The organism is Bradyrhizobium sp. CCBAU 65884 (assembly GCF_028128835.1).
GTDB lineage: Bacteria > Pseudomonadota > Alphaproteobacteria > Rhizobiales > Xanthobacteraceae > Bradyrhizobium > Bradyrhizobium ottawaense.
Map to the genome: position 1 here is coordinate 57672 of NZ_LBJU01000121.1, position 56797 is coordinate 114468.

Annotated in this window: 51 protein-coding genes and 1 pseudogene (1 of these 52 running past the window's edge); 23 read left to right on the forward strand and 29 right to left on the reverse strand. The window is 65.4% G+C overall.

Annotated elements, in window-relative coordinates; all coding sequences use genetic code 11:
* On the forward strand, positions 1–140 hold the 3' portion of the coding sequence (locus XI03_RS22195) for a hypothetical protein (protein WP_028145512.1). It extends 187 nt beyond the left edge of the window; the window shows 140 of its 327 coding nt (coding positions 188–327); the start codon falls outside the window, past its left edge; it ends in the stop codon at positions 138–140.
* Between the two features lie 7 nt (positions 141–147).
* Here the strand turns inward: XI03_RS22195 and XI03_RS22200 are convergent, their stop codons facing one another.
* Positions 148–909 carry an ABC transporter permease gene (locus XI03_RS22200; protein WP_028145511.1) on the reverse strand — a complete coding sequence of 254 codons (762 nt, stop codon included), beginning with the start codon at positions 907–909 and terminating at the stop codon, positions 148–150.
* Positions 906–1829, reverse strand: coding sequence for an ABC transporter ATP-binding protein (locus XI03_RS22205; RefSeq protein WP_028145510.1), 924 nt, complete (start codon positions 1827–1829; stop codon positions 906–908). Before XI03_RS22205 ends, XI03_RS22200 begins: the two co-directional genes overlap by 4 nt.
* A gap of 290 nt (positions 1830–2119) precedes the next feature.
* Here XI03_RS22205 and XI03_RS22210 point away from each other — a divergent pair, with 290 nt between their 5' ends.
* The gene (locus XI03_RS22210; RefSeq protein ID WP_271593347.1) at positions 2120–2887 is read left to right on the forward strand and encodes a hypothetical protein; all 768 of its coding nucleotides are present in this window, start codon (positions 2120–2122) and stop codon (positions 2885–2887) included.
* Here XI03_RS22210 and XI03_RS22215 read toward each other — a convergent pair.
* Together XI03_RS22215 and XI03_RS22220 are read right to left on the reverse strand one after the other, a co-directional pair.
* Positions 2884–4062, reverse strand: coding sequence for a cytochrome P450 (locus tag XI03_RS22215; protein ID WP_271593348.1), 1179 nt, complete (start codon positions 4060–4062; stop codon positions 2884–2886). The two genes, XI03_RS22210 and XI03_RS22215, sit on opposite strands and share 4 nt — an antisense overlap.
* 14 nt (positions 4063–4076) lie before the next feature.
* A complete protein-coding gene (locus tag XI03_RS22220) occupies positions 4077–5285 on the reverse strand; it encodes an ABC transporter substrate-binding protein (RefSeq protein ID WP_028145507.1) in 1209 nt (402 codons plus the stop codon).
* Between the two features lie 100 nt (positions 5286–5385).
* Here XI03_RS22220 and XI03_RS22225 point away from each other — a divergent pair, with 100 nt between their 5' ends.
* Complete coding sequence (locus XI03_RS22225) at positions 5386–5877, forward strand: MarR family winged helix-turn-helix transcriptional regulator (protein WP_028145506.1); 492 nt, start codon at positions 5386–5388, stop codon at positions 5875–5877.
* A 177-nt stretch (positions 5878–6054) separates the two neighbouring features.
* Positions 6055–6993 carry a LysM peptidoglycan-binding domain-containing protein gene (locus XI03_RS22230; RefSeq protein ID WP_271593349.1) on the forward strand — a complete coding sequence of 313 codons (939 nt, stop codon included), beginning with the start codon at positions 6055–6057 and terminating at the stop codon, positions 6991–6993.
* A gap of 54 nt (positions 6994–7047) precedes the next feature.
* On the opposite strand, the gene XI03_RS22235 is transcribed toward XI03_RS22230, so the two are convergent.
* Entirely contained in the window at positions 7048–8115 is a 1068-nt protein-coding gene (locus XI03_RS22235; RefSeq protein ID WP_271593350.1) for a tartrate dehydrogenase, read from the reverse strand.
* Between the two features lie 146 nt (positions 8116–8261).
* On the opposite strand from XI03_RS22235, the gene XI03_RS22240 reads away from it, so the two are divergent.
* Both XI03_RS22240 and XI03_RS22245 read left to right on the forward strand, forming a co-directional pair.
* Positions 8262–9179 (forward strand): LysR family transcriptional regulator, encoded by a 918-nt coding sequence (locus XI03_RS22240; RefSeq protein ID WP_271593351.1) that lies wholly within the window; start codon positions 8262–8264, stop codon positions 9177–9179.
* A gap of 37 nt (positions 9180–9216) precedes the next feature.
* Positions 9217–10041 (forward strand): aspartate dehydrogenase, encoded by an 825-nt coding sequence (locus tag XI03_RS22245; RefSeq protein WP_038947654.1) that lies wholly within the window; start codon positions 9217–9219, stop codon positions 10039–10041.
* Positions 10042–10045: 4 nt separating this feature from the next.
* On the opposite strand, the gene XI03_RS22250 is transcribed toward XI03_RS22245, so the two are convergent.
* The 9 genes from XI03_RS22250 to XI03_RS22290 form a co-directional block, all read right to left on the reverse strand.
* On the reverse strand, positions 10046–11350 hold the full coding sequence (locus XI03_RS22250; protein WP_271593352.1) for a PQQ-dependent sugar dehydrogenase: 1305 nt from the start codon (positions 11348–11350) through the stop codon (positions 10046–10048).
* Positions 11351–11493: 143 nt separating this feature from the next.
* Entirely contained in the window at positions 11494–11703 is a 210-nt protein-coding gene (locus tag XI03_RS22255; RefSeq protein ID WP_038947653.1) for a hypothetical protein, read from the reverse strand.
* A 250-nt stretch (positions 11704–11953) separates the two neighbouring features.
* Complete coding sequence (locus XI03_RS22260) at positions 11954–12580, reverse strand: methyltransferase family protein (protein ID WP_028145499.1); 627 nt, start codon at positions 12578–12580, stop codon at positions 11954–11956.
* 27 nt (positions 12581–12607) lie between these two features.
* Positions 12608–13639, reverse strand: coding sequence for an NAD-dependent epimerase/dehydratase family protein (locus XI03_RS22265; protein ID WP_271593353.1), 1032 nt, complete (start codon positions 13637–13639; stop codon positions 12608–12610).
* 28 nt (positions 13640–13667) lie between these two features.
* A complete protein-coding gene (locus XI03_RS22270; RefSeq protein WP_333936162.1) occupies positions 13668–14186 on the reverse strand; it encodes an Mpo1 family 2-hydroxy fatty acid dioxygenase in 519 nt (172 codons plus the stop codon).
* Between the two features lie 172 nt (positions 14187–14358).
* Complete coding sequence (locus XI03_RS22275) at positions 14359–15036, reverse strand: OmpA family protein (RefSeq protein WP_271593355.1); 678 nt, start codon at positions 15034–15036, stop codon at positions 14359–14361.
* Positions 15036–15449: a hypothetical protein gene (locus XI03_RS22280; protein WP_038947649.1), complete on the reverse strand. Its 414-nt coding sequence runs from the start codon at positions 15447–15449 to the stop codon at positions 15036–15038. The genes XI03_RS22275 and XI03_RS22280 overlap by 1 nt, the downstream gene beginning before the upstream one ends.
* Positions 15450–15537: 88 nt before the next feature.
* Positions 15538–15828 carry a type II toxin-antitoxin system HicB family antitoxin gene (locus tag XI03_RS22285; protein ID WP_271593356.1) on the reverse strand — a complete coding sequence of 97 codons (291 nt, stop codon included), beginning with the start codon at positions 15826–15828 and terminating at the stop codon, positions 15538–15540.
* A 304-nt stretch (positions 15829–16132) separates the two neighbouring features.
* Positions 16133–18748 (reverse strand): ATP-dependent helicase, encoded by a 2616-nt coding sequence (locus XI03_RS22290; protein WP_271593357.1) that lies wholly within the window; start codon positions 18746–18748, stop codon positions 16133–16135.
* A 237-nt stretch (positions 18749–18985) separates the two neighbouring features.
* On the opposite strand from XI03_RS22290, the gene XI03_RS22295 reads away from it, so the two are divergent.
* Positions 18986–19159: a DUF1328 domain-containing protein gene (locus XI03_RS22295; RefSeq protein ID WP_018319670.1), complete on the forward strand. Its 174-nt coding sequence runs from the start codon at positions 18986–18988 to the stop codon at positions 19157–19159.
* Between the two features lie 16 nt (positions 19160–19175).
* Here XI03_RS22295 and XI03_RS22300 read toward each other — a convergent pair whose 3' ends face one another.
* Positions 19176–19682 (reverse strand): thioesterase family protein, encoded by a 507-nt coding sequence (locus tag XI03_RS22300; protein ID WP_271593358.1) that lies wholly within the window; start codon positions 19680–19682, stop codon positions 19176–19178.
* Positions 19683–19766: 84 nt separating this feature from the next.
* On the opposite strand from XI03_RS22300, the gene XI03_RS22305 reads away from it, so the two are divergent.
* The 3 genes from XI03_RS22305 (at position 19767) to XI03_RS22315 (ending at position 23032) form a co-directional block, all read left to right on the forward strand.
* Positions 19767–21191: an FAD-binding oxidoreductase gene (locus XI03_RS22305; RefSeq protein ID WP_038947645.1), complete on the forward strand. Its 1425-nt coding sequence runs from the start codon at positions 19767–19769 to the stop codon at positions 21189–21191.
* 134 nt (positions 21192–21325) lie between these two features.
* The gene (locus XI03_RS22310) at positions 21326–22624 is read left to right on the forward strand and encodes a Spy/CpxP family protein refolding chaperone (RefSeq protein WP_271593359.1); all 1299 of its coding nucleotides are present in this window, start codon (positions 21326–21328) and stop codon (positions 22622–22624) included.
* 36 nt (positions 22625–22660) lie between these two features.
* On the forward strand, positions 22661–23032 hold the full coding sequence (locus XI03_RS22315) for a hypothetical protein (protein ID WP_212475203.1): 372 nt from the start codon (positions 22661–22663) through the stop codon (positions 23030–23032).
* Between the two features lie 52 nt (positions 23033–23084).
* Here the strand turns inward: XI03_RS22315 and XI03_RS22320 are convergent, their stop codons facing one another.
* A complete protein-coding gene (locus tag XI03_RS22320) occupies positions 23085–24557 on the reverse strand; it encodes a caspase family protein (protein WP_038971222.1) in 1473 nt (490 codons plus the stop codon).
* A gap of 427 nt (positions 24558–24984) precedes the next feature.
* Here XI03_RS22320 and XI03_RS22325 point away from each other — a divergent pair, with 427 nt between their 5' ends.
* Genes XI03_RS22325 through XI03_RS22335 form a run of 3 tightly spaced genes read left to right on the forward strand, consistent with a single transcriptional unit; the run spans position 24985 to position 28880 of the window.
* Complete coding sequence (locus XI03_RS22325) at positions 24985–26016, forward strand: TRAP transporter substrate-binding protein (protein ID WP_271593360.1); 1032 nt, start codon at positions 24985–24987, stop codon at positions 26014–26016.
* Positions 26016–27890 (forward strand): TRAP transporter large permease, encoded by a 1875-nt coding sequence (locus XI03_RS22330; protein WP_028145486.1) that lies wholly within the window; start codon positions 26016–26018, stop codon positions 27888–27890. Before XI03_RS22325 ends, XI03_RS22330 begins: the two co-directional genes overlap by 1 nt.
* A 12-nt stretch (positions 27891–27902) precedes the next feature.
* The gene (locus tag XI03_RS22335) at positions 27903–28880 is read left to right on the forward strand and encodes an NAD(P)-dependent oxidoreductase (RefSeq protein WP_271593361.1); all 978 of its coding nucleotides are present in this window, start codon (positions 27903–27905) and stop codon (positions 28878–28880) included.
* Here the strand turns inward: XI03_RS22335 and XI03_RS22340 are convergent.
* The gene (locus XI03_RS22340) at positions 28877–30043 is read right to left on the reverse strand and encodes an ABC transporter substrate-binding protein (protein ID WP_271593362.1); all 1167 of its coding nucleotides are present in this window, start codon (positions 30041–30043) and stop codon (positions 28877–28879) included. The genes XI03_RS22335 and XI03_RS22340 overlap by 4 nt on opposite strands.
* Positions 30044–30372: 329 nt before the next feature.
* Between XI03_RS22340 and XI03_RS22345 the strand changes: the two genes are divergently transcribed.
* The 5 genes from XI03_RS22345 (at position 30373) to rpsU (ending at position 37986) form a co-directional block, all read left to right on the forward strand.
* Positions 30373–32763, forward strand: a complete 2391-nt coding sequence (locus XI03_RS22345; RefSeq protein ID WP_271593363.1) for a bifunctional diguanylate cyclase/phosphodiesterase — start codon at positions 30373–30375, stop codon at positions 32761–32763.
* Positions 32764–32865: 102 nt separating this feature from the next.
* The gene (locus tag XI03_RS22350; RefSeq protein WP_095426089.1) at positions 32866–34167 is read left to right on the forward strand and encodes an MFS transporter; all 1302 of its coding nucleotides are present in this window, start codon (positions 32866–32868) and stop codon (positions 34165–34167) included.
* A 158-nt stretch (positions 34168–34325) separates the two neighbouring features.
* Positions 34326–36908 carry an EAL domain-containing protein gene (locus tag XI03_RS22355; protein WP_271593364.1) on the forward strand — a complete coding sequence of 861 codons (2583 nt, stop codon included), beginning with the start codon at positions 34326–34328 and terminating at the stop codon, positions 36906–36908.
* Between the two features lie 107 nt (positions 36909–37015).
* Entirely contained in the window at positions 37016–37252 is a 237-nt protein-coding gene (locus XI03_RS22360; protein ID WP_271593365.1) for a DUF6894 family protein, read from the forward strand.
* 458 nt (positions 37253–37710) lie between these two features.
* The gene (rpsU, locus tag XI03_RS22365; RefSeq protein WP_028145478.1) at positions 37711–37986 is read left to right on the forward strand and encodes a 30S ribosomal protein S21; all 276 of its coding nucleotides are present in this window, start codon (positions 37711–37713) and stop codon (positions 37984–37986) included.
* A 161-nt stretch (positions 37987–38147) separates the two neighbouring features.
* Here rpsU and XI03_RS22370 read toward each other — a convergent pair whose 3' ends face one another.
* Positions 38148–38759, reverse strand: coding sequence for a TetR/AcrR family transcriptional regulator (locus XI03_RS22370; protein WP_271593366.1), 612 nt, complete (start codon positions 38757–38759; stop codon positions 38148–38150).
* A 132-nt stretch (positions 38760–38891) separates the two neighbouring features.
* Here XI03_RS22370 and XI03_RS22375 point away from each other — a divergent pair, with 132 nt between their 5' ends.
* The 4 genes from XI03_RS22375 to XI03_RS22390 all read left to right on the forward strand — a co-directional run bounded on the left by XI03_RS22375 (position 38892) and on the right by XI03_RS22390 (position 45660).
* Positions 38892–40124, forward strand: coding sequence for a cytochrome P450 (locus XI03_RS22375; protein WP_161966378.1), 1233 nt, complete (start codon positions 38892–38894; stop codon positions 40122–40124).
* Between the two features lie 142 nt (positions 40125–40266).
* Positions 40267–43878 (forward strand): AsmA family protein, encoded by a 3612-nt coding sequence (locus XI03_RS22380; protein ID WP_271593367.1) that lies wholly within the window; start codon positions 40267–40269, stop codon positions 43876–43878.
* A 370-nt stretch (positions 43879–44248) separates the two neighbouring features.
* Positions 44249–45370, forward strand: coding sequence for a DUF2336 domain-containing protein (locus XI03_RS22385; protein WP_028145474.1), 1122 nt, complete (start codon positions 44249–44251; stop codon positions 45368–45370).
* Between the two features lie 47 nt (positions 45371–45417).
* A complete protein-coding gene (locus tag XI03_RS22390; RefSeq protein ID WP_028145473.1) occupies positions 45418–45660 on the forward strand; it encodes a hypothetical protein in 243 nt (80 codons plus the stop codon).
* 56 nt (positions 45661–45716) lie between these two features.
* Here the strand turns inward: XI03_RS22390 and XI03_RS22395 are convergent, their stop codons facing one another.
* A complete protein-coding gene (locus tag XI03_RS22395; RefSeq protein ID WP_271593368.1) occupies positions 45717–46736 on the reverse strand; it encodes a zinc-dependent alcohol dehydrogenase family protein in 1020 nt (339 codons plus the stop codon).
* 24 nt (positions 46737–46760) lie between these two features.
* Entirely contained in the window at positions 46761–47234 is a 474-nt protein-coding gene (locus tag XI03_RS22400; RefSeq protein WP_271593369.1) for a cyclophilin-like fold protein, read from the reverse strand.
* A gap of 168 nt (positions 47235–47402) precedes the next feature.
* On the opposite strand from XI03_RS22400, the pseudogene XI03_RS22405 reads away from it, so the two are divergent.
* A pseudogene (locus XI03_RS22405) lies at positions 47403–47919 on the forward strand (LysR substrate-binding domain-containing protein); the annotation flags it as partial.
* 44 nt (positions 47920–47963) lie between these two features.
* On the opposite strand, the gene XI03_RS22410 reads toward XI03_RS22405, so the two are convergent.
* The 9 genes from XI03_RS22410 to XI03_RS22450 all read right to left on the reverse strand — a co-directional run bounded on the left by XI03_RS22410 (position 47964) and on the right by XI03_RS22450 (position 56566).
* Entirely contained in the window at positions 47964–49670 is a 1707-nt protein-coding gene (locus XI03_RS22410) for an ATP-binding protein (RefSeq protein WP_271593370.1), read from the reverse strand.
* Positions 49667–51181 (reverse strand): ATPase domain-containing protein, encoded by a 1515-nt coding sequence (locus XI03_RS22415; RefSeq protein WP_028145469.1) that lies wholly within the window; start codon positions 51179–51181, stop codon positions 49667–49669. Before XI03_RS22415 ends, XI03_RS22410 begins: the two co-directional genes overlap by 4 nt.
* Before the next feature lie 305 nt (positions 51182–51486).
* Positions 51487–51984 (reverse strand): GNAT family N-acetyltransferase, encoded by a 498-nt coding sequence (locus XI03_RS22420; protein ID WP_028145468.1) that lies wholly within the window; start codon positions 51982–51984, stop codon positions 51487–51489.
* Positions 51985–52150: 166 nt separating this feature from the next.
* Complete coding sequence (gene cax, locus XI03_RS22425; protein ID WP_271593371.1) at positions 52151–53254, reverse strand: calcium/proton exchanger; 1104 nt, start codon at positions 53252–53254, stop codon at positions 52151–52153.
* 93 nt (positions 53255–53347) lie between these two features.
* Complete coding sequence (locus XI03_RS22430; RefSeq protein WP_271593372.1) at positions 53348–53629, reverse strand: hypothetical protein; 282 nt, start codon at positions 53627–53629, stop codon at positions 53348–53350.
* Positions 53630–53820: 191 nt separating this feature from the next.
* Positions 53821–55692: a ferrous iron transporter B gene (gene feoB / locus XI03_RS22435; protein WP_028145465.1), complete on the reverse strand. Its 1872-nt coding sequence runs from the start codon at positions 55690–55692 to the stop codon at positions 53821–53823.
* A 37-nt stretch (positions 55693–55729) separates the two neighbouring features.
* Positions 55730–56005 carry a FeoA family protein gene (locus XI03_RS22440; protein ID WP_018319701.1) on the reverse strand — a complete coding sequence of 92 codons (276 nt, stop codon included), beginning with the start codon at positions 56003–56005 and terminating at the stop codon, positions 55730–55732.
* A 124-nt stretch (positions 56006–56129) separates the two neighbouring features.
* A complete protein-coding gene (locus tag XI03_RS22445; RefSeq protein ID WP_018319702.1) occupies positions 56130–56381 on the reverse strand; it encodes a ribbon-helix-helix domain-containing protein in 252 nt (83 codons plus the stop codon).
* On the reverse strand, positions 56378–56566 hold the full coding sequence (locus XI03_RS22450) for a DUF4169 family protein (protein WP_028145464.1): 189 nt from the start codon (positions 56564–56566) through the stop codon (positions 56378–56380). Before XI03_RS22450 ends, XI03_RS22445 begins: the two co-directional genes overlap by 4 nt.
* Positions 56567–56797 lie beyond the last annotated feature (231 nt).

Here is a 56797-nt window from a genome sequence, read left to right on the forward strand (position 1 = left end):
CGGTCGGAGGCGTCGTCGGTGCCGGTGTCGGCGGCGCCGTTGGTGCGGTCGAGGGTGTGCTCGGCATTCCTCATCGTCACTACCGTCACCGCTGCCACGGCTATTACGACGGCTATCACCGCTTCCATTGCTATCGGTGAGGTCGCGTCAATTCTTCAGCCGATACCCCGTCCGAAAAATCCACCAGATCACGACGAGACAGATCACCAGGAACGCCGTCGTCATGCCGACGCTGACGGACATGCTGACGTCCGCGATCTCGTAAAAGCTCCAGCGGAAGCCGGAGATCAGATAGACGACCGGGTTGAGCATCGCCACCGTGCGCCAGGTGGGCGGCAGCATGTCGATGGAATAGAAGCTGCCGCCGAGGAAGGTCAACGGCGTCACCACCAGCATCGGGATCATCTGCAGCTTCTCGAAGCCGTCGGCCCAGATGCCGATGATGAAGCCGAACAGGCTGAACGTCACTGCCGTCAGCACCAGGAAGGCCAGCATCCAGATCGGATGGTGGATATGCAGCGGCACGAATAATCCGGCGGTCGCCAGGATGATCAGGCCCAAGATGATCGACTTGGTCGCGGCGGCGCCGACATAGCCGAGCACGATCTCGAAATAGGAGATCGGTGCCGACAGGATCTCGTAGATCGTGCCGGTGAATTTCGGGAAGTAGATGCCGAACGAGGCGTTGGCGATGCTCTGGGTCAGCACCGAAAGCATGATCAGGCCCGGCACGATGAAGGTGCCGTAGCTGACGCCCTCGACCTGGCTGATGCGAGAGCCGATCGCGGCGCCGAACACCACGAAATAGAGCGAAGTGGAGACCACAGGCGAGACGATGCTTTGCAGCAGCGTGCGCCAGGTGCGCGCCATTTCGAACAGATAGATGGCGCGGATGGCGCGGTGGTTCATGACGTCCTCACGAGATCGACGAAGATGTCCTCGAGCGACGATTGCGTCGTGTCGAGATCGTTGAAGCGGATGCCGGCGGTGCGGAGATCGCCGAGCAGGCTGGTGATGCCGGTGCGCTCGCCCTTGGTGTCGTAATCGTAGACCAGCGTCGCGCCGGCATCGCAGAGCTCCAACTCGTAATGCCCAAGGCTCTCCGGCAGCGCGTCGAGCTTGCCCTGCAGGTGCAGCGTCAGCCGCTTCTTGCCGAGCTTCTGCATCAACGTCGCCTTGTCCTCGATCAGCACGATCTCGCCCTTGTTGATGACGCCGATGCGGTCGGCCATTTCCTCGGCTTCCTCGATGTAATGCGTGGTGAGGATGATGGTGACGCCGGACTGCTGGAGGGTGCGCACCACTTCCCACATGCCCTTGCGCAGCTCGACGTCGACGCCGGCAGTGGGCTCGTCCAGGAACAGGATCTGCGGCTCGTGCGATAGCGCTTTGGCGATCATCACGCGACGCTTCATGCCGCCGGAGAGCGTGATGATCTTGTTGTCCTTCTTGTCCCACAGCGAGAGGTCCTTCAGCACCTTCTCGATATGATCAGGATTCTTGGGCTTGCCGAACAGGCCGCGGGAGAAGCTCACGGTCGCCCACACGCTCTCGAAGGCGTCGGTGTGCAATTCCTGGGGCACGAGGCCGATCAGCGAGCGCGCCTTGCGGTATGAGGTCTGGATGTTCTCGCCGCCGACCAGAACCTTGCCTTCACTGGGGTTGGCGATGCCGCAGATGATCGAGATCAGCGTGGTCTTGCCGGCACCGTTCGGGCCGAGCAGCGCAAAAATCTCGCCCCGCTTGATGTCGAGATTGATGTTCTTGAGCGCCTTGAAGCCGGACCCATAGGTCTTCGACAGGTTGGCGACGGAGATGATGGAGGACATGGATGGCCGTCAGGCTGAGGGGGCAAAGGCTGGGGAGGGAGGCTGGAACCTGCCGGGAAGGGCGGGTCAGCGGAGCCCTGAGATAAGAACGCCTTTGCCGGGCCGCAATTGGCGAGAGAAAAATGGTCTCAAAACAGGCCCTTCGGTGGCAGGTTTCGGGCAGGTGTTGCGCGATGGTCACGGGCTGTGGCTAAGATTGCCATTCACGCGGCTCTTTGTTGCGTCTGCGAGCAGGCCATGGCTACGATTCCGACCAATCGCAAAGCGTATTGTCCCCAGGGAAAAGATCGATGAGACCGAACGGCCGTCACACCGCCGGCGTCAGCCAATTGTCCGCCCTCCGTGTATGGGCGATGGGCCTGCTCCTGCTGTCAGCTGTTGCCATCAGCCCGACCACGGCCCGGGCGGCCCCGAGCCAAGCCCAGGTCGCGACCACGCATGTCTATCTGCTCCGCGGCGTGCTCAACATCTTCTCGCTCGGCCTCGACACGATCGGCGCCCGTCTCCAGGCGCAGGGCATCCCGGTGACGGTCGCCAACTTCGTCTCCTGGTCCTCGCTCGCCGATGAAGCCGCGACCGCCTACAAGGCCGGCCGGCTCAAGACCATCGTCCTGGTCGGCCATTCCTCCGGCGCGACCGCGCTGCCCGACATGATCGCGAAACTCAACCGGCTGGGCGTGCCCGTGAAGCTCGCGATCGGCCTCGATTCCGTGTTCAAGACCAAGCTCTCGACCGGCGCGGAGCGTTACATCAACATCTATATCGGCGACGGCCCCGGTGAGCCGGTCAAGCGTGCCGACGGTTTCCGCGGCAAGCTCGACAATGTCGACGTGCGCGGCACCGGCGTCGGCCATATCTCGATCGACAAGAACGAGGCGATCCAGCGCCGCGTCATCGCCGAGATCGACGCCGCCATCATGCGCTCGCGCGCGCCGGCGGCGGTCCCGGTCGCCGAACCCGGCGCACCGCGGCAGGCGCGCTCGGCGGGGGGGGGGGGGGGGGGGGGGGGGGGGGGGAAGGAACTGAGCCGTCGCATCCTCCCGCGTGATGCCGCCTAAGCGGGCGTCACGCGGACCGGCATGCTCTCCAGCCCGCGCAGGGAATTGTTGAGCCTGCGTTTCGGCTCCGCCGTGAGCTCGATGGTCTTCACGCGCCTCGCAAGCTCGCTGAAGATCAATTCGCCTTCCAGACGCGCGATCATCTGACCGACGCAGGCGTGGATGCCTGCGCCGAAGCCGACATGGCCGGTCGCGGTCCGTTCGACCTCGAAGCGATCGGCTCCGTCCCATCGGGCCGGATCGCGGTTGGCGGAGGCCATGAACAGCAGCACCTTGCGGTGTGCCGGGATCACGCCGCCGCCGATCTCGACGTCGCGCGAGGTGGTTCGAAAGAACGTCTGCACCGGTGAATCGTAGCGCAGGCCTTCCTCGAAAGCGTTGCGCGCCAACTCCGGCCTGTGGTGGAGCTTGCGGTATTCATCCGGATGGGTGGCGAGCGCGAGCAGGGTGTTGCCGATGCCGTTGACGGTGGTGTCGATCCCCGCCGTGAGGAACGGCCGCACCAGATGCGTCGCCTCGTGCTCGGTAATCTCGCCGTCGTCGGCCGCCTGGTAGATCATCATGCCGAGGCTGTCGGGCCGCAACGCATCTCGTGCGCAGCAGTCCATGATCCAGCTCTGGGCGGCGAGGCCTTCCTTGCGTGAAGCTGCTAGCATCTCGTTCTCGGGGCCAAAGCTGTCGAACACGAATGTGCTCCAGGCCAGCAGCTTCTCGCGGCCGTCCGCCCGGATGCCGATCGCATCCGGAAACACCTTCATCGGATAGGCTTCGGCAAGATCGGTGACGGCATCGAACGTGCCTTTGTCGATCAGCTCCGAGACCTTCTTCTCCGCCTCCTGCTGAAACGTCTCGCGCAGCTTCCTCGCAACGCCCGGAGACAGCGTGCGGCCGAGGACCCGCCGACCCTTGTCGTGATCGGGCGGATCGATCTGGAGCGTCAGCGGCTTTGGCAGCGCAGGGTTCATCCCGTTGAGCCCGACGCCCTCGCCACTGATGAACGTCTTCCAGTCCTTCAAGGCCGGCTCGACCTCGCCATAGCCCGCCATCGCCCACACGCCGTAACGTTCCAGCGCGAATACGGGCCCGAGCGCGCGTAGCGCCGCATAGGCAGGATAGGGGTTCAACAGGAAGTCAGGCGCAAACGGGTCGACCTGACTGGAGGCGATGCCGCTCATGGTCAGCTCCGCGTCTATGGTTTGCTGAGCGGGCACTGGCCATCGCTCTCCGAGCGGAACGCGTCCTCGCCCTTGATGGTGGCGACGACCTTCAGCAGATCCCACGCCGAGGTCGATTCCTCGGGCGACTTGACCTGCAACAGGTAGAGCGGGTGGATCTTGCGTCCGTCCTTGCGGATATAGCCCTTGCCGAACAGAACATCGTCGGTCGGCATCTCCTTCATCGCGGCGACGACGGCCTTGCCATCCTTGGCGCCTCCGACCTTGTCGACCGCTTTGAGATAGTGAATGACCGAGGCATAGACGCCGGCCTGCATGTCGTTCGGATAGGCCTTCGAGGGAATCCGTTCGGCGAAGCGTTTTGCGAAGGCCCGCGTGCCGTCGTTCAGATCCCAGTAGAACGGGTTCATGATCTGCGCGCCTTGCGCAAACTTCAGGCCCAGTGCGGGAAGCCCGTTCATGCCGAGGATCAATCCGACCAGCTTGTGGTCCTTGGTCAGTCCGAACTCGGCGGCCTGCTTCATCGACGTGATGGTGTCGTCACCGGCATTGGCGAAGCCGACGACGTTCGCGCCCGACGCCTGGGCCTGTAGCAGGAAAGAGGCGTAATCGGCCGTTCCCAAGGGATGCCGTACGCTGCCGAGCACCTCGCCACCGGCCGCTTTCACGGCCTCCGCAGCCTGCTTTTCCAGATCATGACCGAAGGCGTAGTCGGCGGTGATGAAGAACCATTTCTTGCCGCCCTGCTGGACGATCGCCTTGCCGAGACCGCGGCCGTAAGAATAGGTGTCGTAGGTCCAGTGCACGGTGTTCGGCGTGCATTTCTCGCCGGTCAGCAGCACTGTTCCGGCGCCCGATCCGACGAAGACCTTGTTCTTCTCGGCGCTCATGCCGGCCACCGCAAGCGCGATCGACGAGTTCGGGAGGTCGAAGATTGCATCGACGCTGTCGTTCTCGTACCAGCGCCGCGCGATGCCGATCCCGATGTCGGTCTTGTTCTGGTGGTCGGCCGCGACGACCTCGACCGGCTTGCCGGCGGCCTTTCCGCCAAAATCCTCGACGGCCATTTTGGCGGCAACGACCGAGCCGATGCCCTGGTAGCTCGCGAACGGGCCCGACTGGTCGTTCAGGATGCCGATCTTCACGACGTCCTGGGCCAACGCCGGCGCCGTGGCGAGCGTTGCGGCCAAAATGCACAATTTGTGCAGGAATTTGCTGTTCATTGTGTCCCTCCCATAGGCGGTCTTGGTGCCGCTGAATAATAGTTATATTTTATAGCTATTTTTGAGAGTGTCAATTCGGCCGTCCCTGGGATTGAGAATCATGAGCCCGAAGCCTCTAAGCGGAGCCAAATCCGCTCCGCAAAAGTCCGCTCAGCAGACGGAGAAATCGCTGGACCTGCGCGCGCTCCAGCGCACCCCCGGCTTCATGCTGCGCCTGGCGCAGCTGAAATTCTTCGAGGGCTTCTACGAGGAGTTCGCCGCCTTGGGCCTGACGCCCGCGACCTATGCGATCTTCGCCGTCATTCGCGACAATCCCGGCGTGCCGCCGAGCAGCCTCGCCGGCCTGCTGCGGCTGCGGCTGCCGAACCTGATCAAGATCCTGAACGAGCTGGAATCATCCGGCTTCATCAAGCGCAACCGCTCGAAGTCCGATCGCCGCGCCGTCGAGCTCATGCTGACGCCGAAGGGCGCAAAGCTCATTGCGGAGGGTGCAAGGCTGACGGAGCCCTATAATCGGAAGATGCTGGCGCCGCTCAGCGAGGCCGAGCAGCGCACGCTGCTCGAATTGTTGAACCGGATGCTGCCATTTTAGCCGTTCGCGCGCGAGGACTGGGGCCAATCGTCGCAAAGTCCGGTCGCGCCGCCAGGCGTGCGGTGAGAGTTCGCACTCGGAGGAGATAGCCGGTTCCGTGCCCCAAATTCCACCCAATCGGCCGTCACTAAGCCGGCGGGGGAGGTGATCGCCTCCCGTCGTGGGACTGCTGGATTGATGATTGATTTGAGGCGACTAGTCGCGCTGGCAGCCGTTGCGCTGCTCGCCCTGAGCCCCGGCATGGCCGCCGCCTCACCTGCCAAGTCCAAGGCCACCGCGGCCGCACCCGCCGCGCCGCCGCCTCCGCCGTTCGAGCCGTTGCCGCCGCCGAACGTCTATCTGTTCCGCGGCGCCATGGGCCCGATCTTCTCGACCGGCATGGACCGGCTCGGCGAGAAGCTGACACAGGCCGGCTTTTCCGCCGATGTCTACGAATTCACCCTCTGCCGGTTCATCGGCAACCGCGTCATCGCCAGCTACAAGGAGAAGGCGGCGCCGATCGTGCTGATCGGGCACTCCATGGGAGGGCTGTGCTCGATCGTCATCTCCGAGATGGCGGCCAAGGAGAGCATCCCGATCAGCCTCGTCATCGCCATCGATCCCGCGCATGCGACCGGCGACGTGCCGCTCAATGTCGAGCGCTTCATCAACATCTTCCTGTCCGATAGCGTGCTCGGCGGCGGCGACGTCGTCGCGGTCCCCGGCTTTCGCGGTCATTATGCGAGCTACGATCTGAAGGAAAACAGCCGCGTCTCGCACATCAACATCGAGAAATCCGACGACATCCATCGCCAGATCGTCGAGATGGTGACCCAGCTGCCGCGCATTCCGCCGCAGACCCAGGCCGGTGCCGTGCCGCTGCGTTATCTGGTGCCTGCGGATACGCTGGTCGAATTGTGGGATAGTGGCGTGCGGGTGCCGGTGCGGCGCGGCGACACCATGGAGAGCATCGCCGCCGCCAATCGCGTGCCGCTGTGGACTCTCGCGCAGAGCAACTCGCTTGCAGAGAACGCGCAGCTCACGCCCGGACAGACCATCATCGTGCCGCGCCATCTGGCACCGCCCGAGCCGGCCGCCGCGATGGCGACGCCGGCTCCTCCGGCGGGGCGGAGGTAGTTAATTCACACCCGTCATGCCCGGGACAAGCCCGGCCATGACGTCGAGGGGCGATCACACATTCGAGCCGTTGATCGCGTCGATCACGGCATCGGTCACTTCCTTTGTCGTCGCCTTGCCGCCGACATCCGGCGTCAGCACGCCCGCTGCGCAGACGCGCTCGACCGCCGCCATCAGCCTTGAAGCGGCGTCCTTCTCGCCGAGATGCTCGAGCATCTGCGCGCCGGTCCAGAAGGTCGCGACCGGATTGGCGATGCCCTTGCCGGTGATGTCGAAGGCCGAGCCGTGAATCGGCTCGAACATCGAGGGGAAGCGGCGCTGCGGATCGATGTTGCCGGTGGGCGCCACGCCGAGGCTGCCGGCCAGCGCGCCGGCGAGGTCAGACAGGATGTCGGCATGGAGATTGGTCGCGACGATGGTGTCGAGGCTTTTCGGATGCAGCGTCATGCGCACCGTCATGGCATCGACCAGCATCTTGTCCCAGGTCACGTCGGGGAATTCGGTCGCGACCTCGGCCGCGATCTCGTCCCACATCACCATGCCGTGGCGCTGCGCGTTCGACTTGGTCACGACGGTCAGGAATTTGCGCGGGCGCGACTGTGCGAGCTGGAACGCATAGCGCATGATGCGGGTGACGCCGACGCGGGTGAAGATCGCGACCTCGGTGCCGACCTCTTCCGGCAGGCCCTTGTGGGCGCGGCCGCCCATGCCGGCATATTCGCCTTCCGAGTTCTCGCGCACGATCACCCAGTCGAGATCGCCGACATTGCGCAGCGGCGAGGCGACGCCGGGCAAGATCTTGGTCGGCCGCACATTGGCATATTGGTCAAAGCCCTGGCAGATCGGCAGGCGCAGGCCCCACAGCGTGATGTGGTCTGGCACATCAGGTGCGCCGACCGCACCGAAATAGATCGCGTCGAACTTCTTCAACTCGGTGAGGCCGTCGGCCGGCATCATCACGCCGTGCTTCTTGTAATAGTCCGAACCCCAGTCGAACGTCCTGACGCTGAAGGCGAGGTCGCCGCTGCGTTTTGCCAGCGCCTCCAGCACGCGGATCCCGGCCGAGATCACCTCGGGGCCGATGCCGTCGGCGGGAATGGCTGCGATCGAATGAGTGCGCATGAGAATGCTCCGTGTGAGAGATCGCGCCGGCATATCTGGCTGTCTGCGTCGCCAGCGAATCTAGACGGGAGTGCAGGGCGGACTCAATTGGCGCTGGTTTATACAAAAAAATGATATAATCCTCGCGAGACGAGAGGATTGGCGGGATGGAATTGCATCAGCTCCGGTGCTTCGTGGCGGCGGCCGAGCAGCTGCATTTCGGCCGCGCGGCGCAGCAGCTCCAGATGCTGCCTTCCGCGCTGGGCCGCCAGATCAGGCTGCTGGAGGAGGATCTGGGCACGCGGCTGTTCGCGCGGACGACGCGTGCAGTGTCGCTCACCGAGGACGGCGCGACGCTGCTGCGCGATGCCCGCGTCATCCTCGCCAAGGTCGAGGCGGTCGAGAGCAATCTGCGCAACCGCTCCCGGGCGGGGACTGCGCGGCGGCTCCGGATCGGCGCCATCGACAGCGCAGCCGCCGGGTTGCTGCCGCCGCTCTTGCGCGACTTCCGCGCCAAGCATCCCGACATCGCGGTGCAGCTGCTCGAGGACAAGACCGTCCGGCTGCTGCCGAAGATCCTGACCGGCGCGCTCGATCTCGCCTTCGTTCGCCGGCCCGATCGTGCGGACAAGCGGCTCGAATTCCGCGATCTGCTCCAGGAGACCGCGATCGTGGCGTTCCCGCAGCGGCACGCGCTGACCGCGCGCAAGTCGATCACGCTGGCCGACATCGCCGACGAGGCGATGCTCGTGCCGGACCGCCGCTCGCGGCCGCACAGCCATGACCTCACGATCAAGCTGTTCGAGCAGGCAGGCCTGACGCCGCGCATCGTGCAGGTCGCCGACGAGAAACAGACCATCATCAACCTGGTGGCCACGAAGCTCGGAGTTGCGATCGTGCCGCGCTGGACGGCGCGCATGGCAGTCACGGGCGTGCGCTTCGTGCCGCTGCGGCCAAGGCAGAGCGGGCCGGTCGGCCGGCTGCCGCTCGCCGCCGCGTGGCTGTGCGGCTCGCGCGATCCGGCCCGCGATGCCATGCTGGCGGTGCTCGAGGCGCGCCTGCGCAGCTATGCGCGGGAGGCGTGAGGGGCTATGACGGAAGCTCGGACCAGAGGTGAGTGCGATGACTGAACAGAGAGCTTCGAGCGCGTTGCGGGTCGCCATTGCCGGGCTGGGCTCGATCGGCACGAAGATCGCGACCGCGCTCGATCAGGGCATTGAGGGACTGGCGCTGTCGGCCGCGGCTGTGCGCGATCCCGCCAAGCATCAGGCCTTCATCGGCGGTCTGCGTCATCCGCCAAAGATCCTGCCGATCGATCAGCTCGGCGAGGTCGCCGACATCGTGGTCGAGTGCGCACCGAGCAGCCAGTTGCGCGCGATCGTCGAGCCCGCCGTGAAGCGCGGCAAGGCGGTGGTCGTCGTGAGCGTCGGTGGCCTGCTCGACAATTTCGATCTCGTCGATCTCGCCCGCGCCAATGGCGGCCGCATCATCGTGCCGACCGGCGCGTTGATCGGGCTCGACGCCGTCAACGCCGCCGCAATCGGCACCATTCATTCCGTGAAGATGGTGACGCGCAAGCCGATCGACGGGCTGAAGGGCGCGCCCTTCATCGTGCAGAACAAGATCGACATCGACAATCTACGCGAGCCGCTCAAGCTGTTCGAGGGCAGCGCGCGCGAAGCGGCGAAGGGCTTTCCGGCGAACGTCAATGTCGCCGTTGCGCTGTCGCTGGCGGGAATAGGGCCCGATCGTACCGAGATCCAGGTTTGGGCCGACCCGACCGTGACGCGCAACGTTCACCGCATCGAGGTCGAGGCGGATTCGGCGCGGTTCTCGATGGGCATCGAGAACATCCCATCCGAAAATCCAAAGACCGGCCTGATCACCGCGCTGTCGGTGATCGCGCTGCTGAAGAAGCAGCGCGCCACGCTGTGTGTGGGGACGTAATCCTTTACGCGCCCGTGACGCGCCAGATCACGTTGCCGACGTCGTCCGCCATCAGCAGTGATTTCTTGTCGGGGCCGATCACGACACCGACCGGGCGGCCGTAGGATTCCTTCTCGTCCGGGGACAGGAAGCCCGACAGGATGTCGCGGCCGGGGCCGGACGGCTTGCCGTTCTCGAACGGGATGAACACCAGCTTGTAGCCGGACAGTGTGCTGCGATTCCACGAGCCGTGCTGGCCGATGACCATGCCGTCGGGGAAGCCCGGCAGCGTGCCTGCGGGCATCCAGCACAGGCCGAGCGAGGCGGTGTGGCCGCCGAGCGCGTAGTCCGGTTGAAGCGCCTTGGCGACCATCGCAGGATCCTGCGGCACGCGGTCGTCCACCGTCTTGCCCCAATAGCAATAGGGCCAGCCGTAGAAGCCGCCGTCGCGCACCGACGTCAAATAATCCGGCGGCGTCTCGTCGCCGAGCCCGTCGCGCTCGTTGACGACGGTCCAGAGCACACCCGTATTCGGCTCCCACGCAAGCCCGACCGGGTTACGCAGGCCCGCGCCGAAAATGCGGTGCGTGCCGGCAACGAGGTCGAGCTCGTAGACCGCGGCGCGGCCTTCCTCGACCTCCATGCCCATCTCGGCGATGTTGCTGAGCGAGCCGACGCCGGCATAGAGCTTCTTGCCGTCGGGGCTTGCCAGCAGGCTGCGGGTCCAGTGTCCGCTTGGCTTGAACGTCGTGAGCCGCTTGCCCGGCGCGGTGATGCGGTCGGCACCCCCGACATAGGGAAACGCCATCACGCCGTCGGTATTGCCGACATAGAAGGTGTCGCCGACCAGCGCCATGCCGAACGGCTGGCTGAGATTTTCCATGAAGGCGCCGCGTTGCTCGGCGACGCCGTCGCCGTCCTTGTCACGCAGCAGCGTGATGCGGTCGGCGGACACGCCGAGCGCCGCGGCGCGCCGCATCGTTGCCTGCATCGCGTAATGAAACACGCTGCGCGGTGCGCCCGCGATCTGCGTCGCCTCCGCAATCAGCACGTCGCCATTGGGCAGCACCTCGATCCAGCGCGGATGGTCGAGCCCGGTCGCGAACGCGTTGACCTTGAGCCCGGGCGCGACCGTCGGCTTCTGGCCCTCGCTCCAGCCGCGCGCGGTCGGCATCTTCAAGGTCGGGATCGCGCCTTGCGGCTTGGCCTCGGGAATGGCGGGCTTCTCTCCCCAGGCCGGCGCAGGCACGGTGCCCGACAGCTTCCGCCATTGCAGTGCGACGCCGCCGAGGAGCGCAACGAACTGCGCAAAGATGCTGGAGAAGGTCATGAGAGGGCCCCTGTTTGCGCGCGCATCCAACTGGCTGACGGGGCAGACGTCAACCTGTGCGGGGCGCCGGCCGGGCCTATTCCCGCGGAATGGCAGCCGATCGATTTTGCATGGGACGAACGCTGGCGGGGCTTGCCCGGAGATCAGCGAGGGATCTGCCGCTCCAGTCGCCGTGCCGCACGAAAATCGTCGAGGTGATGGATGTTCGGCACCAGCGCGGCCTCCTTGGACAGCAGATGATAGACCCGCGCCACCGTGCGCTGCTTCTGCTTCGGTCGCCCGCGCGGCAGCGCCCGCGCCTTGCGGACAGCGGCGATCGCATGCTCGCGAAAATAATCGTAGGCGTCCGACATGGCTCGATGCTCGCGCAGGTGGCAGCTGTCGAGGGATAACGGGCTTGGGGAGGGGCGGTTCCTTGGTGCGTCCAAAAGCACGCGCTTGGTGCCCCGGACGCAGCCCAGCGCGTCTTCGCGGTGCGATGCAGAGCCGGGGCCCATCTCACCGCCATGTAGTACGTCGCTATCTGGGTCCCGGCTCTGCGCAGCAACGCCAAGGGCGTTGCTGCGCGTCCGGGACACGAGAGTGAGGCGAGCTGCTAAGCCCTCACCGCGGCGACAGGAACGGAATGATCATCGGCACGCGCCGGCAATAGGCGCCGTAGGCGTCTTCGCCAAGCTCCTTGGAGAGGAACACCTCTTCCATCCGGCCCTTCTGCCACATGCCGAGCGAGATCAGGATCGCGCCGAGGATCGCGGTGACGGTGCCGACTGCGATGCCGGTGGCGAGCATGCCCGCGATCAGGCCGGTGTAGATCGGATGGCGCACGATGCCGTACGGCCCGGTGTCGACGACGCGGTGGTCTTCTTTGTGGGTGATGGTGTTCGACCAGAACTTTCCGAGATGCAGCCGTCCCCACCAGGTGAAGGAGATGCCGGCAAGCACGATCAGCGCCGTGATGTAGACGGCGGTATTGCTGAACACCCAGAGCGGCTTCTCACCGAGCACTTCCGCGGTCCACGGCGTGAACAGGATGCCGCCGACCAGGATCGGGATGCGATAGCGGCCCGACTCCAGCGTCAGCACCTGCTTCTGGGTGCGGCCCTGCCAGAAGGAGGCGCCGACCCAGCTGGCGAGCCAGGCGAGCCAGATCAGGGCGAGCAGTTGCGTCGGCCAGGTCGTGGTCCAGCCACCCCAGGCGACAGAGAGAAGCTTGCTGAAATCGAAGGACATGAAGGTTCTTTGCGTTGGGCGGCGGCTTCAGCTCGCGCGCGAGGAGAGCGCGTGATGCTTGATGGCGCCGGAGGGCTGCTGGCCGTTGCGGGCGAGCAGATGGGTGATGGTTTCGCGCAGCACGGGCTCGATCGGACGCGGCGCGTAACCGAGCTCTGTGCGCGCCTTGCCGATCGAGAGGTCGCTCGCCGCGAGCGCAATGCGCACGCCCTCGGCGGTGCCGTTGGGCGGCCGGCGCGTGACACGATCGGCGAGGTATTCGAGCATGATGCCCGAGAGCTCGGCGATCTTGCCGGGCACGACGACCGGGAACTGCCGGCGGCCGCTCATCGCCGACATCATCCGCAGGATGTTGCCGAGCGGGACGCAGTCGCCGCCGAGGATGTAGCGCTGGCCGATGCGGCCGCGCTCCATGGTCAGCACGAGGCCCATGGCCACGTCGCGGACGTCGACGAGGTTGACCAGGAAGTTGAGATGCGGCTGCACCTTCTTCTGCAGGAAGTACCACAGCATCGCCGTCGGCGGCGTCAGATTGTGGTCGGCCGCGCCGATCGGCATGGTCGGCGTGCCGATCACGAGCGGAAAGCCGCTGGCCGCCGCTTTCGCGGCATGATGCTCGGCGAGCGACTTCGACCGCGTATAGGCGCCCGGCATCGCGTCGGCCGGCTGTAGCGACTCTTCGGCGGCTGCGCCTTTGAGGTCGGAATAGGGGAACAGGATCGATTCCGTCGAGCAATGCAGGAAGCGCGACACGCCGCGCTTCATTGCGGCCGCGAGCACGATTTCGGTGCCGCGACAGTTGACCTCGTGAAAGTCCTGCTTGTTGGCGACCCACATGCCGGGCAGGCCGGCGAGGTGATAGACCTGATCGACCCCGGCGATCGCAGTATCGACCGCTGCGCCGTCGAGCACCGAGCCGTGGACGAATTCAACGTCCGCGTTGGCCGCGGCCGGCGCGCGGACATCGAGAACGCGCACCCGCTGCCCACGGGCGCGGAGCGCTTCGACGAGGTGATGTCCGATGAAGCCACTGCCACCGGTAACCAGTACGAGAGCCATGCAGAAGGTTGCTGTTTCGCGTCTAGAGCTATCGGGTTGAAAGGGAATTGGCCGGAAGAGGCGCCAGAATCGCGGCAAGGTCGCGACGGAAGCCCAATGCAATGAATAATTTTGCCATCACGAACATCGGTCCAAGCAAAAGATGCGAAGGAAAAGTGAACAACGAGGCTTCGCGGCCCTCAAAAACCTTGTGACCGATGGCCTGCGCGGCGAGGCCGAGCGCCACCAGCGCGGCGAAAATCGCCCACATCGTCGCGGTGCTGACTTGCGCCGCAACGGTCGTCGCAACCGAAAACAGCACGATAGAGACCGCCAGAATGCCGATCCCGAGCGCCACATCGAGCAGCAGCCAATACATCAGGACCGGCAAGGCCAGGATCACCGCGAGGCTGACATCGAAACCGAACAGCGGAAGCCTGACCAGCGTCAGCGGCATCACGGCGCCGGTGAACAACAGGAGAATACCGACCACATGCATCGCCGTGTTCCGGGGGTCGCGATGGTACTCGACATAAACGGCAAGTTGGCGCTGAAAATAGCCACCCATTTCGGTCTCATGCAGCACGGGGTCGGGGAAGGGCGAACAGAGGCTATAGCACTGGACCGGGCGGTGCACAAACCGGCGCTTTTGTCGCGTGAAACCGCATTTGTGCGCCCCGAACAGGCTACAAAACGATCGGGACTTCAAAGGGTTCCGTCGGGTGCGAAGTTGCGTTTGCTCAGCGCTTCTTGGCGGGCTTTTTCGCCGCAGGCGCAGGCGCAGGCGCCGCAGCCGGATGCGCAGGCGCCTCCTCGGGCACCTTGGCATAGGTCAGGATTTGCAACTGGCCGTTGACGGCCGAGGTCGGCTTGGCCCGGTCGAGAAACTGCTCCTCGCCGAGCCCGATCGGATGCAGCCGCTTGGTCGAGATCTTGAACGTGTTCACCAGCACGTCGCGGATCGCGTCGGCGCGGCGCTGGCTCAGGATCGCGTTGGCCTCGCGCGTCTTCGAGTTGGATTCGACGTGGCCGACGATCAGGAACGTGTAGGCCAGCAGCGAGGAATGAACCAGCGCGTCCGCGATGCGGCCGACGGTCTGGTAGGAGGCCGGCTGGATGATCGGCGTGTCGGCATCGAACTGGATCTGCGCGTTGAAGGCGGGCAGCTTGGCGAGGTCAGGCGCGATCGGCGGCCGGTTCACCGGACCCGGATCGTTCTTGATCCTGGCCTTGGCGCGCTCCATCACCTGCTGCTTCAGCGCGGGAAGGTCGACCTCGGCGGCTTCTTCGAAATGGTTGAGCTTGCCGACGATGTCGTCGCGGGTCGGCGCCGCCGTCTGGGCACCGGCAGCGCCCGCGAGCAAAGCGAGGCCGAGCGCGACCGCAGTTCCGGCAATGAAAAGCCTGCTCGCGCGCATCAGCGGTACCCCGCGTCGTCGACGGCTTTCAGGCAGTTGTTGCTGATGCCCTTGGGCGTCGAAACCAGGCAGGGGATCGACTTGCTGGTCTCCTTGGTCGAGCCGCCGCAGACCTTGACGATCTCGCGCTGGCAGGCGTTCGCCACCGTGACGCGCGCGGCGACGCGCTTCTGGATGGCGTCGAACGCGCCGAGATAGTCGCTCGCGCATTGCTGGGACAGCACGTCGCGGTTGCGCGACAGGCACTCCTTCAGGCGGGTCGAATCCGGGTTGACGCCGCGGCAATTGGCGACGATTTCCGCACCGCAGCTCTTGGCGAGGAGCCCGATCGAATCGCCAAAGCTCATGGTCTCCGCCGCGCTAAGCGACGGCATCCCCAATGCCAGCAAGATCAGTGCGATGCCCCGGACCATGGCTGCATCTGATACGGGGAAGTTCGGGCTGGTCAAGGGCTGTTCGGACGAGAACTGTCGAAGGCCCGGCGAGTGCGGCGAACAGTCCTCACTCGTCGGCGTCTTCACGGGGCGGCCATTCGATCAGGGCGACCGTGTGTTTCCTGAGGTCGTCGGCGAACTCAGGCTCGGCCTTGAGCTCGTCCAATGTTCTGGGCGGAGGAAGCTGCCGGCCGTCCGCGATCAGCTCCTGCGCATAGAAGGCGAGTGCCTCGGGTGCACTCTCCAGGGCCTCCTCGACATCGTCGCCGCCGGAAATGCAGCCGGGCAGGTCGGGAAACCATAGGCTGACGCCGTCGTCCGGGTCGGCGTTCACGATGATCGCGATGTATTGGGGCATGGTTGATCAGGGCGATATTGCGATCTAGGATTGCATGGATACATCCAAGCATCACGCATTTTAAGAAGAACATTTTACGAGGCAGGGAGACCATAATGGCCAAGAAGGCGAAACGCGCCCTAAAGGGACGTCGATATCAGCGCGCGCACAAGGATGGAGCGCTCCGGACCATCAAGAGGCACATCGAGAAAACGTACGGCCTCCCTCCAGGTAGTGTTCAGCTCATCAGACCAGATGGCCGTCGCATGCGAGAGGATGCGAAAGTTAGTCGGCTGCGAGAGTCTTGGCAGTGAGGTGAGGGGCCTCACGCCCGCTGCACAAAGCTGTCCACGACCTTCTTCTCGCCGGCCTTGTCGAAGGCGATGGTGAGCTTGTTGCCGTCGATCTTGGTGACGCGTCCGTAGCCGAATTTCTGGTGGAAGACGCGGTCGGAGAGCGAGAATTCGGAAGTTGTGCCGGTGGATTTGGCGACCAGCTCGCCCTCGATCGTCAGGGGACCGCGGCGGCGCGAGGAGAAGCTGCCGAAGTCGGGGCCTGATGACGAGGAGGATGAGAGCGTCGCAGCCTCTTCCTCGAAGCCGCCGCTTCTAACGCCGCCGCCACCGCCGCCATTGCGGCCGCCGCCCCGGTTGCGGTTGGCCTGGGCGCGCTGCCAGCCCGGCGTCGAATAGGTGGAGCCGAACGCCTCCATGTCGTCGAAGCGTGAGGCGCCGTAGCCGCCGGTGCCGCCCCAGGCCGAGCCGCCCTTGGATTCGGTGATCTCGACATTGGCCGCCGGCAGTTCGTCGAGGAAGCGCGACGGGATCGTGGTCGACCAGGTGCCGTGGATCCGGCGGTTGGTGGCGAAATAGATCATGGCGCGGCGGCGGGCGCGGGTCAGGCCGACATGGCCGAGCCGGCGCTCCTCCTCGAGGCCGGCGCGGCCCTGTTCGTCCAGCGTGCGCTGGCTCGGGAACAGGCCTTCCTCCCAGCCCGGCAGGAACACGTTGTCGAATTCGAGCCCCTTGGCCGAATGCAGCGTCATCAGCGACACCGCGTCCTCATCGGCGCCGCTGTCGCGGTCCATCACCAGCGAGATGTGCTCGAGGAATCCTTGCAGGTTCTCGAACTCCTCCATCGAGCGCACCAGCTCTTTCAAATTCTCCAGCCGGCCCGCGGCGTCCGCCGAGCGGTCCTTCTGCCACATCTCGGTATAGCCGCTCTCGTCGAGCACGATCTGGGCGAGATCGGTGTGCGCGGTGACCTCGCGCTGGGCGCGCCAGCGGTCGAACTGGGCGACGACCTCGCGAAGCGAGCCGCGCGCCTTCGGCTTCAGCTCGTCGGTCTCGACCACGGCGCGGGCCGCCTCGAACAAGGGAATGCGGCGCTTGCGGGCGTGGTCGTGCAGCATCTGCACGGTGGCGTCGCCAAGGCCTCGTTTGGGCACGTTGACGATACGCTCGAAGGCGAGGTCGTCGGCCGGCGAGTTGATGACGCGCAGGTACGCCAGCGCATCGCGGATTTCGGCGCGCTCGTAGAAGCGAGGGCCGCCGATGACGCGATAGGGCAGACCGAGCGTGACGAAGCGGTCTTCGAACTCGCGCATCTGATAGGAGGCGCGCACCAGGATCGCGATCTCGTTGAGCTTCTCGCCCTTGCGCTGGATCTGCTCGATCTCCTCGCCGATGCCGCGGGCCTCCTCTTCCGAATCCCACGAGCCCGTGACCGTGACCTTCTCGCCGTCCTGGTCCTCGGTGCGCAGCGTCTTGCCGAGCCGGCCTTCATTGTGCGCGATCAGATGCGATGCGGCGGCGAGGATGTGGCCGGTCGAGCGATAGTTGCGTTCCAGGCGAATGACCTTGGCGCCGGGGAAATCGTGGTCGAAGCGCAGGATGTTGTCGACCTCGGCACCGCGCCAGCCATAGATCGACTGGTCGTCGTCGCCGACGCAGCAGATGTTCTTGGTGGGGGGCGTCTGCTCCCTCGCCCCGCTTGCGGGGAGAGGGTCGGGGTGAGGGGGAGTCTCCACGAGCGCGGTGCTCGGAGAGTCCCCCTCACCCGCCGCGCTTTGCGCGTCGGCCTCTCCCCGCAAGCGGGGAGAGGCGAAGGACGGGGACGACGGCGCCTGCGACAGCAGCCGCAGCCACAGATACTGCGCGACGTTCGTATCCTGGTACTCGTCGACCAGGATGAATTTGAAACGCTGCTGGTACTGCCGCAGAATATCCGGATGCTCGCGGAAGATGCGGATATCTTCCAAAAGCAGATCGCCGAAATCGGCCGCGTTCAAAATCTTCAGCCGCTCCTGATAGCTCGCATAGAGCTTGCCGCCCTTGCCGTTGCCGAACATGGCGGCTTCGCCTGACGGCACCTGCGACGGCATCAGGCCGCGGTTCTTCCAGCCGTCGATCAGGCCGGCGAGCATGCGTGCTGGCCAGCGCTTGTCGTCAATGTTCTCGGCCTGCAGCAGCTGCTTCAGCAGCCGCACCTGGTCGTCGGTGTCGAGCACGGTGAAGTTGGACTTGAGCTGCGCCAGCTCGGCATGGGTGCGCAGGATGCGGCCGCCGATGGAGTGGAAGGTGCCGAGCCACGGCATGCCCTCGACGGCATGGCCGAGCATCTGGCCGAGCCGGTGCTTCATCTCGCGCGCCGCCTTGTTGGTGAAGGTCACCGACAGGATCTCGGCGGGGCGGGCGCGGCCCTGGCTCAGGATATGGGCGATCCGCGTCGTCAGCACGCGCGTCTTGCCGGTGCCGGCGCCGGCCAGCACCAGGACCGGGCCGTCCAGCGTCTCCACGGCCTCGCGCTGCTCGGGATTGAGCCCGGACAGATATTTCGGGCCCACCGAGGCGCGCGCACGCGCGGCAATGCCGCCGGCTGCGGGTTGGTGGTCGGGGACGTTCTGGGACGTGATCTTGCTCGGCTCGGTCATGCGAATCATTGGCCCCACGATGGCACCGCGGGGTGGCGGAAGGGAGCCTTCTAACAGGGATTGGTGCCTATATGGGGCGACGGAATGAGGTTTTCCACGTGCGCGGCAGGCCAATTTGTTCCTGCGGGCCTTTCGAATTTCCACCCTGCGCGGATCGGAACCATCGTTCCCGCCTCGAGATTGTCTGGGCAGGTGGCGCGGCCAGCCGCGCCAAACGCAGACAGACATCAAGACGAGGGTTTTACCATGCTTGGCTGGGTTGTGACGTTTCTGGTTATCGCATTGATCGCCGGCATCCTGGGCTTCGGCGGCATCGCCGGCGCCTCGATCGAGATCGCCAAGATCATCTTCTTCATCGCGGTCGTTCTGTTCCTGGTCTCGGCCGTGGTCGGTCTGGCCCGCGGCCGCAACAGGGTCTAGTGCGCCGGATCACGCGCTACCGCTTCGAGGGCATCGCCACATTGCGGCCGATGCCCTCGGGGCGCGAGACCGCGCTATGGGCCTTTGTGACCGCAGCGACGCGCTCGCTTATATCCGGCGGAAAAGGCGCAACCTTGCGCGAGTTCATGTCTATATGAAGCGACATGTTCTCGGACGTCGCCGACAGCCAGCCTTCGCTTGCGTGCCGCATCTCCTCGAACGTGTGCAGCCGCTTGTCGTCGGCCTCCAGCAGCCAGACCAAGATCTGCACGGGATCGCCGAGGTGGATTTCGCGCAAGTAACGCACATGGCATTCGGCGGTGAAAGTCGAACCGCCTCGCTCCTTCATGTAAGTCGGCCCGATGCCGAGCTCGGCCCAGAGCTGGTCGATCGCGCGGTCGAACATCACGTTGTAATAGGCCATGTTGAGATGGCCGTTATAGTCGATCCATTGCGGCTCGATCTGCATGATCGAGGCGCGGAACGGCTCGGCTTTGGGCGCTGAGGCGGGAGTCTCCGGCATGTTTCCTTCCAGCTATGCGTCCGGTCGCTTGACTTGACCGGTTTTATATCCTTTGCCACGGTTCTTCTGTCGGGAGGAATGTCCGTGGGTACCACTATCACCAATAATCCGCCGCGGCCGGAGCCGAAAGCCCTCGCGAGCGCGCTGGAGCAGCTTGCCGCACGCTTCGGCAACCGCCTCATCACCTCGCAGGCCGTGCGCGAGCAGCATGGCCATACCACCACCTGGATCCCCAACCAGCCGCCTGATGGCGTGGTGATGGCGCAGGAGACCGCCGACATCCAGGACGTGGTGCGGATCTGCGCCAAGAACCGTGTCCCCGTCATTCCTTTCGGCACCGGCACCTCGCTCGAGGGCCAGGTCAACGCGCCGGCCGGCGGGATCTCGATCGACCTGCGTGACATGAATAAGGTGCTCGCGGTCCACGCCGAGGACCTCGACTGCGTGATCCAGCCCGGCGTCACCCGCAAGGCGCTCAACGAGCATCTACGCGACCAGGGCCTGTTCTTCCCGATCGATCCCGGCGCGGATGCCTCGCTCGGCGGCATGGCCTCGACCCGCGCCTCCGGCACCAATGCAGTGCGCTACGGCACCATCCGCGAGAGCGTGCTGGCGCTGAAGGTGGTGCGCGGCGACGGCGAGATCATCACCACGGGCACGCGTGCCAAGAAGTCATCCGCCGGCTACGACCTCACCCATCTGTTCGTCGGCGCCGAAGGCACGCTCGGCATCATCTCGGAATTGACCATCCGCCTGCGCGGCATCCCCGAGACGATCGCGGCCGGTGCGGTGTCGTTCGAGAGCGTGCACGGGGCCTGTCAGGCCGTGATCCTGGCGATCCAGACCGGTATTCCCGTGGCGCGCATCGAGCTGCTCAATGCCGCGCAGGTGCAAGCCTGTAACGCTTATTCGAAGCTGACGCTGCCGGAGACGCCGCTGCTCCTGATGGAATTCCACGGCAGCGAGATCGAGGTTGCCGAGCAGTCCAAGGCGTTCGGTGAGATTGCGAGGGATTGCGGCGGCGGCGAATTCTCCTGGACCACGAAGCCGGAGGATCGCACGAAGCTGTGGCAGGCGCGGCACGACGCCTATTGGTCGGTGAAGGCGCTGCGGCCCGGCGACAGCATCGGCGTGGTCGCAACCGACGTCTGCGTGCCGATCTCGCGGCTTGCCGATTGCGTCAGCGAGACCGAGGAAGATCTCAAGCGGCTCAACCTGCTGTCGCCGATCGTCGGCCATGTCGGCGACGGCAATTTCCATTGCTCGCTGGTCTGCGACACCAACGACGGGGCGGAGATGGCGCGCGGCGAGGAGTTCATGCATCGCCTGGTCGAGCGCGCGCAGGCCATGGACGGCACTTGCACCGGCGAGCACGGCATCGGCCAGGGCAAGCAGAAATACCTTAAGGCGGAACTCGGCCCCGAGGCGCTCGATGCGATGCGGGCACTGAAGAAGGCACTCGATCCGCTCAACATCTTCAACCCCGGCAAGATCGTGCCGGAGGCGTAGGCCTTCGGCACAACAAGGCCGCCGCAGAGCCGATGCCGTCCACCGGTCGGGGGCGGGAACTTTCGGCAATCCTGTCGGTTCCAATTCCCGCCAAGTTCCGATGCCTCAATGGCGCGGCTCTGCGGGAGGATGCGATGGTGCGACCGGTCATTGGAATTGCCGCGATGGCGCTTGCCTGCATGCTGGCGGGTGCGGCTCTGGCCAAGGGCGGCCATGGGGGCGGACATGGCGGTGGCCATGGAGGCGGGCACGGCGGTGGTCATCACGGCGGCGGACATTTCCGTGGCCACGGCGGTGGACATGGGCATGCCGGCGGGCATCATCGCGGCATGCGGTTCACGTCCGGGGTCCGACGCGGCGGGCCCAACTTCGGTCAGATCCGCAATGCGGCGATCCGCCCCGCGAGCTTCCGCAATGCCCTGAACACCAGCGCATTCCGGAACGGCCGACTGATCAGCAATCCGGCAGCGCGTACACAGATCGTGGCAGCAGCCGCATTGGCCGGCTGGAGCGGCGCAAGCAGCGGATGGTGGCAGCATGCGGGCGGCGGCTATGGCTGGGTCGGGCCGCTGTTCTGGCCGTTCGCCTATAACGACCTTTACGACTACACGATCTGGGGCGACGGGCTCGGCTTCTGGGGTTACGGCTATCCGGACATCTATGCAGGCATTTTCGGCCCCTATGGCTATGATCGCCTGTCGGCCTATCTGCCGCAGCAACCGCAGGGACGACGACGGGCGCGTAGCGCACCGCTCGATCAGCTCTGCGGCAGTGACCGCCGTGCCATCGCCGGACTACCGATCGATCAGATCGCATCCGCGGTGCAGCCGACAGATGCGCAGGGCGCCGCTCTCGATGCGCTCGGCAATGCCTCAGTCGACGCGGCAGCGCTGATCCGCACATCCTGTCCGACGCAGGCCGCAGCGACGGCGCCCGGCCGGCTCGCAGCGATGCAGCAGCGCATCGAGGCGATGCAGAAGGCTGTCGAGCTGGTCCAGCCCGCGCTCGACCAATTCTATGGCTCGTTGAACGACGAGCAGAAGGCGCGCTTCAATGCGCTGGCCGAGGATCAGCGTCGTGCGACGGCACCGAACAATGCGAGGGAAGCGTCGGTGCAGTCTTGCAATGTGACCGCCGCGTTCGATTGGCCTGGTGCTGCGATCGATGAGAGGCTTCGTCCGAGCGACACCCAGCGTGCGGCGCTCCAGGTGCTCCAGGATACCAGCGCCAAGGTCAGCGCATCGCTCAAGGCGGGCTGCGAGCCCAATGCCGTGATGACGCCGCCGGCACGCATGGCCACAATCCGCAAACGGCTCGATGCGATGCTGGACGGGATCAAGTCGGTGCGCGCGGCGCTCGATGATTTCTACGCCACGCTCAACGACGAGCAGAAGGCGCAGTTCGAGGCGATCGGGCCGCGCCGCACGTCCTGAATTAGTGCAAGCCAATAAAGGCCACGGGTGGGGGCAATGAAGTGGTTCGCAAGGCGGCAGCCGGCCGACATCTGGGATGAGCCGATCCAGGGACCGATCGGCGATATCGACGCGGCGGAGCGCATTCGTAACATCTGCGAGGCTGCGAGAGCGGGCGCGGAGGCTGTCGGAGGCGCCGCACAGGCTGATAAGCGCGAACGTGAGCGCTTTGAACGTGCAGCCCGCGTCGCGATGGAAATTGCGATGAAGATCGCAGACGATCTGATGCGCGACGATGCGGTCCGCCGCATCGTCGACCTCTGCGTGAAGGCAAATGATATCAAGACGGCGCAGATCCTGTTTCGCGCGATCCAGGCGGGCTGGATCCGGGAGGCCGTCCAACACGACTATCCGGCGCTGGCGCAGTAGATCCGGCTCGCGCGTCGGGCGCGAGCCGGATCAATGTCTATGCCGGACAGTCTCAGTATCTGCGGTAGTCGCCGCGATAATGGTCGCCGCCGCCGCGGCCACCCATTCCCATGCCGATCCCGATTCCGATGCCGATACCCTGCATCACGGCGCCGGGCGGCGGGCCGGGGGGCGGCGCGCGCTCGTAGACCACTTCCTCGGGCGGCGGGCGGCGCTTCGGCGGTGTCTCGACCACCTTGCGCTTGGGCGGGGTGTCGTCGACGCGCTTCTTGATCACGGGCGCGACGCTCGGAGTGACCGGCGTTGCCGGGCTCGACGGCGTCGAGCACGGGCAGGTCGGGCCCATCGCGACGGCGACCGGGGTCGCTGCGGCGGCGATGGGGACGCCGTAGTTGCGGTTCTGCACGCGGAGCAGCAGCCTGCGCGCGGTTGCCGCGAGATCGCTGTTGTCCCAGTTGGCGAGATAGGCCTCGAACGAGGCGCGGGTGTTGATCGCAGTTGCGCGTTCCCAGGCCAGCATCTGGCGTCGCCGTTCCAGCACCGTGCGCACGCGCGGCGTGCGGGTGTCCTGAGCGTAGAGCTCGATATAGGCCTGATACGCCGGCACCGTGTCATCGGTGATGACGAGTTCATAGGCGACCATGGCCGGCTTGCCCTGCAAGTCCCTGCGCCAGTCCTCGACGCTGCGCGTGCCGCTGGCGAGCGCCATCGAGGAGGCGCCCGGCATGGCCGGCTGGCTGCCGCTGCTCTCGCCGAAGAACTTGAAGTCGGTTGTCAGCGAGGAGCTTTCCCAGGGGATCTGCCGTCCGTCGGTCGATTGCGCGACGGCGACGCGGATGCGCTTGAACACTTCCTCGATCGGCAGATTGGGCTGCTTGGCAACGGTCAGCGCTGCCGTGGTGTAGGGGCTGTCGATGCCACTGCCGTCCTCGGCCTCGGCGCCGGGCGAGGTTGAATAGGAGATGAAGGAGCCCGGCGCGCCGGCCTTGGTGTCGACGATCGCAAGCCCGTGGCCGGCGCCGCTGAGCGCCGGGAACGGATTGTTGCGGCAGGCATCGAGCATGAAGATGCGCGCCCGCGTCGGCAGCGCGCCGAGCGTGTTGAGCATGTCGTTCAGCCGCACGCCCTGGAGCGGAATGTCGGCCTCGCGCTTGGGATCGAGATCGACCGGCACCAGATAATTCTCGCCGTCGATCTGCAGGCCATGGCCGGCATAAAACACCAATGCCACCGTGTCGGCGCCGCTGGCGCTGACCTTGCCGGCGAAATCCGAGATCGCCGCGCGCATCTCGTTCTGCGCCAGGTTGGCGGCCGTGGTGACGGTGAAGCCGGCATTGCCGAGCAGCTCCGTCATGCCCTTGGCGTCGTTGGCGGCGTTGGGCAGCTCGGGCACGGTGCGATAGGCGGATTGGCCGATCACCAGCGCGAGCCGCGCTTCGGCCGCGGCCATCGTCGGTGTCATCAACTGTGCGAGCGCAAGAAAACCGGAAGCAAGAAGCAAATTGGGAAGGGCTGGACGGCGCATGATGTCACCTCCATCGGCAATACGCGCGATGATGTCACTTTTTCTAGGGGGCCGCCACGCGCCTGTCTGTGCACTGGATCACGCTCGGCGTGCGGCAAAATGGGGCAGAACGTTTGCCGGAGCTGGAAGGGCATCGTTCTGGGCACATCCATGTGAATTGCGCATTGATCCATGCTCCAATTGGATCGATGCCAAGTCTAAGCGAAAGCGCCCTCGCGCAGATGAGGCCGCAGGCCGATCCGCATCGCAAATGCCGGGAATCACAGTCGTTCTGGAGCGCTCGCGGACTGACGGAACGCGCCGCGGGCGCGCTCTGCGGCGGCCGGCCGCCACGCTTGCCTGCGCCGTCGCTTTGGCCATACAGTCCACACAACAGGCCACGGCAACGACCGCGGCGAACAAAAAATAATGTGGGAGAGACCGCACCATGACCATCGTGCCCGTGAACCGTCGCGCGTTCATCAAGTCATCGGCGGCGGTCACCGCCGGCCTCGTGCTCTCCCCCGCCATCATCGGCCGCGCCGAAGCCGCGACGCTGAAGCTGAAATGCTCCTCCTCGCTGCCGAACGATCCCAAGTTCGCCAACGGCCGCGTCTACTACGACAACCTCGTCAAGAATTTGAAGGGCAACGGGCTCGGCGAGCAAGTCGAGGTCGCGTTCTTCCCCGACAACCAGCTCGGCCAGGAGATCGACGTCATCAACTCGGTGAAGCTCGGCGTCATTGATCTCATGGTGTCAGGCTCCTCGATCTCGGCCAATCTGGTGCCGCTGGTCGGCACCTACGATCTCGGCTTTCTGTTCTCCAGCTTCCCGCAGCAGACCAAGGCGTTCGATGCCGGCGCCGCCAAGCCGATCGAGGACGCCCTGCTCAAGGGCGGCAACATCCGCATCATCGCCTGGGCCTATAATTTCGGCTCGCGCAGCGTATTGGCGAAGAAGCCGGTGAAAACGCCGGAAGATCTCGCCGGCCTCAAGATCAGGACGCTGCCGAACCCCGTCATCACGGAATGCCTGCGGCTGATGGGCGCCGCCGCGAGGGCGCTGGCCTTCGGCGAAATCTATACGGCCTTGCAGGCCGGCGTGCTTGACGGCCTGGAGCACGATCCGCCGACGATCCTGGCCAGCAAGTTCTTCGAGACGGCGAAATTCTACGCCCTGACGCAGCACAATTTCTCGCCGCTTGCGATCTACTTCAGCGACATGACCTACAACCGCATGGACCCGAAGCTGCGCGAGGGCTTTCTCGATGCCGCGAAGAAGGCCGCGGCCGACACGCGTGCCCATGGGCTTGCGGTCGAGAAGGAGGCGCTGGCGGCCTTGACCGAGAAGGGCGTGACGGTTGCCGAATGCGACCGCGAGGCCTTCAAGAAGCGGGTCGCGCCGCAGACCGAGAACTTCATCAAGGCCCGGCCGGAATCCAAGGCCGTCATCGACATCATCCGCGCGACGCAAGCCTGATGGCCAGGTCTGAGATGGTGGTGACGGCCGCCGTGCCCGTTTCGGCCGGCCGCCACGGCAGCATCGCCCTGCTGCTTCAGCTCAGCGACGCGATCGCGGCCATCCTGCTCGCCGCCGATCTCGTGGTGGTCTGCGTCTCGGTGCTGCTGCGTTTCTTCTTCAACGCGCCGGTCGAATGGTCCGACGACGTCGCGCGCGGGCTGATGGTCGGTTCGGCCTTCTTCGGCGCGGCGAGCGCGCTCGCGCGCGGCGAGAATGTCGGCGTGTCGTTCTTCCGCGATCTCCTGCCGCTGCGCCTGCGCGCGCTGGTCGATGCCGCCGGCGCTCTGCTGGTGGTGCTGATCTCGGGTTACGTCGCCTATAATGCCATCAAGCTGGGCTCATTGACTGCAGGCCAGACCACCGGTTCCGGCCTGCCGCTGGAGCTGACGTTCTATCCGATGGGCGTCGGCGCGCTGTTCATGACGGTGTTCGCCATCGACCATCTCTGCGCGAGGCCGCTTCCCGATATCGTCAGGGGGATCGTTGCGATCATCGTCGTCACCGGGCTCTATCTCGCCTGGGATTATCTGTCGCCGTCCTCGGTGCCGTCGGCGGGCACCTTGATGCTGATCGGCTTTTTCGTGACGCTGTTCGGCGGATTGCCGATTGGCTTTGCGCTGGCGCTTGCCGCGCTCATCTTCATCTGGGTCGAGGGCGCGCTGCCCGGCGTCATCTTCGCCCAGCAGATGGCGCGCGGCATCGACAATTTCGTGCTGCTTGCGATCCCGTTCTTCATCCTCGTCGGCTATCTCATGGAAGCCAACGGCATGTCGGTGCGCCTGATCGAGCTGTTGCAGCGCGGGGTCGGCCGCATGCGCGGCGGACTGAACGTCGTGATGGTGGCGTCGATGGTGCTGTTCTCGGGCATCTCGGGCTCGAAGATGGCCGATGTCGCCGCGGTCGGCTCGGTGCTGATCCCGGCGGCGCGCCGCTCGAAGCAGAACCCCGGCGGCGCAGTGGCGCTGCTGGCGGCGTCCGCGGTGATGGCGGAGACCATCCCGCCCTGTATCAACCTGATCATTCTGGGCTTTGTGGCCAACTTGTCGATCGGCGGCCTGTTCGTTGCGGGGCTCTTGCCGTCGGCGCTGATGGCGCTGGTGCTGATTGCGGTGTCCATCATCTTCGGCAAGCGGCCGGACAAGGTCGAGGACGTCGAGCCGCAGATGCCGGTGTCGGGGCTGTGGAGCGGCGCGATCGCCTCGTTCGGCCTGATCTTCATGATCTTCTTCGGCTTCAAGAGCGGCTTTGCCACCGCGACCGAGATCTCGGCCTTCGCGGTGGCCTATGCGCTCGTCGTCGGCAGCGTGGTGTTCCGCGAGCTCAGCTTCAAATCGGCCGCGCACAGCTTCGTGCAGGCGGCGACGCGCGCCGGTCTCGTGCTGTTCATCGTCGCCGCCGCGCAGTCGCTCGCGTTCACGCTGACCTTGCAGCAGGTGCCGCATGCGGTCGGCGATTTCATGCTCGGTTTGTCGAAGACCTCAGGCGTCTGGCTGTTCATCCTGCTCGCGATCGCCGTGCTGATCGTGATGGGCTCGGTGCTGGAGGGCGCCGCCGCGCTGATCATCTTCGGGCCGCTGCTGTTGCCGGTGGCCGTGCAGCTCGGCGTCGATCCCCTGCATTTCGGCGTCGTGCTGGTCATCGCCATGGGCATCGGTTTGTTCGCGCCGCCGCTCGGGCTCGGCCTTTACGGTGCCTGCCTGATCGGCAACGTGCCGATCGAGCAGACGGTGAAGCCGATCATGGGCTATCTCGGCCTGTTGTTCCTCTGCCTGCTCGTCATCGCCTTCGTGCCATGGCTGTCGACCGCGCTGCCGCGGGCATTCGGTTACTGAAGGAGTTTTGTCGTGAAGGTTCTGCTCGCTCACACGCCGGAGATGCGGCGCAATTACTATGGGGATCGCAGCCTGAGCGGCCTGCGCGCGGCCGCCGAGGTGATCCTGCACGAGAGCGACGAAACCCTGGACGCCGCCGGCCTCGTGCGCGCCGCGAAAGATGCCGACATCATCGTCGCCGATCGCATGACCGAAGGGCGCGGCGAGATTTTTGCGCAGCTGCCGCGTCTGCGCGCCTTCGTCCGCTGTGCCGTCGACATCCGCAACGTTGACGTCGAGGCGGCATCAAAGGCCGGCGTGCTCGTGACCCGGGCCGGCCCCGGCTTCGTTCAGGCGGTGGCCGAGCTCGCGATCGGCTTCATGGTCGATCTCTCCCGCGGCGTCTCGCGGGCGACGGCGGACTACCAGGCCGGTCGCAAGCCCGAGGCGCGGATGGGCCGCCAGCTCGCCGGCAGCCGGATCGGCATCATCGGTTACGGCAGCATCGGGCGCTATCTCGCCGAGGTCGCAAAAGTGCTGCGCATGGAGGTGCTGGTCTCCGATCCCTTCGCGACCGTCAACGATGCCGCGATCCGGCAGGTCGGCCTCGACGAGCTGCTCGCCGCGTCGGATTACGTCGTCTGCCTTGCGATCGCCAACGAGCAGACCGAGAATTTGATCGGGGAGGCGGCGCTGGCGCGCATGCAAAGGCATGCGGTCTTCGTCAATCTCTCGCGCGGCAATCTCGTCGACGAGGGAGCATTGGCGCGCGCGCTGCTGGAGCATCGCATTGCCGGCGCGGCGATGGACGTCGGCCGCGCGCCTGATCAGATGCCGACGCCGGAGCTGGCGAAGCTCCCCAACGTCATCGCGACGCCGCATGTCGGCGGGCTGACGCCGCAGGCGATCGAATATCAGTCGCTGGAGACGGTTCGGCAGGTGGAAGCGATCGTCAAGGGCGAGATCCCGCCGGGCGCGGTCAACGCCGAGCGATGGACGCGGCGGCCCTAGAGCCGGTCCACTGCCTTGAAACTCCCGTCCTTCTGGATCACCGTCAAGAACACCTTCGGCGGCGTGTCGATCATGCGCAGGCCGACGGTGACGGCGCTGCCGCTGATGTCGAAGCGGCCGACATCGTTGATGGCGCGGAGCAGGTTTGCGCGCGTTGGCTTCGGCCCGGCCTGTTCCAGCGCCGCGGCCGCGAGGCGGCCGGAGAGATAGCCTTCCAGCGACACGAAGTCCGGTGTCAGCGTCGGATCGAACGCCTTCTGCGCCGCCTGGTAGTCGGCGACGATCTTGAGCGAGCGATCCCATGGAAACGGTACGACCTGCGAGACGATGACGCCTTCACCGTCGGGACCGAGCTCCCTGGCCAGCGCATTGGCGCCGACGAAGGAGACGTTGACGAAGGTCGGATGGAAGCCGCTGCGGTGCGCGAGCTTGATGAACTCCGCGCAGGGACCATAGGTCCCGACCATCACGATCGCCTCGGGTTCGGCGCGCCTGATCACCCGCCAGGCTGCGGTGACCGCGCGGGTGTTGCGCTCGAACGTGCCTTCGGCGGCAAGCTCGAGGCCGCGCTTGGCGAGCGCGCGCTTGACGCCGACCAGACCGTCGCGGCCGAAGGAATCGTCCTGGTAGAAGATGCCGATGCGGGTGAAGTGGCGATCCTCCGTGAGGTGCTTGATCCAGGCCTCGGCCTCCGCACCGTAGCTCGCGCGGATGTTGACGACGTTGGCAAGCTCGAGGTCGCGCAGGAATTCGGCGCCGCTGAACGGACCGATGAAGGGGATGTTCCTGGCGCTGGTGATCGGGATTGTCGCCATCGCGGTTGGCGTGCCCACCGCGCCGATCAGCGCGAACACCTTGTCGTCCTCGATCAGGTGCAGCGTCTGCGCCACCGAACGATCGGGGTCGTAGCCGTCGTCGCGGCTGATGAGCTGGAGCTTGCGGCCGTGGACCCCGCCCTTGGCGTTGATCTCGGTGAATGCTGCGACGATGCCTTGCCGCATGCGCTGTCCGAGCGCGGAGGAGGGGCCTTCCAGCGCGGCGGCCTGGCCGAACAGGATCGCATCCTCGCTGACGCCGGCCTCGTCAGCTCTCGCTGCGAGCATGGTCGCGGCGAGGAGCGCGATGGTCAGGACGAGGGATGTCGCTGATCGAAATCGAAGCATCGGGGAGGTCTTGCCGCATGGATGGGAGAAGCCTTGCGCAACATATTCCTGCGAGCCTGAATAGCTCGCTAACCGGCGGCGCGTCGGCAGCCCGTAGTACTCCGGGCAAAACCGGCAACTTGTTTCCACAATGCCGGATCATTCGGGCAGTTCATTAACTAATTCACGCGTTGCGGAATGGTCGGGTTCCGAAATTGTGCAGTTCTTAACCGCGGTCTTGTTCCGATAGCGGCGCCGGCACCTCAACCAGAGGTTCGGTTCGTCGCGGACAGGGGGACGGCGGCTTCAAGATGGGCGATCGCGATCAGAACGATCAGGATCGGGGGCGTATGACCGGATGGTGGCGTGCCGCGCCGCTGCTCGGGCTGTATCGCCCTGCGCTCGTCGCGGTCGGCGTCGGTCTTCTGTTTTCGGTCGTGGGCGCGGCCGCCGTGGCGCGGTGGGAGGATCGAGTCAACAGGATCGAGTTCGAGAACGCGGCCGAAACCGAAGCGATCGTCATGCAAAACGGCATGGGCGAATACATCTCCCGGCTCGTCGCGCTGCGCACGCTGTTCGAATCGACCAATGACGAAGTCACCCGCAGCGAGTTCGAGACCTTCAGCGCCCGCCTGTTCGAGCGCCATCCCGGCATGCTGCGCATTGCCTGGCTGCCGCGCGTCAACCGCAAGGAACGCGCCGGATACGAGACCGCGGCGATCGCGGATGGCGTGTCCGGCTATCGCATCAAGTCGCTCCAGAGCGCGGGCTTTGCGACGGCGCCGCAGACCGATGAATATTTTCCGGTGTTCTACTCGACCCAGCCGAAGACCTCGCCGGTCTACGGCATGGATTACGCCACCGTTCCGGAGCGCCGCGCGGTGCTGGAGCGGGCGCGCGACAGCGACAAGGTCGCAGCCATTCGCACCCGCCTGTTCGAGCCGAAGGAGGGGGGCCGGCTGCCGGACGTTCTCGTTGCCATTCCCGTCTACGCCAAGGGAACGTCGCGCGAGACGGTTGTGGACCGGCGCCGCAATCTCGCCGGCTTCGTGGTCGGCGTCTTCGACCTGCCGCTGTTGATCCAGGCCATTCGCGTCACCACCGGGGCAAGTCCCGCTGTCAGCATGAACGTCTATCCGCCCTTCACGGCGCAGATCGTCAGCCTGGAGCAGATGCTGCCGGATTATTCCTCGGCGGCCACGGCGCCGCAATCAATGCGGGACGTCGCGCGGGCGCTGCACTGGGCAGGCAGCCTCAAGATCGGCGATACCGACTGGCAGGTGCGGGCGGTTCCAACCGCCGGCGGTCCGCTGGAGACGACTTACGATCGCGCCGGCGCGGTGCTGATCGTCGGCATGCTGCTGACGCTGTCGCTGTCGACCTATCTCATGCTCGCAAGCCGCAATTCGCGGCGGCTGTCGCTGGCGAACCGGCGGGTGCTCGAGCTCGCCCAGACCGACATCCTGACCGGACTGCCGAACCGCGCCTTCTTCCTCACCCGGCTCGACGAGATGAACAGCCAGCTGAGCGTAAGGGGCCTGCCGTTCTCGATCCTGATGCTCGACCTCGACCGCTTCAAGAACGTCAACGACTCCCTCGGTCACGGCGCCGGCGATGCATTGCTGCGCCAGGTGGCGCAGCGGCTGAAATCCGCCGTGCGCGCCAACGACGTGCTGGCGCGGCTCGGCGGCGACGAGTTCGCCATCATCCAGGAAACCGGCGCCGATCAGCGCGCCTGCTCGACCGAGCTGGCGGCGCGGATTGCCAAGCTCTTGACCGAACCGTTCCTGCTGCCCGGTCATCGCGTCGAGATCGGCACCAGCATCGGCATCGCCATCGCGCCGGATCACGGCAGCGATCAGGAGCAATTGCTGAAGAAGGCCGACCTTGCGCTCTATCGTTCGAAATCGGCAGGACGCAACTGCTTCACCATCTACGACGAGGCGATGTCGGCCGAGCTGGAGGCCCGCAACACCCTTGAGGGGGATCTGCGCGATGCCATCGCGCGGTGCCAGCTGGAAGTGCATTACCAGCCGTTCGTCGACGCGCTCAGCGGCGCACGGCGCGGCTTCGAGGCGCTGGTGCGCTGGCGGCATCCGACACGCGGATTGATTCCGCCGGACCAGTTCATTTCGCTTGCTGAGGAGACCGGGCTGATCGTGCCGCTCGGCGAATTCGTGCTGCGGCGTGCTTGCGCGGATGCGGCCGGCTGGCCATCCGGCCTCGCGGTCGCCGTCAATTTGTCGCCGATCCAGTTCAAGGAAGCCCGGCTGTTCGAGGTGATCTGCGCGGCGCTCGCCGATTCCGGCCTGCCACCCCAGCGGCTGGAGATCGAGATCACGGAATCCGTGCTGCTGGAGCGCGGCGGCGAGAACCACGCCTTCATGCAGCGGCTGAAGCAGCTCGGCGTCGAGCTCGCGCTCGACGATTTCGGCACCGGCTATTCCTCGCTCAGCTATCTGACGGCGTTCCCGTTCGACAAGATCAAGATCGACAAGTCGTTCATCCGCAATCTCACCCAGCAGCCGCGCAGCTCCGCCATCATTTCCTCGATCGTGACGCTGGCGCGTGGGCTGGACATGTCGGTCACCGCCGAGGGCGTCGAGACCCGCGAGGAGTACGAGCGGCTGAAGGCGCTCGGCGTCAATTTCGCGCAAGGCTATCTGTTCGGCCGCCCGCAGCCGATCGAGCGGATCCTGTTCGACGCACCCGTCAAACCTTCACGGCGCGACGCCGCCTGAGATCGCCCTGTCGCATCTCGCCCGACGGGCATGCGCGGAATTCGCTTGACCCGGGCACCCCCGGATGGTCGGTAGGACCGTCCAGGGATGAAACACACAAATATGCGGCTTCCGTTCTTCTACGGCTGGGTCGTGGTCGCCGTGACCTTCGTCACCATGGCCATTGGCGTCAACGCGCGCACCGCCTTTTCACTGTTCTTTCCTCCCATCGTCTCCGAATTCGGCTGGGAGCGCGGCGTCACCGCGGGCGCCTTCTCCTTCGGCTTCGTGGTGTCGGGCGTGGTCAGCCCTCTGATCGGCCGCCTGATGGACCGCGCCGGCCCGCGCGCGGTGATGGAGCTCGGCGTCGTGCTGATGGGTGGCGGATTGCTGCTTGCGCCGCTCACCAGCGCGCCCTGGCATCTCTATGTCACCATCGGCGTCATGGTCGGCGCCGGCTCGGTGTGTCTCGGCTATTCCGGCCAGTCGCTGTTCTTGCCGAACTGGTTCATCCGCAAGCGCGGCTTCGCCATCGGCATCGCTTTCGCCGGCGTCGGCATCGGCTCGGTGACGTTGCTGCCCTGGGTGCAGCACATGATCGAGCAGACCGGCTGGCGCACCGCCTGCACCGCGATGGGCCTGCTCATCCTGGTCGTGCTGGCGCCGGTCAATCTGCTGCTGCACAAGCGCCCGCAGGACATCGGCCTCGAGCCGGACGGCGATGCCGTCTCGGCCGCGGGCGCGGCCGAACCGATCTCCAACGTCGTCGATCCCGTCTGGGTCGGGACCGATTGGACGCTGAAGCGTGCCGTCGCGACCGCGCGGTTCTGGTGGATCGCGCTCGGCTATTTCTGCGGCCTGTACATCTGGTACGCGGTGCAGGTGCACCAGACCAAATTCCTGCTCGACATCGGCTTCAGTCCCGGTGTCGCGGTGTGGGCGCTCGGGATCGTCAGCCTGCTCGGCATTCCCGGCCAGATCCTGCTCGGCCATGTCTCCGACCGGATCGGACGGGAATGGGTGTGGGCGATCAGTTGCGCGGGCTTTGTGATCTGCTTTGCGGCGCTCATGGCGTTGAAGTTCCAGCCGTCGCTATGGCTGGTCTACGTGATGGTGTTCACGCAAGGCGCGCTCGGCTACGGCCTCACCTCGATCATGGGCGCCGTGGTGTTCGAGATTTTCCAGGGCAAGCACCAGGGCAGCATCTTCGGCACGATCATGCTGGCGGCGCTGGCGGGCGGTGCGGCCGGACCGTGGGTGACCGGCTTCCTCTACGATCGCACCGGTGACTACACGCTCGCCTTCGCCATCGCGATGATCGTGAGCGCCTTGTCGGCACTCTCGATCTGGCAGGCCGCGCCGCGGAAGGTGCGGGCCGTCGCCGGCCGGCTGCACAAGCTCCAGGCAGGAACCGGCGCGGATTAGGTTCCGCACGCATCAACATACCGTCGTGGTTTTCGCCGATCGTTAAGCATGCCGCGTCTTGGTCCCGAGGCGATAGGGCGGCAAAAACGTCTTGGACACCATCGGAGCGTTAGCGTCTGAGCGATTGCCGCATTTTCCCGCTATCGCCGGGTCAAACGATGTCCGCCTTCGATTGTCTCACTGAAATTCCGGACGTGCTGCGAGCCGCGCTCGAACGCGCCGACGATGGCGTCGTCATCGTCGATGACGCCCATCGCATCACGCATTTCAACGCCGCCGCGGAGCGCATCTGGAAGCTGGCGAGCTTCGACGTGCTCGGTCGCGATGCCGAAATTCTCGCCCTCAAGGGCCTTCAGGCCGATCCGGTGGCCGATCTCCGGGACGAGATCAGTCTCGTGCGCTGTGACGGCAGCCGCATCAGGGCGGCTATCGCGCTGTCTTCCGTGAAAATCGGCGGCGCCAATCATTACATCGTGTTTGCGCGCGACGTCACCATCGAAGCCGAGCGGCGCGTCAGGATTGGACTTCTCCACGCTGTCTCCGACCAGACCAACCGGGCGGTGATCATCAGCGACACCGAGCAGAACATCGTCTACGTCAATTCCGCCTTCACGACGCTGTTCGGCTACACCGACGCGGAGGCCGAGGGCCGCCGCGCAGGCGAGCTGATTGCCGGCCGGCACACCGATCGCAAGGCGATCGCGAAGCTCATCAAGCGCCTGATGCATGGCGGTCGCCGCGGCGAAGCCGAGGTGCTGGCCTACGACAAGGACGGCGAGGAGATCTGGGTCTGCGCCCGGATCGATGCCTTCCGCGACATGAAGGGCCGGGTCAGGCACATCTTCGCGCTGCTCGAGGACATCACCGAAACCAAGCAGCTGCGCTCGTTGCAGCAGCTCATCATGGGCGCGCTCGCCGACGAGGTGCCGATCGGCGAGATCGCCGACAGGCTGTGCCGTCGCGTCGAGGAGATCGCGCCCCACGTGGTCTGCTCGTTGCTTCACGTCGATGCCGCGGGCCTGATCCATCCGCTCGGCGGCCCGAGTCTGCCCGATGATTATTCCCGCGCGCTGGACGGCGTGGCCATCGGCCCCGATGTCGGCTCCTGCGGCACCGCCGCCTTCTACGGCGAACCGGTGCTGGCGACCGATCTGGAGACCGATCCGCGCTGGCAGCCCTACAAGGCCATGCCGCTCGCGATCGGCCTGCGCGCCTGCTGGTCGACCCCGGTCAAGGCCAAGGACGGCCGGGTCATTGCGACCTTCGCCTTCTACTATCGAGAAAGCCGCGCGCCGAGCAATTGGCACCGGCGTATCGTCGAGGCCTGCGTCAATCTCGGCGCCTTCGCGATCGAGCGCAAGGAAGCGCGCGCCGAGATCGCGCGGCTCGCCTATCACGACATCCTCACCGGCCTGCCGAACCGCGCGCAGCTGCGGAACCTGATCACCACGGCGATCGATGCCTGCCCGACCGGCAGCCACGTCGCACTCGCTTTCCTCGATGTCGATCATTTCAAGGACGTCAATGACACGCTCGGTCATGCCGCCGGCGACGAGCTCCTGATCCAGCTCGCCCAGCGCCTGCGCGAGCAGATCGGCCCGGAGGACATGCTGGGACGGCTCGGCGGCGACGAGTTCGTCATCCTGCTACCGCAACGCAACGCCGAGAGCGCCGCGCGCGTCGCGGCCGACATCACGGAGGCGCTGGCTGCACCCTTGAAGCTTGGATCGAAGCTGATGCCGATGTCGGCCAGCATCGGCATCAGCCTCTATCCCGATCACGCCACCGACATCGACACCCTGATGCAGCAGGCCGATGCCGCCATGTACATGGCCAAGCAGGCGGGCCGCTCGACCTATCGTATCTTCAGCGCCGAGATGAACGGGCTCACCGAGCAGCGGCTGGCGCTGATCGCGGCGCTCCGCCGTGCCATCGCCGAAGGCGCGCTGACTCTCAGCTACCAGCCGCAGATCCGCAGCTGCGACGGCGCCATCCACGGCGTCGAGGCGCTGTCGCGCTGGCGTGATGCCGTGCTCGGCGACGTCTCGCCGGCGAAATTTATCCCACTCGCGGAGGAGTGCGGCCTGATCGAGCAGATCGGCCTGTGGTCGGTGCGCGAGGCCTGCCGGCAGATGGCGAGCTGGCGCCGCGCCGGGCTCAACATCCCTAGCGTGTCGGTCAACCTGTCGCCGATCAATTTCCGCAACGTCACGCTGGCCGCGCGGCTCAAGGACATCCTCGCCGAATACGATCTGCCGGCGGACGCCTTGATGCTGGAGATCACCGAAGGCGCCTTCATGCACGACAGCGTCGCGGCGCTGGAGACCATGAACGCGATCCGCGAGCTCGGCGTTGGGCTCTCGTTGGACGATTTCGGTACCGGCTATTCCAGCCTCAGCCGTCTCGCGCATCTGCCGATCCGCGAATTGAAGATCGACCGCAGTTTTATGCGCGACATCGAGCGTGACGCCAGCGCGCTTGCGATCGCCACCGCGGTGGTGCGCGTCGGTCAGGGCCTCGGCATGACCGTCGTCGCCGAGGGCGTTGAGACCGAAGGCCAGCGCAAGACTTTGGCCGAGCTCGGCTGCGACGTCGTGCAGGGCTTCTTCTACGCACCCGCACTTCCCCCCGTTGCCTTCGAGCGCTGGCTGATCGAGCACTGCGCCGAGCAGGCGAGGGCGATGCTGGGGCGGCTGGATGTGACGGCGGCGGAGAGCGACGCTGTGCGGAAGTCGGCCTAGTTGCCTTTGAGATATTCCCAGCCGGTAGGAACACATCGGCGGCCGGCGGTTTGGTCCCGCGGCGTCCGCCGCATGGGCACCGATATCTCTGAGGGGAAAGGCCCTAGATGTCGCAATTCTACTTCGACATCTGGGACGGCGAAGCGCTCGTCGTAGACGAAGAAGGCCTGGATCTGGCCAGCCGACGGGCCGCGGAGGTCGAGGCCGCGTTGTCTCTTGCCGACATTGCCAAGCAGCTTGAGCCGTTCGCCAGCAGTGATGGCCTGGCCATCAATGTCCGGGATGCGAGCGGTCTGGTGTTGAGAGCGATATTCGTCTGCGAAAGAGACCAGCCGGTCAATTGAGACCACCACAAGATCATCTTCTTCTCCAAAGCGCGCAAACGCGTTCCACGTGACGATCACGCGGTTATCTTCAACTTCGTCGATGTCGTCGGAAAAGGAGCCCGCGGGCGCATTCAACAAGGCACAGCGGCTAATCGAATCATCTCGATATAAGGGGCTTTCGGGATTTTGCAAGGAGCGAAGGCGGCTTGTTGTTGCGGAGCAGTTCTGGGTGCTCCCCATCGAGGCGGTTTCGCGTGTGTCTGCCGACCTGTAAGCAAGCCGTTGTCGATTGACAGCGCTGCACGACAATGGTCACGTGGACCTCACCAAGCTGCTTCGCCGTGACAGGCAGATCGGCTCGTCCGAAGCCGCGACGAGTGTCGCCGCTACTATCCTCAAAAATCGTAATGACGCTCCTGCGCAATTTGGCTGCCGGCAGGACGTGTCGCATTCGCAGCCTCAGTCAGGAGGATCAATTGCACGTACTTGTCAGGGACAACAATGTTGAGCAGGCACTCCGTGTTCTCAAGAAGAAGATGCAGCGCGAGGGCGTCTTCCGGGAAATGAAACAACGGCGTTCCTATGAAAAGCCGTCCGAGAGAAAGACCCGCGAGAAATCTGAAGCGATTCGTCGCGCCCGCAAGCTTGCCCGGAAGCAGGCGATCAGGGAGGGGTTGCTGCCCGCGCCGCCGAAAAAGAAGCCCTTTGAACGCAAGCCGCCCTTGCCGGAAGTCAAAGCACGGACGGAGTAGAGAAGACCTTGGACCATGTGACGGCGATACCGGGGCCTTCTGCCTTGCATCGGGCGTCGCGGTGTTGCCGTGCTCTAGGGCATGAAATTGATGCCGCGAAGCACGATGCCGGGCGGCCGAGAATTTCAGGGGCAGGGCTGTCGTTCAATAGCGACAGGACTTTACTCCGATGCTAGCCCCGTCCTCCGCCGCAAATCCGTGATCGCGCGCAGAAAGCTGTCCGCGGGCGTCGTTTCCGGATCGATCAGCCGGTGCAGCCGAAAACCGTCTTCGAGCGCCAGCACGACGGAGGCCATCCAGGGCGGGTTCAGATTGTCGCCGCTCGCCTTGCTCTTCAACGTGGCCTCGACGATGTCGGCCACCAGCTTGCGCCGCGCGCGCAGGCGTTTGGCGAGCTCGGGGCGGCGCTTCTCGGCGCGGGCGACGAACAGGATCATCTCCATGTGCAGCAGCGGCGAGCGGGCGAGGGGATCCTGCCGCGTGCGGTCCATCGCCTTCAGCGCCGCGATGAAATCGTCGAGATTGTCGTGCCGGGCGAGGATGTCGAGGTTGCGCCGGATCGACTGCTCGACATGGTCCTCGAGCATGGCGATGATCAGCTCGTCCTTGCTCTTGAAATTCGAATAGAACGCGCCGCGGGTGAAGCCCGCCGCCGCCGCGATCGCCTCGATGCTGGCGCCGCCGATGCCGTCCTCCTCGAACACGCGCGCGGCCGCCTCGAACAATTTGTCGCGCGTGTCGTCCCTGGTCGGCCTGGTTCTCAGCCTTGACATCGGAGGAGGTTAAGGCAGAATGCAACTCGATACAACAATGTATCGAGTTGATAAATCTTGGGGATGGTTGCGCCGGGCAGTGGGGCTGCGATCGGCGTATTCGTGTCATCGGCAACCAATTTTGAGATCACCATGAACGAGCACGTGCAAGGCGCCGGCGGCGCGCCGCTGTTCAACCCGCTCTCGCCGGACTTCATCCGCGATCCCTATCCGCACTATGACCGGCTGCGCACGATCGATCCGATCCACGTGACGCCGTTCGGCCAGTTCGTCACCAGTCGCCACGCCGACGTCAGCCTGGTGATGCGCGACAAGCGCTTCGGCAAGGATTTCGTCGAGCGCACGACGCGCCGCTATGGCGAGAAGATCATGGACGAGCCAGTGTTCCGCAGCATGAGCCATTGGATGCTGCAGGCCGATCCGCCGGATCACACCCGCCTGCGCGGCCTCGTCGTAAAGGCCTTCACCGCGCGCCGGGTCGAGGACATGCGGCCGCGCATCCAGGCGATCGTCGACCAGGCCATCGATGCCGTGATCGATCGCGGCCACATGGACCTGATCGAGGATTTCGCCTTCCGCCTGCCCGTCACCATCATCTGCGAGATGCTCGGCATCCCCGAGGACCATCGCGAGGTCTTCTACAAGAGCTCGCGTGACGGCGGCCGGCTACTCGATCCCGTGCCCCTCACTGCCGAGGAGATCAGGAAGGGCAACGAGGGCAACCTGATGGCGCAGATGTATTTCCAGCAGCTGTTCGAGCTGCGCCGCAAAAATCCCGGGGACGATCTCACCACCCAGCTGGTGCAGGCCGAGGAGGACGGCAACAAGCTCACAAACGAGGAGCTGACCGCCAACATCATCCTGTTGTTCGGCGCCGGCCACGAGACCACGGTGAACCTGATCGGCAACGGCCTTTTGGCGCTCCACCGCAATCCGGACCAGCTTGCGCTGCTCAAGGCGCGCCCCGAGCTGATGGAAGGCGCGATCGAGGAATTTTTGCGCTACGATTCCTCGGTGCAGATGACCGGCCGCGTCGCGCTGGAGGAGATCGAGGATCTCGGCGGCAAGAGGATCCCCAAGGGCGAGACCGTGCTGTGCCTGCTCGGCTCGGCCAACCGCGATCCCGCAGTCTATCCTGACCGGCCGGACCGGCTCGATGTCACCCGCCAGAACGTGAAACCGTTGTCGTTCGGCGGCGGCATCCATTTCTGCCTGGGTGCCCAATTGGCGCGCATCGAGGCCGAGATCGCCATTGCCACCCTGCTGCGGCGGCTGCCCGATCTGCGCATCGACGACGTCGAAAACCCGGAATGGCGGCCGACCTTCGTGCTGCGTGGCCTCAAGCGGCTGCCGGCGAGCTGGTGAGGCGGCCCGGCATTAACCTCCGCGCGCAACAGTCGCTGTGACTTCGCCACACTTCCCTCTATATAAGGGGCTGTTCCGGCGCGCCTGAAGTCCACTAAGGCCAGGGTTTGGTCCGGATGCCGGTTTGGCCGAGGGGAGACCCGTGCAGACGACGCTGCTCGGATTGGCGATTGCCTTCATCATTGCGCTGCTGGCCGCGCTGATCGGGCCTTACTACGTCGACTGGAACCAGTTCAGGCCCCAGTTCGAGGCGGAGGCTGGCAAGATCATCGGCGTACCGGTGCGGGTCGCGGGAGAGCTCGACGCGCGGCTGTTGCCGGCGCCGACGCTGCGGCTGCGCCAAGTCACCTTCGGCGGCAACAACGATCTCGGTCGCCTGCGCGCCGACAAGCTCGACGTCGAGTTCAGCCTGGGCTCCTTGATGCGCGGCGAATGGCGCGCCACCGAGCTTTCGGTGGGCGGCATGGCGGTCGACCTCGGCCTCGATGCCCGGGGGCGGGTCGATTTGCCCTCCACCGCGAGCGGCACCTTCAATCTGGCCTCCCTCGCCATCGAGCGGCTGAATCTCACCGGCCGCATTGCGCTTCACGATGCCGCCAGCCGCTCGACGCTGGAGCTGAACGACATCGCCTTCTCCGGCGACGTCCGCTCGCTCGCGGGCTCGGTGCGCGGCGACGGCAGATTCACCGCCGCCGGGGTGCGCTATCCGTTCCGCGTCTCGTCGGGCCCGAGCGCCGACGGCAGCGCCACCCGTCTCCACCTCAACATCGATCCCGGCGAGCGCGCCATCCTCGCCGATCTCGAAGGCGTGCTCGCCTTCGACAACCGCCTGCCGAAATTCGACGGTGCGCTGACGCTGGCCGTGCCGACGGTCAAGAAGGCGGGCGAGGCGGGTCCGACGCCGTGGAAGCTCACGACCAAGCTCAAGGCGGATCCGGCCGGCGCGAAGTTCGAGCAGATCGACGCGAACTTCGGCGCTGAAGACAATGCGCTGAAGCTCGGCGGCGTCGGCGACCTCAGATTCGGCGCCGCGCCGCTGCTGCGCGCGGTGCTGTCGGCGCGCCAGGTCGATGCCGACAAGCTCGCGGGCAAGGACGATGCCGAGCCGCTCCGCATCCTGCCGGCGTTGCGCGCGGGGCTGGCTGCCATTCCGCAGGCGCCGATCCCGGCGCAGATCGAGTTCAACTCCGACCAGATCATGCTCGGTGGCCGCCCGCTGCAGAACATCGCGGCCGAGCTTCAGACCGATGGACGATCCTGGACCTTCCAGCGGCTCGAGCTGCGCGCGCCCGGCATGACGCAGCTCTCGCTCAACGGCGCAGCCCCGGGCGCCGACAGTTTCAGCGGCCGTCTCAGCGTCGAATCCTCCGATCCTGACGCGCTGGTGGCCTGGCTCCAGGGCCGCAGCGAGATCAACCGCCGCAGCACGCGGCCGCTGCGTCTTGCCGGCGACGTGACGATCGCCGCCAACCATCTCGCCATCGACAGGCTGAAGGCCGACATCGAAGGCGGCACCGTCGAGGGCCGCATCGCCTTCGTGCAAACAGGCGCGAGCAAGGGCTCGCGGATCGACGCCGAGCTCAAAGCCGACCGTCTCAACCTCGATGCCGCCGCAAGCTTCGTGCGCGCGCTTGCGGGGCCGCAAGGCGAATGGCCGGAAGAGGCAAAGCTCTCGCTCGATATCGGCCGCGCGATCTCCGCCGGCCAGGAGCTGCGACCGTTCGCGGCAAAGCTCGCTTTCGGCCCCGCATCGCTGTCGCTGGAGCAGCTGCGCTTCGGCCAGGCCAGCGGCGTGACCACGGAGGCGAGCGGCAGCTTCGACCGCACCAAAGCCACCGGCAAGCTCGCGCTGAAATCCTCGGCCAATTCGCTGCGCGAGCTCACCGCGTTAGTCGAGCCGTTTGCGCCCGCGGTGCGCGCGCGTTTCGATGCCATCCCGTCATTGCCAGGCGCGACCCGCCTCAAGCTCGATCTCAGCCTCGACAGGAATGCCGAGCATGCCGATCGCAGCAATGCCCGCGCCGTGCTTGATCTCGACGCGCCGCAGCTCAAGGCGACGGCGACGCTGGCCGCGCAGATGCCGGCGGCGGCGGTCAACGGCGTCGATATCGACAAATTGCGCAACAGCGACTTCACGCTGGACTCGAAGGTATCGGCCCCGCAGGCCGGCGCGCTGCTGGTGCTGCTCGGGCTCGATCGCGTGGTGGCTGCAGGCGAGGGCGCTTCGCAATTCGAAGGCAAGCTGACCGGAGCGTGGCGGCGGCCGTTGCAATTGAATGCCAAGCTCAGCGGCGGCGGGCTGGACGCCGATGCGCAGGGCAGCGTCGAATTGTCGGAGTCGAAAGCCAGCGTGAATCTGCGCGTGCGCAAGGCCAATCTGGCGCCGCTGTTCGGGACCAGCCCGGCCGACAAATCGATGCAGGCCGTGAGCCTGTCCTCCCGCCTCACGCTCTCCGGCAACCGCCTGACCTTCGACGATCTCGACGGCAACGCGGCCGGCTCGCATTTGCGCGGTCATCTTGCGGTGACGCTCGATCAGGAAAGGAGCGTCGACGGCGAAGTCGGCCTCGATACGCTCGATCTGGCGCCCGCGCTCGCGATGGCGATCGGCGCCGCCGGACATGAGTCCGGCGAGCCGCTGAGTGCTGGGTTGTTGGGCGGCTGGCGCGGCCGCATCGCTTTCCAGGCGCTGCGCGGGATGTTGCCCGGTGGCATCGAGCTGCGCCCGTTCGGCGGCACGCTTCGAAGCGACGGCCAGTCGCTCGCACTCGATGCGCTGAAGGGCGGCCTCAGTGGCGGCGAGATGTCGGCGAGCTTCGACGCACGCAACGGCGCGAATGGTCTTGCGCTGAACGCGCGCATCGATCTCAGCAATGTCGATGCGGCGACGCTGCGCTATCGCGATCTCGCGCTGCCGAAGGGGCGCGCCACGGTGCAGATGGCGCTGACCAGCCAGGGCCGCAGCGTCGCGGCGCTCACCGGCGCGCTCGCCGGCAACGGCACGGTGACGCTGGACTCCGCGGAAATCGGCGGCCTCAATCCGCGCGCCTTCGAGATCGCCATCCGCGCCAGCGACGGTGGCCAGGTCGCCGACGACAACCGCCTGCGGCAGCTCGTCGAGCCCGCGCTTGCCGCCGCGCCGATCGCGGTGGCCTCGGCGCAGATCCCGTTCACGATCCGCGACGGACGCTTACGCGTCGGCGCGACCCCGCTCGAAGCGAAGAATGCCCGCGCCATCGTCTCCGGCGGCTACGACATTCCCGCCGATCAGGCCGACATCCGCGCCAGCCTGACGCCGATCATGACCGGGCTCTCCGGCGCCCCGCCCGAAATCCAGCTGTTCGCGGCGGGCCCGCCCGACAGGCTCAATCGCACGATCGACCTTGCGCCGCTGTCGTCGTGGCTTGCGGTGCGCACGATCGACCGCGAGACGCGCCGGCTCGACGCCATCGAGCGCGGCGAGCCGCCGCCGGCGACCGCCGCGCTGCCGACGCTGGTCTCGCCCGATCCCGCGCCGGAGCAGGCGCCGGTCAATGTGCCGCTGCCGGGCCAGGATCCGCGCCGCGCACCGTCAAAGCCGAAAGCTGCGCCGCTGCCAAAGGCCCCGCAGGCCGCGCCCGCCGCGCCAAGCCCGCCGCTCGCCCAACAGCTTGCGCCGCTGCCGCCGGCCATCGACGTGAAGCCTGCACCGGGTCCGCCGCCCGCCAAGCCCAAGCCGAAGCCGCCGCTGGTCCTGACGCCGCAGAATCCGTAAGGGTGACTTTAGTGAGATGAACGCGCGGGCTCGGTGCAACCTCTCCCGCTTGCGGGGGAGGTCGGCGCGAAGCACCGGGTGGGGGCTCTCTCCACATTGGGAGTCTCTCCGTTGAGACAGCCTCTCCCCAACCCTCTCCCGCAAGCGAGAGAGGGAGCGCACCTTCCGAGCCGCCTTGTCCGTCCGTGAATCCATTCCCTCGCATTTGAATGAATTTTGCCCGGCAAAACTGATTTGCCGATTTTACCGAATTCTCGCGTTTGATCTCTAGCGTCAGTTCCCAGAGGAATCCGGTGTCCCGCCACGAGCGGCGGGACGCCGCGCCAAAAGAACTGCCAAGAATTACTCGCCAAGAACTGGGGTTATCGAGATGAACGGGGCGAAAACGCTTCTACAGGATCTGGACGACGCGATCGCGCGCGGCACTGACGAGAGCCGGGCGAAGGCGTTGTGGCATGCGACCGACATTCTGATCACCGGCCGCTACAGCGACGACGAGATCAGCATGTTCGGCGAGGTCATCGGGCGGCTCGCCGACGAGATCGAGGTCGCCGCGCGCGCGCAGCTCTCGGAGCTGATGTCGGCATGCGATCACGCTCCGCTCAACGTCATCGAAAAGCTGGCGCTCGACGACGAGATCGAGGTCGCCGGTCCCGTGCTGCGCGACTCCACTCGTCTCGACGAGAAGATGCTGGTCGAGAGCGCCATGACCAAGGGCCAATCGCATCTACTCGCAATCGCCCAGCGCAAATCGATCGGCGAGGCCGTCACCGACGTGCTGGTCAAGCGCGGCGATCAGGAGGTCGTGACCTCGGTGGCCAGGAACGAGGGCGCGCGCTTCTCCGGTTCGGGCCTGTTGCACATGGTCCGCCGCGCCGAAGGCGATTCGATCCTCGCCGAGCAGCTTGGCCTGCGCAAGGACGTGCCGCGCCACATCTTCCAGCAGCTGATCTCGAAGGCGTCGGAAGACGTCCGCCGCCGCCTCGAGACCGAGCGGCCCGAAATGATGGCGCAGATCCAGAGCTCGGTGACCGAGGTCACCGGCGATCTTCAGTCCAAGTTCGGCCCGTCCTCGCGCAGCTATTTCGTCGCCAAGCGCGTGGTGACGACGCAGTATCGCCAGGGCAACCTCAACCAGGATTCGATCTCGAACTATGCGCGCCAGCACCGCTTCGACGAGGTGCAGATCGGCCTGTCGCTGCTGTCGGCGCTGCCGGTCGACGTGATCGAGCGCGCGATGATGGACCGCAACCGCGAGATGATTCTGGTGCTGTGCAAGGCGCTCGACTTCTCCTGGGACACGACCATGTCGCTGCTGTTCCTCGGCGCCAAGGATCATCTGATCACGGCGCGCGAGCTGCACGACAACGAGCGGGATTTCGGCCGGCTGAAGATCGAGACCTCGCGCAGCGTCTTGAAGTTCTACCAGTCGCGCAAGACCGCCGGCGATTCCACCGCGGGCGGCCGTCAGCCCGAGCTTCAGGTCCACTGAACAGGTGCACTGAGCATCGTCCCGGACTTCAAAGGGGAGTATTTGCAATGTTGCCTCAATTCGGCACCGCGGTTCGCAAGAAGAACCTCAACAGCGCCGTGACCGCCGATCTCGGCGCGGGAGCGCCCGACAAGGCGTCGGTGGACGCCGCCTGGCTCGTGCTGGAAGCCGCCAATGACCTCGGCGACCACGCCGCGATCGACGCCTGCCGGCGTGTCATCGACGCCGAGCTGAACGGGACGGTGGCCGGAAGCTCGGACATCGATCTCGTGCTGGGGTATTTCCGGTAAGCTGCCTCACACACCGTCATCATCTCTCTCGCTTCGCCGTGAGGCGTCGCCCCATCTTAGAGGGTGATCAACGTCTTGATCGCGCGCCGTTCGTCCATGGCGCGGTATCCTTCGGCGACGTCGGACAGCGGCAGCTTGAGGTCGAACACCTTTCCCGGCTTGATCTTGCCGGCGAGGACGCGGCCGATCAGGTCAGGCAGGAAGCGCCGGACGGGGGCCGGTCCGCCGAGCATGCGCCGCTGCGCGAAGAACATCGCCTGGCCGTCGAAGGTCACGCCGTGCGGCACGCCGACATAGCCGATTGATCCGCCGGGCCGCGAACAGGCGATCGCCTGCGCCATCGATTCCTGCGTGCCGACGCACTCCAGAACGGAATCGGCGCCGACGCCATCGGTGAGGTCCTTGATGCGGGCAATGCCCGCCTCGCCGCGCTCGGCCACGATGTCGGTGGCGCCGAATTCGACCGCGAGCTGCTGCCGCGTCTTGTGTCGGCTCATGGCGATGATCCGCTCGGCGCCCATCTCCTTGGCCGCCAGCACGCCCATCAGGCCGACGGCGCCGTCGCCGACTACGATTGCGGTCGATCCCTTGCGAACGTTGGCGGCATCGGCGGCATACCAGCCGGTGCCAAGCACGTCGGAGGTCGCGAGCAGGTCGGCAATGAGATCGGGCGACGGATGCTCGGCGGTTGCGACCAGGGTGCCGTCGGCCAGCGGAACGCGCGCGTAGGGGGCTTGCGCGCCCGACATGAATTCGCGCTGGACGCATGAGGATTGGAAGCCGAAGCGGCAATGCGGGCAGGTGTTGTCGGAGATGCAGAACGAGCCGACGACGAACTGCCCGGGTCGCACCGTCTTCACCGCGCTGCCGACCTCCACGACCACGCCGCAATATTCGTGGCCCATGTGCTGCGCACGACCGTCGATCGGCTGCAGGCCGCGATAGGGCCAGAGGTCGGACCCGCAGATGCAGGTTGCCGACAGCTTGATGATGGCGTCGGTGGGCTTGAGGATCTTGGGATCGTCGACCTCTTCGCAGCGGATGTCGCCGGGACCATACATGAGTGTTGCCAGCATGGCTGAACCTTTCGGGTTTGATCGTCAGGAGAGAAGCTCGAGCCGCAGCGGGTACTTTCCGCGCGCGAGCAGGGGCTGAGCGCCGCCGTCGAGATGGCCGAGACGGATCAAGCCCTTCGAGTAGCGATAGCTGCCGTGGAAGAAGGCGAGATTGCCCCAGGGCGCGAAGTAGCAGAGATCGCCCGGCGCCTCGTCGGCGAACGGGACGCTGTCGAGCTCCGTCAGCTTTCGCGGCAGATAGGCGATCTTCTCGTTGGTCGAATAGTCCTCGATGGCGAGGTCGAGCGGCAGCAGAGCGACGAGGTCCCGCGCCGACGGGTTGTCCAGAAGGGTTGCCGTAAAACTGTGGCGGTCGAAGGCGCATCGCATCTGCATGTTCGCAGCTCCCGTCCGCCCGGCGGCGTTCGTCACGGTGAGGCCGGCGACGGAGCCGGGCACCGCGGCGATGGCCACGAGGCCGCCGACAACGGTCCGGCGCGTGAAGCAACCTCTGGACATGATACATTCGCCTGTGGTCGGGGCCGGAGGGCACGAGAGCCGCGGCCGCCTCCGCCATTGAACATAACGCCCGGCGGGCGATCCGATTAGATGGATTAATCCGCTTGCGTTGATCGATGGGAGGCATAAATGGGAACTCTCGGCGGTGGAAGGCGATGGCCAGGCAGGATTTCAACGACCTTCGCCGGCGAGCGGCTGCGGCAAGCGATGGCACCGCGCATCGCGAAGATCGAGGCCGACATCGCCGACCTCATGGCGTTCCGCGACAAGCCGTCCGGGCGGACCAGGATGACGATCTCGAACCATGCATTCGAGAGCGTGGTGTGGCCGAAGCTGGAGCCGGTCCTGAAGAACTATCCGGACATCAAGCCCGAAGTCAGCCTCGACAGCGGATTTCGCGACATCGTCCAGGAGGGCTTCGATGGCGGAGCTTCGCGTCCGGGTCGACGGGCAATTGACGTTCAACAGCTCCTACACCCAGGTCGAGGCGGCCCTGAGGGGATACGGCATCGCCTACGTTCCGGAGAACATCATGAAGGCGCACATCGCCTGGGCCGACCGCGCGTTGGTGCTGGACGACTGGTCTCCGACGTTCGACGGCCACCACATCTACCATCCGAGCCGGCGCCAGAACTCGCCCGCCTTCAAGGTCATCGTCGACGCACTGCGTCATCGCGGGAAGTGACGGCGGCCGGCGATGCGGTTCGGTGCCGTCCCGTTCGTTCGAAGTCAGTACGAACCCGAGCGCTTTGATCCTGCATCGAGCCGTAGACTTGACCTCGCCGCGCTCAGCGCCGCAGACAGCTCGTCGATGTGGTAGGGCTTCGCCAGGATCTGGATGCCCGCCGCCTGCGCCTCATGGACGGAGGCTTCGGCGTAGCCGCTGGTCAGCAGAACCGGTATGTCGTTGCGACGCCGTTTGATCTCGTGTGCGAGTTCAACCCCATTCATGCCGCCCGGCATCATGATGTCCGAAAAGATCAAATCGACGGAGCGACCATCGGCCAAGGCGCCGAGAGCCGCGGCGGCGCTGGCGGCGCGTGTGACTTCGTAACCGAGTTGGCCGAGCATCTCGGCGACCAGTGCGGCCACCTCGTCGTCGTCTTCGACCAGCAGGATTCGGCCCTGGTTGCTTTTCTTCGGTCGCACCCTGGTGAGGTCGATGAGGTGCCGCTCGCTCGAAGGGACATCGAACGATCGCGGCAGGTACAGTTCGATGCTGGTGCCCCGGCCGGCCTCCGATTGAATGCGGACCGTGCCACGAGACTGCGTCGCAAATCCATGGACCTGCGCGAGCCCAAGTCCCGAGCCCTTGCCGACGTCCTTGGTCGTGAAGAAGGGCTCGAAGACCCGCGACAGGATCTCCGGAGCCATGCCGACACCTGTGTCGATCACGGACAGCCGGACATAGTCGCCGGCGATCTCCGCGTCGTTCAGCTCGGGCAGGTTTTCGCCGCGGACGAGGATCGTGCCGCCGTTCGGCATGGCGTCGCGGGCATTGACGGCCAGGTTGAGGATCACCAGCTCGAGCTCCCCGGGATCGACCTCCACCGGCCACAGCGAATCCGGAAATTCGAACTCGACATGGACGTCGCCTCTCAGGCTTCGATCGAGCAGCTCGCGCATGCCACCGATCTGTGCGGCGACGTCGACGGGTTCCGGGCGCAGCTTCTGCCGGCGCGAAAACGCCAGAAGCTGCTTGGTCAGGCTGGCCCCGCGCTGCGCCGCCTGGATCATCCCGTCCATCAAGCGGCGACGGCGGTTGGGGTCCGTCTGGCGGTCGAGCATGTCGAGGCCGCCGGAAATCACCATCAGCAGGTTGTTGAAGTCGTGAGCTACGCCGCCGGTGAGCTGGCCGATGGCTTCGATCTTCTGAGCCTGGCGAAGCGTCTCCTCGACGCGAGCGCGCTCGTTCATTTCGAGACGCAGTTGCTCGTTGGCTTCCTTCAGTTCGCGCGTCCGCTCGACCACCAGCTTCTCGAGCTCCTGCGCGGTCTGCTCGCGGGCCTCGAGCAGAGCCCGGATTTCATATTGACGCCGGCGTGCCCGGATCGCCGACTGGATGGCGCTGGTCAGCGTGATCGGCTGAACCGGCCGTTCGAGCAGCGAGACGTTACGGAGAAGCTCGACGATACTGCGTCGCCACGCGACGACCGCCGGCTGTTCTCGATGGCTGGTGAGAACGACAAAAGGGAGGTCGGACCACGGCGGTTGGCGCTCGATCCATTGTGCCAGCGGCTCCGTGTCTCTCCCGAACAATCCTTCCTCGGCCAGGAAGACCGCGCCCACGCCTTCGGTCATCGCGCTGACGAGCGCGGACAGATCGCGGCAGTTGACCGCCTCCAGGCTCGCGCCGCGAAAGAGTTCGGTCGATGCCGGCCCGTCGCGGCCGATCGGGGCGAATACGAGAACGCGGTGATCCGGGTCGAGGCTCATTCGAATGGCCCTTCCGGCAGTGCCCTGCCGGTATAATGCGGATTGCCGGAAAAGATGCCGCTGAACTCCTGCAGTGGCGGGCCGAGCCTGATCCCGCTGCTGCCAAGCCGGAATTCGCGAATGCTATGCTCGTGATTGCCGCTACGCTTCTTGACGACTGACAAGGCGCGCCGCACCGTTCCACCGAATTCGAAATAGCGCAGCATCAGCACTGCATCGCTCAAATAGCTGATGTCGAGCGGCGTATCCATGGGACCTACAAGCCCATGCTGAGCGAGGATCAGGATGGTGAGGACTCCCTGCTGTGCCAGGTAGCTCAGGAGTTCATGCATCTGCAGGATGAGAAAACGTTCATCCGGCATCGCGTTCAGGTAACCGTTCAGGCTGTCGATGACGACAAGGCGGGCGTTGTCGGCCTCGACGCTTCGGCGGAGCGTCGCCGCGAACTCACCGGGCGACAGTTCGGCCGGATCGATCTGTTGAAACCGGATTTTTCCCGAGGCGAGATGTTTCTCCAGAGGCAAGCCAAGTGTCCGTGCACGTGCTTCGACCGTTCCACGGCCTTCATCGAATGCGAAGAATACGGCGTGCTCGCCACGTTCGGCCGCCGCAATGGCATAGGTCAGTGCGACCGACGACTTGCCCGCACCGGCAGAGCCGAGCAGAAGCGCGTTGGTGCCGCGTTCGAGCCCGCCTCCCAAGAGCTGATCGAGCTCGGCGTTGCCGCTGGACATGGGCTCACCGGCGAAGGACTTGTGATGTTCGGCCGCGACGAGCCGGGGGAAGATCCGCAAGCCCCCTTCCGAAATTGTAAAATCGTGGTAACCACCGCGAAACCGGATGCCCCGCATCTTGATCACGCGAAGACGGCGCCGCTCGGCCCCATAGTCGATGGCGAGCTGTTCGAGCATCACCACGCCGTGCGCAATCGAATGCAGTTGCAGGTCGTCCTGAGAGGACGAGAGATCGTCGAGGAGAACGACAGTGCAGTTGCGGTTGGTGAAAAAGTGCTTCAGGGCCAGAACCTGACGCCTATAGCGCAGCGGGTTCTGCGCCAGCAGGCGCAGTTCGGACAGGCTGTCGAGCACCACGCGGGTGGGATCAATTCGTTCGACCTCCCTGAAGATCAAATTGGTGGTTTCGCTCAACTCCATTTCGGCGGGATGGAAGACCGTGAGCTCGCGCTCCGGGTCGAGCGTCGTCTCCGGTGGCACCAGTTCGAAGATGTCGACCCCGTCCAGCGACCAGCCATGCCGACGCGCGACGACACTCAGCTCCCTCTTGGTTTCGGACAGGGAGATATAGAGCACGCGTTCGCCATCACGCACACCTCTCAGAAGAAATTGCAGCGCGATCGTGGTCTTGCCGGTGCCAGGCCGGCCCTCGTAAAGATACATCCGATTGGCGTCCAGGCCGCCGCCCAGGATGTCATCCAGGCCGTCGCTGCCGGTCGAAACTCTCGGCGAATCCTTAAGGTCGCTGTCTGGAGCAGCCCTCGACGGACCGGTCATTGAACCCCCTCGCGCATGTCTTCCGGAAGCTGATTTTGCCCGAGCGCCCAGAGGCTGGCAGCCGGGGTTGGACCGAAGAGGTCCTTCCAAGGAACTCTTCAGACAGGAACGAGTTCCCGCAGAGAGGTTACCCGGGCGATCGATGGCCCCGGCTTGAGCTATCGATGCAAGAAGCCAGTTGCGGGTCGGAGCGTCCAAGGGACGAGCCGCAATAGACTGTGCCGATAGCTCGGTGCTGTCGGTTCAAAACTGAACACAAGCTCCTGTGCTCGCCGCAGGTGGATTTGGTCGCATCGTGGTGGCGGTCATCGCCTTGCGCGGTAGATCACCACGTCCTCGCCGTGACGACTCGTGCGCCGCTCGAGCAGGTAATTCGATTTCTCCAGCACGCGGCGCGATGCGCCGTTTGCGGTATAGACGATGCCGATGAGAGACGGCAGCTCGAGTTGTGACAGCCCGATCTCAGTCAGCTCGGTCGCGGTCTCGCTGGCAAATCCCCGGCCCCAGAGACTGGGTGTGAACGCGTAGGCGATCTCGATCTCGTCCACGTCATCCACCAGGATGTGCCGGATGCCGGCCCGCCCGGCAAATGCGCCGTCTTTCGTGCGCAGGGTCCACAGGCCAAAACCGTATTGATCCCAGTGCGCCATGTTGACGGCGAGATATTTCTCCGTTGCCTCCGCCGAACGCACGCCGCCGATGTAACGCGACGCTTCGGGATCCAGATGGAGCGCGACGAGGTCGGCGAGGTGACTTTCGTTCAGCCTCTCCGCGGTCAGGTTGTCGGTACTGAAGCGATCCATGGAAGCAGGGTGTCGCCCGGAGTTGGTCGCGATCTGGATGTTGTCGAGGCCGATGATGCCATCGTGCCGCTGTTTTGCCCGACAGGTCAACCGGCTCGCGGCCTTTAGGTTTTTGTTCAAGCATGGTCCTTTCGGAAAACCGCCGCGCACTTTTCCGGATCATGCTTTAGACCGGGCCGTGCGAGCCGGGCGGGACCATGTAGAGCGTCATCGCGAAGATCGTGTAGATGCAGAGCAGGAGTGCGCCGACGAACCAGGCGGAGCGTCCGCCATTGGTGACGAAGCTCGTCACCACGGTGGCGATCATGACCATGGTCACCGCTCCCGGCCAGAATTGAAGGTCCATGGGCTGCGGCCCGACGACGTAGCTCAGCAGCACGAGAACGGGTGCGACGAACAAGGCGATCTGGCTGGCGCTTCCGAGCGCGATGCTCACGCTCAAGTCGAGCCGGTTGCGGCGTGCCGCGGAAAACGCCACGGCCATCTCGGCCGCAGCCCCGACCAGGGCAACGACGATGAACCCGACGAATGCCGGGGTCATGCCGAGCGTTTCGGCGGCCTTCTGCACCGATGTCACGAAGATCTCGCTCACGAACGCAACCAGCACGGTGACGATTCCCAGTGTCGGAACGGCGATCGCAATCGGCAGTATCGGGCCGCCTGCCTCGCCATGGTCGCTGCTTGCAAACAGCTCCTTGTGCGTCTTCAGCGAGAACAGCAGGCTGAGACCGTAGGCCGCAATCAGCAGCACCGCCAAGGCGGTGCTCAAGCGCTGCACCGTCGCCTCGTGTCCGGGAAAGTCGAGGTCGGCCACGGCCGAAGGTGACAACAGGGCAATCGTGGCCATCAGCAGCAGCGCGGAATGGAGCCTGCCGCCTGCCCGGTTGTATTCCTGCACGCGATGCCTCAATCCGCCCAGAAACAGCGATGCGCCCAGCATGAATAGCGAGTTGGTCACGATCGCACCCGCAATCGAGGCTTTGACCAGCATGTATTGACCGGCCTGCAACGCCGTGACCGCGATGATGAGCTCCGTGAGATTGCCAAGCGTGGCGTTCAACAGCCCGCCGACCGCATCGCCGGTCTTCTCGGCCACGGCCTCCGTCGCGTGGCTGAGCAGGCTCGCGAGCGGCACGATGGCGATCACGGCCAGCACGAACAGCAGCGTATGCGCGTCCGGCATGACATGCTCGAGCACGATCACGACAGGCACGACAGCCAGCAGCCACAGCAGCGGGCTGTGCCGGAATTCCCTGAGCAGCGCGTTCATGGTCCGTCCTACGCGGTCAGACCTCGACGCTGCCGCCGGAGTGGGGCCCGGTGTTGATCTAGCTCAACGGCTTTGCGCCCTCGAACCGGCGCCTCAATAGCAGGGCGGATAGGGGTGATATCCACAAGCCCGGCGATAGCCATAGGCGCCATAGGCGGCAGCTCCCGCCGCTGCGGCACCGTAGTAAGCCCGCCGATGGACTCTACGGTTGACGCCGGCAACGCTTCCCGGCGTGAGCGGGCGTCCGACGCGGGCCTCGGCGGTGTCAATGGACACGGCGAGCGCATCCACCGGCGAGGTGTGGAACGACAGGGGCGCTGCCGTGAACAGCGCGGCGGTGACGAACAGTCCGATCAGCTTGGCATGTCCAGTCATGTGCTCTCTCCCTTTGCAGGACGACGAGAAAGCGTGACAGGCCGGTGAGGTGGACCATTGACCGAAATCAATGGTCGCGGTTTCCTGGGATCGCCTGGCCCGGATGATTCCTGCACTCGCGTAAGCCATTGATTTCACAACCCCGGTCTACTGTGCATGGGGTTGTTTTCGCAATTTTAGTTTTGAGGGCTTCAGCCGGCGCCCAGCGCCACCGCGACGTTGTACGTCAGGAGGCTCGCGGCATAGGCCAGCACCAGCATGTAGGTGAAGGTCACGGCCATCCAGGTCCAGCTTCCGGTCTCGCGCCGGATCACGGCCAGCGTCGAGGCGCATTGCGGCGCGAAGATGTACCAGGCCAGCATCGACAGCGCGGTGGCGAGCGACCACTTCGTCGCGAGCACCTGCCCGATCTGCTCGGCCGCTTCCTTGCCGCCCTCGATCGCATAGACGGTGCCGAGGGCGGCGACCGCGACCTCGCGCGCCGCCATGCCCGGGATCAGCGCGACCGCGATCTGCCAGTTGAAGCCGACCGGGGCGAGCAGGGGTTCGAGCGCCTTGCCGATGATCGCGGCGAGGCTGAAGTCGATGGCGGGCTCGGTGGCGCCCGCCGGCGGCTGCGGGAACGAGGCCAGGAACCAGATCAGCACCATCATCGAGAAGATCGTGGTGCCGGCGCGCACCAGGAACATCTTGGCGCGGGTGTAGATGCCGATCGCGATCGATTTCAGCTGCGGCATCTTGTAGTCCGGCAGCTCCAGCATGAACGGCGCCGGCGCAAAGTCGCGCAGCATGAAGAACTTGATCAGGAACGAGACGGCCAGCGCGCTGATGATGCCGGCGGCGTAGAGGCCGAACATCACGAGGCCCTGCAGGTTGATGAAGCCCCAGACGTCCTTCGCAGGGATGAAAGCCGAGATGATCAGCGTGTAGACTGGAATACGCGCCGAGCAGGTCATCAGCGGCGCGATCAGGATCGTGGTCAGCCGGTCGCGCTTGTTGTCGATCACGCGCGTCGCCATGATGCCGGGAATGGCGCAGGCAAAGCTCGACAGCAGCGGTATGAAGGCGCGGCCGTGCAGGCCGGCGCCGCCCATGATGCGATCCATCAGGAACGCGGCTCGCGCCATATAGCCGAAATCTTCCAGCAGCAGGATGAACAGGAAGATGAGGATGATCTGCGGCAGGAACACGATGACGCTGCCGACGCCGGAGATCACGCCATTCTGCAGGAAGCTCTGCAACAGGCCGTCGGGCAGGGTGGCCTGCACGAGCTCCCCGAGCGCGTCGAAGCCGGACTTGAGCACGTCCATTGCTGGTTGCGCCCAGGCGAACACCGCCTGGAACATCACGAACAGGATCAGCGCGAGCACGATGAGGCCGCCGACCGGATGCAGCACGATCGCGTCGATCCGCGCGGTCCAGGTGTCGGGCCTAGCAGGCAGGCTGACGCAGTCGGCGATGATGCGGTCGGCCTCGCGCTGGGTCGCGCGTAGTTCGCCGACGCTGAGCGCGCGCCAGCTGTTCGCCGCCGCCTCGGCGGCGAGCTTTGCCGAGATCTCGTCGGTCAGCTTCAAGAGGTCGGCGGTGCCGCCCTTGCGCACCGCGATCGAGGTGACCACGGGCAGGCCGAGCTCCTTGGCGAGCCGCTCCGTGTCGACGGTGATGCCGCGGCGGGCCGCGATGTCGAACATGTTGAGCACGAGCAGCATTGGCCGTCCGGTGCGCTTGAGCTCGAGCAGCAGGCGGATGGTCAGCCGCAAATTGGTCGAATCGGCCACGCACAGCACGAGGTCGGGCACGGTCTCGCCGGACGCCTTGCCGAGCACGAAGTCGCGGGTGATCTCCTCGTCGGGGCTGCGGCCGCGCAGCGAATAGGTGCCGGGCAGGTCGACCACCGAGACCTGACGTCCCAGCGGAGTGACGAAGAAGCCTTCCTTGCGCTCGACGGTGACGCCGGGATAGTTCGCGACCTTTTGCCGGCTGCCGGTCAGGGCATTGAACAGCGAAGTCTTGCCGCTGTTCGGCGTGCCCACCAGGGCGAGATGCAGCAGGGGTAATTCCATGGAATCACTGGTCCGGGATCAGAGGTCCGGTCGCTGTCTAGGCGACGATGATAGCCATGGCTTCGCGGCGTCGGACCGCAATCGTGATGCTGTCGACCCGCACGGCGATCGGGTCGCGCCCGACCAGCCCCTCGTGCAGGACCTCGACCCGGGCCCCCTCGACGAAGCCGAGCTCGATCAGGCGGCTCTCGAGCTCGATGTCGGAGAGCGCCGAGCCCGCCTCGCGAGCGGAAAGATGCTGGATGACGCCGGTATAGCCGCGCTGGGCCAGACCCAGCGGCATGTGCGGGCGCGTGTCATTGGTGTCGGTCATGCCCTGTATTTTCAACGCAAGGCATTGAGGTCAAGCGCGCGCGCTCCCTGAAACCGCACCTTAGAGTGATTTTAAAGTGCGGGTGGCGGAGCGCCGTCGAAGGCGCCCCCGAGGGCTGGGTTGGCTACTGGGCCGCGACCTTGTCCGGCTGGGGGGCCATGGCCCGGCTCTTGAAGTAGTCCAGCACGAACAGGCGGATCGCCGACGACAAATTGCCCTGCTGGCGGTTGTTGTCGATCTCGCCGACCAGCTCGGACAACGTCATGTTGCGCAAGCCGGAAATCTCCTTCATGCCGTTCCAGAACGCCTCTTCCAGGCTGACGCTGGTCTTGTGCCCGGCGACGACGATCGACCGTTTCACGACCGGCGACTTCATGGCTGCTCCTCGCGATCGATCTGATGCTGATCCAGATGCGCTTTCGCCTTGTCCGCGCGCGTCTCCTGCGCCGACCGTTCCGCCTTCGTGCGGCCGAACTTCGTCCGGTTGGCGTCCGCCTGCTTCGCCGAGGCTTCCCGTTCGGCGCGCTTCCTGAAACGATTCAGGTTGATGACGTTCCCCATGCCGCGTCTCCATCATCCGATCCTTTCCAGGCAGGATGAAACATTCAGAAACAGGGTGCCGCACTGCGCCCCACAAGACTTGATCGCCATTCGCTTGTCCTCGTCAATCGGCCTCTAGGGCCATCAAACGATGAATTTCGCCCCCGTCGAGGGGCGGAAGGGCTGCGTAGCACGCCGTCCTGCCGGAACATTGACGGTAATCAAATCCCGCCCCCAAAGCCGCACATTTCT

Coding starts and splice junctions, on each gene's coding strand:
- XI03_RS22260 (WP_028145499.1), bottom strand. CDS start 12,580: ATGTCCTTCGATTTCAGCAAGCTTCTCTCTGTCGCCTGGGGTGGCTGG.
- XI03_RS22270 (WP_333936162.1), bottom strand. CDS start 14,186: ATGGGTGGCTATTTTCAGCGCCAACTTGCCGTTTATGTCGAGTACCAT.
- XI03_RS22400 (WP_271593369.1), bottom strand. CDS start 47,234: ATGTCCAGAGGTTGCTTCACGCGCCGGACCGTTGTCGGCGGCCTCGTG.
- XI03_RS22350 (WP_095426089.1), top strand. CDS start 32,866: ATGCGGCTTCCGTTCTTCTACGGCTGGGTCGTGGTCGCCGTGACCTTC.
- XI03_RS22290 (WP_271593357.1), bottom strand. CDS start 18,748: ATGATTCGCATGACCGAGCCGAGCAAGATCACGTCCCAGAACGTCCCC.
- XI03_RS22340 (WP_271593362.1), bottom strand. CDS start 30,043: ATGCTTCGATTTCGATCAGCGACATCCCTCGTCCTGACCATCGCGCTC.
- XI03_RS22300 (WP_271593358.1), bottom strand. CDS start 19,682: ATGCCGGAGACTCCCGCCTCAGCGCCCAAAGCCGAGCCGTTCCGCGCC.
- XI03_RS22200 (WP_028145511.1), bottom strand. CDS start 909: ATGAACCACCGCGCCATCCGCGCCATCTATCTGTTCGAAATGGCGCGC.
- XI03_RS22360 (WP_271593365.1), top strand. CDS start 37,016: ATGTCGCAATTCTACTTCGACATCTGGGACGGCGAAGCGCTCGTCGTA.
- XI03_RS22440 (WP_018319701.1), bottom strand. CDS start 56,005: ATGACCGACACCAATGACACGCGCCCGCACATGCCGCTGGGTCTGGCC.
- XI03_RS22275 (WP_271593355.1), bottom strand. CDS start 15,036: ATGCGCGCGAGCAGGCTTTTCATTGCCGGAACTGCGGTCGCGCTCGGC.
- XI03_RS22205 (WP_028145510.1), bottom strand. CDS start 1,829: ATGTCCTCCATCATCTCCGTCGCCAACCTGTCGAAGACCTATGGGTCC.
- XI03_RS22225 (WP_028145506.1), top strand. CDS start 5,386: ATGAGCCCGAAGCCTCTAAGCGGAGCCAAATCCGCTCCGCAAAAGTCC.
- XI03_RS22385 (WP_028145474.1), top strand. CDS start 44,249: ATGAACGGGGCGAAAACGCTTCTACAGGATCTGGACGACGCGATCGCG.
- XI03_RS22325 (WP_271593360.1), top strand. CDS start 24,985: ATGACCATCGTGCCCGTGAACCGTCGCGCGTTCATCAAGTCATCGGCG.
- XI03_RS22445 (WP_018319702.1), bottom strand. CDS start 56,381: ATGAAGTCGCCGGTCGTGAAACGGTCGATCGTCGTCGCCGGGCACAAG.
- XI03_RS22320 (WP_038971222.1), bottom strand. CDS start 24,557: ATGCGCCGTCCAGCCCTTCCCAATTTGCTTCTTGCTTCCGGTTTTCTT.
- XI03_RS22210 (WP_271593347.1), top strand. CDS start 2,120: ATGAGACCGAACGGCCGTCACACCGCCGGCGTCAGCCAATTGTCCGCC.
- XI03_RS22450 (WP_028145464.1), bottom strand. CDS start 56,566: ATGGGGAACGTCATCAACCTGAATCGTTTCAGGAAGCGCGCCGAACGG.
- XI03_RS22235 (WP_271593350.1), bottom strand. CDS start 8,115: ATGCGCACTCATTCGATCGCAGCCATTCCCGCCGACGGCATCGGCCCC.
- XI03_RS22430 (WP_271593372.1), bottom strand. CDS start 53,629: ATGACTGGACATGCCAAGCTGATCGGACTGTTCGTCACCGCCGCGCTG.
- XI03_RS22240 (WP_271593351.1), top strand. CDS start 8,262: ATGGAATTGCATCAGCTCCGGTGCTTCGTGGCGGCGGCCGAGCAGCTG.
- XI03_RS22230 (WP_271593349.1), top strand. CDS start 6,055: ATGATTGATTTGAGGCGACTAGTCGCGCTGGCAGCCGTTGCGCTGCTC.
- XI03_RS22395 (WP_271593368.1), bottom strand. CDS start 46,736: ATGCTGGCAACACTCATGTATGGTCCCGGCGACATCCGCTGCGAAGAG.
- XI03_RS22420 (WP_028145468.1), bottom strand. CDS start 51,984: ATGGATCGCTTCAGTACCGACAACCTGACCGCGGAGAGGCTGAACGAA.
- cax (WP_271593371.1), bottom strand. CDS start 53,254: ATGAACGCGCTGCTCAGGGAATTCCGGCACAGCCCGCTGCTGTGGCTG.
- XI03_RS22330 (WP_028145486.1), top strand. CDS start 26,016: ATGGCCAGGTCTGAGATGGTGGTGACGGCCGCCGTGCCCGTTTCGGCC.
- XI03_RS22310 (WP_271593359.1), top strand. CDS start 21,326: ATGGTGCGACCGGTCATTGGAATTGCCGCGATGGCGCTTGCCTGCATG.
- XI03_RS22410 (WP_271593370.1), bottom strand. CDS start 49,670: ATGAGCCTCGACCCGGATCACCGCGTTCTCGTATTCGCCCCGATCGGC.
- XI03_RS22390 (WP_028145473.1), top strand. CDS start 45,418: ATGTTGCCTCAATTCGGCACCGCGGTTCGCAAGAAGAACCTCAACAGC.
- XI03_RS22215 (WP_271593348.1), bottom strand. CDS start 4,062: ATGAGCGGCATCGCCTCCAGTCAGGTCGACCCGTTTGCGCCTGACTTC.
- XI03_RS22415 (WP_028145469.1), bottom strand. CDS start 51,181: ATGACCGGTCCGTCGAGGGCTGCTCCAGACAGCGACCTTAAGGATTCG.
- XI03_RS22255 (WP_038947653.1), bottom strand. CDS start 11,703: ATGTCGGACGCCTACGATTATTTTCGCGAGCATGCGATCGCCGCTGTC.
- XI03_RS22220 (WP_028145507.1), bottom strand. CDS start 5,285: ATGAACAGCAAATTCCTGCACAAATTGTGCATTTTGGCCGCAACGCTC.
- XI03_RS22265 (WP_271593353.1), bottom strand. CDS start 13,639: ATGGCTCTCGTACTGGTTACCGGTGGCAGTGGCTTCATCGGACATCAC.
- XI03_RS22245 (WP_038947654.1), top strand. CDS start 9,217: ATGACTGAACAGAGAGCTTCGAGCGCGTTGCGGGTCGCCATTGCCGGG.
- XI03_RS22280 (WP_038947649.1), bottom strand. CDS start 15,449: ATGGTCCGGGGCATCGCACTGATCTTGCTGGCATTGGGGATGCCGTCG.
- feoB (WP_028145465.1), bottom strand. CDS start 55,692: ATGGAATTACCCCTGCTGCATCTCGCCCTGGTGGGCACGCCGAACAGC.
- XI03_RS22295 (WP_018319670.1), top strand. CDS start 18,986: ATGCTTGGCTGGGTTGTGACGTTTCTGGTTATCGCATTGATCGCCGGC.
- XI03_RS22285 (WP_271593356.1), bottom strand. CDS start 15,828: ATGCCCCAATACATCGCGATCATCGTGAACGCCGACCCGGACGACGGC.
- XI03_RS22355 (WP_271593364.1), top strand. CDS start 34,326: ATGTCCGCCTTCGATTGTCTCACTGAAATTCCGGACGTGCTGCGAGCC.
- XI03_RS22370 (WP_271593366.1), bottom strand. CDS start 38,759: ATGTCAAGGCTGAGAACCAGGCCGACCAGGGACGACACGCGCGACAAA.
- XI03_RS22345 (WP_271593363.1), top strand. CDS start 30,373: ATGACCGGATGGTGGCGTGCCGCGCCGCTGCTCGGGCTGTATCGCCCT.
- XI03_RS22250 (WP_271593352.1), bottom strand. CDS start 11,350: ATGACCTTCTCCAGCATCTTTGCGCAGTTCGTTGCGCTCCTCGGCGGC.
- XI03_RS22315 (WP_212475203.1), top strand. CDS start 22,661: ATGAAGTGGTTCGCAAGGCGGCAGCCGGCCGACATCTGGGATGAGCCG.
- XI03_RS22375 (WP_161966378.1), top strand. CDS start 38,892: ATGAACGAGCACGTGCAAGGCGCCGGCGGCGCGCCGCTGTTCAACCCG.